The sequence below is a fragment of the Stappia sp. ICDLI1TA098 genome (assembly GCF_054880955.1).
The window spans coordinates 55664-111482 of record NZ_JBTZBT010000003.1 but is presented as its reverse complement, the minus strand read 5'-3'; the positions used below and the strand labels follow the sequence as shown (position 1 = coordinate 111482).

General features: G+C 66.9%; 49 protein-coding genes, 2 tRNA genes and 1 pseudogene (2 of these 52 cut by a window edge). 33 read left to right on the top strand and 19 right to left on the bottom strand.

What is annotated here, in order from left to right; translation table 11 throughout:
* Together ACSLUQ_RS15530 and ACSLUQ_RS15525 are read left to right on the top strand one after the other, a co-directional pair.
* A protein-coding gene (locus tag ACSLUQ_RS15530) for a LysR family transcriptional regulator (RefSeq protein WP_461809046.1) crosses the window boundary here: on the top strand, nucleotides 1-668 show its 3' portion. Its footprint begins 250 nt before the window's first position; 668 of the gene's 918 nt are visible here — the last part of the coding sequence; its start codon lies beyond the left edge, outside the window; its stop codon occupies nucleotides 666-668.
* A gap of 195 nt (nucleotides 669-863) precedes the next feature.
* Entirely contained in the window at nucleotides 864-2249 is a 1386-nt protein-coding gene (locus ACSLUQ_RS15525; RefSeq protein ID WP_417771604.1) for an amidase, read from the top strand.
* Between the two features lie 44 nt (nucleotides 2250-2293).
* Here the strand turns inward: ACSLUQ_RS15525 and ACSLUQ_RS15520 are convergent, their stop codons facing one another.
* Nucleotides 2294-3115 (bottom strand): IclR family transcriptional regulator, encoded by an 822-nt coding sequence (locus tag ACSLUQ_RS15520; protein ID WP_417771605.1) that lies wholly within the window; start codon nucleotides 3113-3115, stop codon nucleotides 2294-2296.
* A gap of 224 nt (nucleotides 3116-3339) precedes the next feature.
* Here ACSLUQ_RS15520 and ACSLUQ_RS15515 point away from each other — a divergent pair, with 224 nt between their 5' ends.
* The 9 genes from ACSLUQ_RS15515 to ACSLUQ_RS15475 all read left to right on the top strand — a co-directional run bounded on the left by ACSLUQ_RS15515 (nucleotide 3340) and on the right by ACSLUQ_RS15475 (nucleotide 16014).
* Nucleotides 3340-4878, top strand: a complete 1539-nt coding sequence (locus ACSLUQ_RS15515; RefSeq protein WP_417771606.1) for a M81 family metallopeptidase — start codon at nucleotides 3340-3342, stop codon at nucleotides 4876-4878.
* A gap of 177 nt (nucleotides 4879-5055) precedes the next feature.
* Entirely contained in the window at nucleotides 5056-6612 is a 1557-nt protein-coding gene (locus ACSLUQ_RS15510; RefSeq protein WP_461809260.1) for an ABC transporter substrate-binding protein, read from the top strand.
* Nucleotides 6613-6754: 142 nt separating this feature from the next.
* Nucleotides 6755-7696, top strand: a complete 942-nt coding sequence (locus ACSLUQ_RS15505) for an ABC transporter permease (protein ID WP_417771608.1) — start codon at nucleotides 6755-6757, stop codon at nucleotides 7694-7696.
* A complete protein-coding gene (locus ACSLUQ_RS15500; RefSeq protein ID WP_417771609.1) occupies nucleotides 7696-8580 on the top strand; it encodes an ABC transporter permease in 885 nt (294 codons plus the stop codon). The genes ACSLUQ_RS15505 and ACSLUQ_RS15500 overlap by 1 nt, the downstream gene beginning before the upstream one ends.
* A 1-nt stretch (nucleotide 8581) precedes the next feature.
* Entirely contained in the window at nucleotides 8582-10252 is a 1671-nt protein-coding gene (locus tag ACSLUQ_RS15495) for an ABC transporter ATP-binding protein (protein WP_461809045.1), read from the top strand.
* Between the two features lie 24 nt (nucleotides 10253-10276).
* Nucleotides 10277-11440, top strand: a complete 1164-nt coding sequence (locus tag ACSLUQ_RS15490; RefSeq protein ID WP_417771611.1) for a M20 aminoacylase family protein — start codon at nucleotides 10277-10279, stop codon at nucleotides 11438-11440.
* Nucleotides 11441-11537: 97 nt separating this feature from the next.
* Nucleotides 11538-12668, top strand: coding sequence for a M20/M25/M40 family metallo-hydrolase (locus tag ACSLUQ_RS15485; protein ID WP_417771612.1), 1131 nt, complete (start codon nucleotides 11538-11540; stop codon nucleotides 12666-12668).
* 153 nt (nucleotides 12669-12821) lie between these two features.
* Complete coding sequence (locus ACSLUQ_RS15480) at nucleotides 12822-13832, top strand: TAXI family TRAP transporter solute-binding subunit (protein ID WP_461809044.1); 1011 nt, start codon at nucleotides 12822-12824, stop codon at nucleotides 13830-13832.
* A 115-nt stretch (nucleotides 13833-13947) separates the two neighbouring features.
* On the top strand, nucleotides 13948-16014 hold the full coding sequence (locus ACSLUQ_RS15475) for a TRAP transporter permease (protein ID WP_417771716.1): 2067 nt from the start codon (nucleotides 13948-13950) through the stop codon (nucleotides 16012-16014).
* 101 nt (nucleotides 16015-16115) lie between these two features.
* Here ACSLUQ_RS15475 and ACSLUQ_RS15470 read toward each other — a convergent pair whose 3' ends face one another.
* Nucleotides 16116-19184: an autotransporter family protein gene (locus tag ACSLUQ_RS15470; RefSeq protein WP_461809043.1), complete on the bottom strand. Its 3069-nt coding sequence runs from the start codon at nucleotides 19182-19184 to the stop codon at nucleotides 16116-16118.
* A gap of 499 nt (nucleotides 19185-19683) precedes the next feature.
* Here ACSLUQ_RS15470 and ACSLUQ_RS15465 point away from each other — a divergent pair, with 499 nt between their 5' ends.
* Nucleotides 19684-20409: a glycosyltransferase family 32 protein gene (locus ACSLUQ_RS15465; RefSeq protein WP_461809042.1), complete on the top strand. Its 726-nt coding sequence runs from the start codon at nucleotides 19684-19686 to the stop codon at nucleotides 20407-20409.
* Here the strand turns inward: ACSLUQ_RS15465 and ACSLUQ_RS15460 are convergent.
* Both ACSLUQ_RS15460 and ACSLUQ_RS15455 read right to left on the bottom strand, forming a co-directional pair.
* On the bottom strand, nucleotides 20393-20983 hold the full coding sequence (locus tag ACSLUQ_RS15460; protein WP_461809041.1) for a GNAT family N-acetyltransferase: 591 nt from the start codon (nucleotides 20981-20983) through the stop codon (nucleotides 20393-20395). The genes ACSLUQ_RS15465 and ACSLUQ_RS15460 overlap by 17 nt on opposite strands.
* Before the next feature lie 209 nt (nucleotides 20984-21192).
* Nucleotides 21193-21268, bottom strand: a tRNA-Ala gene (locus ACSLUQ_RS15455).
* Between the two features lie 234 nt (nucleotides 21269-21502).
* Here ACSLUQ_RS15455 and ACSLUQ_RS15450 point away from each other — a divergent pair.
* The 3 genes from ACSLUQ_RS15450 to folD all read left to right on the top strand — a co-directional run bounded on the left by ACSLUQ_RS15450 (nucleotide 21503) and on the right by folD (nucleotide 23120).
* Nucleotides 21503-21793 carry a YggT family protein gene (locus tag ACSLUQ_RS15450; protein ID WP_417771617.1) on the top strand — a complete coding sequence of 97 codons (291 nt, stop codon included), beginning with the start codon at nucleotides 21503-21505 and terminating at the stop codon, nucleotides 21791-21793.
* Nucleotides 21794-21800: 7 nt separating this feature from the next.
* A complete protein-coding gene (locus tag ACSLUQ_RS15445; RefSeq protein WP_417771618.1) occupies nucleotides 21801-22142 on the top strand; it encodes a DUF167 family protein in 342 nt (113 codons plus the stop codon).
* An 81-nt stretch (nucleotides 22143-22223) separates the two neighbouring features.
* Complete coding sequence (gene folD, locus ACSLUQ_RS15440) at nucleotides 22224-23120, top strand: bifunctional methylenetetrahydrofolate dehydrogenase/methenyltetrahydrofolate cyclohydrolase FolD (RefSeq protein WP_461809040.1); 897 nt, start codon at nucleotides 22224-22226, stop codon at nucleotides 23118-23120.
* A 78-nt stretch (nucleotides 23121-23198) separates the two neighbouring features.
* Here folD and ACSLUQ_RS15435 read toward each other — a convergent pair whose 3' ends face one another.
* Nucleotides 23199-23861, bottom strand: a complete 663-nt coding sequence (locus ACSLUQ_RS15435; RefSeq protein ID WP_461809039.1) for a VUT family protein — start codon at nucleotides 23859-23861, stop codon at nucleotides 23199-23201.
* 176 nt (nucleotides 23862-24037) lie between these two features.
* Nucleotides 24038-24343, bottom strand: coding sequence for a 50S ribosomal protein L28 (gene rpmB, locus ACSLUQ_RS15430; RefSeq protein WP_417771621.1), 306 nt, complete (start codon nucleotides 24341-24343; stop codon nucleotides 24038-24040).
* A gap of 455 nt (nucleotides 24344-24798) precedes the next feature.
* On the opposite strand from rpmB, the gene ACSLUQ_RS15425 reads away from it, so the two are divergent.
* The 3 genes from ACSLUQ_RS15425 (at nucleotide 24799) to ACSLUQ_RS15415 (ending at nucleotide 28184) form a co-directional block, all read left to right on the top strand.
* A complete protein-coding gene (locus ACSLUQ_RS15425; protein WP_461809038.1) occupies nucleotides 24799-25650 on the top strand; it encodes a DUF3108 domain-containing protein in 852 nt (283 codons plus the stop codon).
* Nucleotides 25651-25809: 159 nt separating this feature from the next.
* Nucleotides 25810-26763: an acetyl-CoA carboxylase carboxyltransferase subunit alpha gene (locus ACSLUQ_RS15420; protein WP_417771623.1), complete on the top strand. Its 954-nt coding sequence runs from the start codon at nucleotides 25810-25812 to the stop codon at nucleotides 26761-26763.
* A 200-nt stretch (nucleotides 26764-26963) separates the two neighbouring features.
* The gene (locus ACSLUQ_RS15415) at nucleotides 26964-28184 is read left to right on the top strand and encodes a L,D-transpeptidase family protein (RefSeq protein WP_461809037.1); all 1221 of its coding nucleotides are present in this window, start codon (nucleotides 26964-26966) and stop codon (nucleotides 28182-28184) included.
* A 13-nt stretch (nucleotides 28185-28197) separates the two neighbouring features.
* Here the strand turns inward: ACSLUQ_RS15415 and ACSLUQ_RS15410 are convergent, their stop codons facing one another.
* Genes ACSLUQ_RS15410 through ispG form a run of 3 tightly spaced genes read right to left on the bottom strand, consistent with a single transcriptional unit; the run spans nucleotide 28198 to nucleotide 31093 of the window.
* Entirely contained in the window at nucleotides 28198-28920 is a 723-nt protein-coding gene (locus ACSLUQ_RS15410; RefSeq protein WP_417771625.1) for a DUF429 domain-containing protein, read from the bottom strand.
* A 14-nt stretch (nucleotides 28921-28934) separates the two neighbouring features.
* Complete coding sequence (pdxY, locus tag ACSLUQ_RS15405) at nucleotides 28935-29819, bottom strand: pyridoxal kinase (RefSeq protein WP_417771626.1); 885 nt, start codon at nucleotides 29817-29819, stop codon at nucleotides 28935-28937.
* Nucleotides 29816-31093 (bottom strand): flavodoxin-dependent (E)-4-hydroxy-3-methylbut-2-enyl-diphosphate synthase, encoded by a 1278-nt coding sequence (gene ispG, locus ACSLUQ_RS15400; protein ID WP_461809036.1) that lies wholly within the window; start codon nucleotides 31091-31093, stop codon nucleotides 29816-29818. Before ispG ends, pdxY begins: the two co-directional genes overlap by 4 nt.
* A gap of 299 nt (nucleotides 31094-31392) precedes the next feature.
* On the opposite strand from ispG, the gene ACSLUQ_RS15395 reads away from it, so the two are divergent.
* The 5 genes from ACSLUQ_RS15395 to ACSLUQ_RS15375 all read left to right on the top strand — a co-directional run bounded on the left by ACSLUQ_RS15395 (nucleotide 31393) and on the right by ACSLUQ_RS15375 (nucleotide 36047).
* The gene (locus tag ACSLUQ_RS15395) at nucleotides 31393-32313 is read left to right on the top strand and encodes a 4-hydroxy-3-methylbut-2-en-1-yl diphosphate synthase (RefSeq protein WP_461809035.1); all 921 of its coding nucleotides are present in this window, start codon (nucleotides 31393-31395) and stop codon (nucleotides 32311-32313) included.
* A gap of 110 nt (nucleotides 32314-32423) precedes the next feature.
* Entirely contained in the window at nucleotides 32424-33203 is a 780-nt protein-coding gene (locus tag ACSLUQ_RS15390; protein WP_461809034.1) for a hypothetical protein, read from the top strand.
* Nucleotides 33204-33234: 31 nt separating this feature from the next.
* Nucleotides 33235-33981: a hypothetical protein gene (locus tag ACSLUQ_RS15385; RefSeq protein WP_461809033.1), complete on the top strand. Its 747-nt coding sequence runs from the start codon at nucleotides 33235-33237 to the stop codon at nucleotides 33979-33981.
* Between the two features lie 220 nt (nucleotides 33982-34201).
* Complete coding sequence (locus ACSLUQ_RS15380; RefSeq protein WP_461809032.1) at nucleotides 34202-34984, top strand: 3-hydroxybutyrate dehydrogenase; 783 nt, start codon at nucleotides 34202-34204, stop codon at nucleotides 34982-34984.
* Nucleotides 34985-35021: 37 nt separating this feature from the next.
* Entirely contained in the window at nucleotides 35022-36047 is a 1026-nt protein-coding gene (locus ACSLUQ_RS15375; protein ID WP_417771632.1) for a patatin-like phospholipase family protein, read from the top strand.
* Between the two features lie 450 nt (nucleotides 36048-36497).
* On the opposite strand, the gene ACSLUQ_RS15370 is transcribed toward ACSLUQ_RS15375, so the two are convergent.
* The gene (locus ACSLUQ_RS15370) at nucleotides 36498-36944 is read right to left on the bottom strand and encodes a L,D-transpeptidase (RefSeq protein ID WP_461809031.1); all 447 of its coding nucleotides are present in this window, start codon (nucleotides 36942-36944) and stop codon (nucleotides 36498-36500) included.
* 256 nt (nucleotides 36945-37200) lie between these two features.
* On the opposite strand from ACSLUQ_RS15370, the gene ACSLUQ_RS15365 reads away from it, so the two are divergent.
* Nucleotides 37201-38061: a pentapeptide repeat-containing protein gene (locus tag ACSLUQ_RS15365; RefSeq protein WP_461809030.1), complete on the top strand. Its 861-nt coding sequence runs from the start codon at nucleotides 37201-37203 to the stop codon at nucleotides 38059-38061.
* A 91-nt stretch (nucleotides 38062-38152) separates the two neighbouring features.
* Here the strand turns inward: ACSLUQ_RS15365 and ACSLUQ_RS15360 are convergent, their stop codons facing one another.
* Nucleotides 38153-38974: a MipA/OmpV family protein gene (locus ACSLUQ_RS15360; protein WP_417771635.1), complete on the bottom strand. Its 822-nt coding sequence runs from the start codon at nucleotides 38972-38974 to the stop codon at nucleotides 38153-38155.
* 125 nt (nucleotides 38975-39099) lie between these two features.
* Complete coding sequence (locus ACSLUQ_RS15355) at nucleotides 39100-40329, bottom strand: urate hydroxylase PuuD (RefSeq protein WP_461809029.1); 1230 nt, start codon at nucleotides 40327-40329, stop codon at nucleotides 39100-39102.
* 261 nt (nucleotides 40330-40590) lie between these two features.
* On the opposite strand from ACSLUQ_RS15355, the gene ACSLUQ_RS15350 reads away from it, so the two are divergent.
* The 3 genes and pseudogenes from ACSLUQ_RS15350 (at nucleotide 40591) to alc (ending at nucleotide 43407) form a co-directional block, all read left to right on the top strand.
* Nucleotides 40591-41520, top strand: coding sequence for a LysR family transcriptional regulator (locus ACSLUQ_RS15350; protein ID WP_417771637.1), 930 nt, complete (start codon nucleotides 40591-40593; stop codon nucleotides 41518-41520).
* A gap of 308 nt (nucleotides 41521-41828) precedes the next feature.
* Nucleotides 41829-42329, top strand: a pseudogene (uraD, locus tag ACSLUQ_RS15345) (2-oxo-4-hydroxy-4-carboxy-5-ureidoimidazoline decarboxylase); the annotation flags it as partial.
* A 64-nt stretch (nucleotides 42330-42393) separates the two neighbouring features.
* Nucleotides 42394-43407, top strand: coding sequence for an allantoicase (alc, locus tag ACSLUQ_RS15340; protein ID WP_461809028.1), 1014 nt, complete (start codon nucleotides 42394-42396; stop codon nucleotides 43405-43407).
* A 52-nt stretch (nucleotides 43408-43459) separates the two neighbouring features.
* On the opposite strand, the gene asnB is transcribed toward alc, so the two are convergent.
* The 3 genes from asnB to ACSLUQ_RS15325 form a co-directional block, all read right to left on the bottom strand.
* Nucleotides 43460-45421 (bottom strand): asparagine synthase (glutamine-hydrolyzing), encoded by a 1962-nt coding sequence (gene asnB, locus ACSLUQ_RS15335; protein WP_461809027.1) that lies wholly within the window; start codon nucleotides 45419-45421, stop codon nucleotides 43460-43462.
* Nucleotides 45422-45569: 148 nt separating this feature from the next.
* On the bottom strand, nucleotides 45570-46316 hold the full coding sequence (locus ACSLUQ_RS15330; protein WP_417771640.1) for a glutamine amidotransferase: 747 nt from the start codon (nucleotides 46314-46316) through the stop codon (nucleotides 45570-45572).
* Nucleotides 46317-46385: 69 nt separating this feature from the next.
* Complete coding sequence (locus tag ACSLUQ_RS15325) at nucleotides 46386-46880, bottom strand: tellurite resistance TerB family protein (protein ID WP_461809026.1); 495 nt, start codon at nucleotides 46878-46880, stop codon at nucleotides 46386-46388.
* A 235-nt stretch (nucleotides 46881-47115) separates the two neighbouring features.
* On the opposite strand from ACSLUQ_RS15325, the gene ACSLUQ_RS15320 reads away from it, so the two are divergent.
* Nucleotides 47116-50031 carry an AsmA family protein gene (locus tag ACSLUQ_RS15320; protein WP_461809025.1) on the top strand — a complete coding sequence of 972 codons (2916 nt, stop codon included), beginning with the start codon at nucleotides 47116-47118 and terminating at the stop codon, nucleotides 50029-50031.
* 487 nt (nucleotides 50032-50518) lie between these two features.
* Here ACSLUQ_RS15320 and ACSLUQ_RS15315 read toward each other — a convergent pair whose 3' ends face one another.
* Nucleotides 50519-52090, bottom strand: a complete 1572-nt coding sequence (locus ACSLUQ_RS15315; protein WP_461809024.1) for a CYTH and CHAD domain-containing protein — start codon at nucleotides 52088-52090, stop codon at nucleotides 50519-50521.
* 162 nt (nucleotides 52091-52252) lie between these two features.
* On the opposite strand from ACSLUQ_RS15315, the gene ACSLUQ_RS15310 reads away from it, so the two are divergent.
* A complete protein-coding gene (locus ACSLUQ_RS15310) occupies nucleotides 52253-52798 on the top strand; it encodes a hypothetical protein (RefSeq protein ID WP_417771644.1) in 546 nt (181 codons plus the stop codon).
* 15 nt (nucleotides 52799-52813) lie between these two features.
* Here ACSLUQ_RS15310 and ACSLUQ_RS15305 read toward each other — a convergent pair whose 3' ends face one another.
* A complete protein-coding gene (locus tag ACSLUQ_RS15305; RefSeq protein WP_461809023.1) occupies nucleotides 52814-53446 on the bottom strand; it encodes a class II aldolase/adducin family protein in 633 nt (210 codons plus the stop codon).
* 158 nt (nucleotides 53447-53604) lie between these two features.
* Nucleotides 53605-53691: transfer RNA gene (locus tag ACSLUQ_RS15300), tRNA-Leu, on the bottom strand.
* A 158-nt stretch (nucleotides 53692-53849) separates the two neighbouring features.
* On the opposite strand from ACSLUQ_RS15300, the gene ACSLUQ_RS15295 reads away from it, so the two are divergent.
* Genes ACSLUQ_RS15295 through ACSLUQ_RS15280 form a run of 4 tightly spaced genes read left to right on the top strand, consistent with a single transcriptional unit; the run spans nucleotide 53850 to nucleotide 55722 of the window.
* Complete coding sequence (locus tag ACSLUQ_RS15295) at nucleotides 53850-54428, top strand: YqaA family protein (RefSeq protein WP_417771646.1); 579 nt, start codon at nucleotides 53850-53852, stop codon at nucleotides 54426-54428.
* 17 nt (nucleotides 54429-54445) lie between these two features.
* On the top strand, nucleotides 54446-54958 hold the full coding sequence (locus tag ACSLUQ_RS15290) for a disulfide bond formation protein B (protein WP_461809022.1): 513 nt from the start codon (nucleotides 54446-54448) through the stop codon (nucleotides 54956-54958).
* Nucleotides 54959-54988: 30 nt separating this feature from the next.
* Nucleotides 54989-55252 (top strand): hypothetical protein, encoded by a 264-nt coding sequence (locus ACSLUQ_RS15285; RefSeq protein WP_417771648.1) that lies wholly within the window; start codon nucleotides 54989-54991, stop codon nucleotides 55250-55252.
* A gap of 35 nt (nucleotides 55253-55287) precedes the next feature.
* The gene (locus ACSLUQ_RS15280) at nucleotides 55288-55722 is read left to right on the top strand and encodes a metallopeptidase family protein (RefSeq protein WP_417771649.1); all 435 of its coding nucleotides are present in this window, start codon (nucleotides 55288-55290) and stop codon (nucleotides 55720-55722) included.
* Nucleotides 55723-55767: 45 nt separating this feature from the next.
* Here the strand turns inward: ACSLUQ_RS15280 and ACSLUQ_RS15275 are convergent, their stop codons facing one another.
* A protein-coding gene (locus ACSLUQ_RS15275; RefSeq protein WP_417771650.1) for an NAD(P)/FAD-dependent oxidoreductase crosses the window boundary here: on the bottom strand, nucleotides 55768-55819 show its 3' portion. Its footprint extends 1133 nt past the window's final position; 52 of the gene's 1185 nt are visible here — the last part of the coding sequence; the start codon falls outside the window, past its right edge — the gene reads right to left on this strand; its stop codon occupies nucleotides 55768-55770.

The following is a 55819-nucleotide window of genomic DNA, read 5'->3' as shown; positions in this document are numbered from 1 at the left end:
ACATGCGCGGGCTGAAGCGTGGCGATGTGTCCGTGCATGTCAACGGCGCGACCGGCGGGGCGATCCTTGCAGCCGGCCTTGCAGAGTTCCACAAGCTCTATCCGGCTGTGCAGGTCTCCGTGCAGGAGGGGTCGGCGACGGAGGCCTTGCGGGCCGTGGCCGCCGGCGACAGCGATCTGGCCCTGACGATCTTCTCGCCCCACGACCCGCAGGTCGTCTGCCGCTGCCGGTTTCCGCTTTCGCATTCCGCGATCCTGTCGCCGGATCATGCCCTGGCGCGGCAGGCCGAGATCGGTCTCGAGGACCTGGCGCGCTACCCTCTGGCCCTGCCCGACACTTCCTTCAGTGTACGCCGGCTGATCGAGGAGCGGCTGAAGCAATCGGGCCTCCCGCCAGCTTGCGTCACCTTCTCCGTGGCGTCGATCACGGTGCAGAAGGAGCTCGCCCGGCTGGGGGCGGCAATCCTGGTGCTGCCGCGGCTTTCCGTGGCCCGTGACATCACCGCGGGGGCGCTTGTCGCGCGGCCCTTTGCGTCGGACATCGTCATCGATACGAGCCTGCAGCTTAGCCTGCGCAAAGGCCGCACACTGACGTTTGCCGCCGAACGGCTGGCCTCTCATCTGGAATCCCGGCTGCGCGCCTATCGGGAAAGCGGCATTCTTGATTAAGTGCTCCGGTTTCCGTTGCACTATGCTCACAAAAATGACGTTGCATTGACACTGCCAGGTTGTGCAGGCTGACGTTCGTGATGGTCGGGGAGGGCCTTCTCTTCCTGGCGATCAGGTGCCGACCGTGCCATGCCGCGGTCCCGACATGATCCTGCAGGCAGCCATCCGGTTGCCTTTCCAGCCGAGTGGAGCGACATGAGCGACCTGCTATCCCTTTCCGCCCGAGACATCCTTTCTTCCTATGCGTCGGGGTCGTTCTCGCCGAGCGAGTACATGCGTGCGCTGGTCGAGCGTGTCGATGCGGTCGAACCCAAGGTCGCGGCGCTCTACCTGTATCGCCCCGAGCAGGCTCTCGCGGAGGCGGACGCCTCGACCGCGCGCTGGAAGAAGGGCGAGCCCGTCGGGCCGCTCGACGGCCTGCCGATCAGCATCAAGGAAATGATCGCGACGAAGGGTGATCCGGTTCCCAACGGCACGGCGGCCGTGGACCTCGTTCCCGAGCAGGAAGACGCTCCGGCGGCGGCAAGGCTGCGCGAGGACGGAGCCATCTTCTTCGCCAAGACGACGGCGCCGGACTACGGCATGCTGAGCTCGGGTCTGTCGAGCTTTCACCATCTCAGCCGCAACCCCTGGGACCTCGGTCAGAATCCGGGCGGCTCCAGCGCCGGTGCCGGTGCGGCAGGTGCGGCAGGCTACGGCCCGGTGCACATGGGCACGGATATTGGCGGCTCGATCCGTATTCCGGCCGCCTGGTGCGGGCTCTTCGGCTTCAAGCCGACGCAGGGGCGCGTGCCGGTCTATCCCTACTACCCCGGCCGCTGCCACGGGCCGATGTCGCGCACGGTCGACGACAGCCTTGTCGTCATGGAGACGCTCACCCGGCCGGACGCGCGCGACGCCACCTCGGTGCGCCATGAGAATCTCGACTGGAACGTCGCGCCGGAGAGCGTGAAGGGGCGCAAGATCGGTCTTATGCTCGACGCCGGCTGCGGCATCGCCGTCGATCCGGAGGTGCGTGCGGCCATCGAGGCGGCGGCACGCCGGTTCGAGGCGGAAGGCGCCGAGATCGTCGAACTCTCGCCCTTCATGACGCCCCAGATGCTCAACGGCGTCGATGCGTTCTGGCAGGCCCGGTTCTGGTCGAGGATGCGCGACATGTCGCCGGAACGGCGCGCGAAGATCCTGCCCTTCATTCTCGAATGGGCGGCGTCGGCCAAGGATTATGACGGTGCCAGCGTCGCGGCGGGCTTCGACCAGATGCTTGCCATTCGCGATGCCGGAGCCCGCGCCCTGATGCAGGTCGAGGCGATCCTCTCTCCGGTCAACCCGATCGTCGGCTTCCCGGCCGAGTGGGCCGGACCGACCAACGATCCCAAGCGTTCGCTCGACCACATCGGCTTCACGATGCCCTGGAACATGGGCGACCAGCCGGCTTGTTCGGTGCACTGCGGCTTCTCGTCGTCAGGCATGCCGATCGGCCTGCAGATCGTGGCCAACCGTTTCGAGGATCTGACAGTGCTGGGGCTTGCCCGCGCCTATGAAAGCTGGGTGGGACCGATCACCGAGTGGCCGGAGCTCTGACCGTCATGACCCGTCTCGCCGTGGTGCGCCAGTCTGCTTCTTGTTCAGCGAGCCGGCCGTTCCGGCCAACTCCGACTGATGGTGGCGGCGGCGGCCATGGCGAGCGGGGCGACGTGACGGGCGTAATCTTCCGGTTGCCATTCGGACAGGGAGCCGGCGACGTGGATCGCGCCGACGGGGGTTCCGTCGAGGCCGCGAATGGCGACGCCGATGACGATCTCGCCAAGCAGCACCTGTTCCTGTGCGAGAGCGAAACCCTCACGGCGCGCTTCGGCCACCTTGGTGCGGATCGCGTCGGGGTTTGTGAGTGTCCTGAGAGTGATGGCACGCAGGTCGCTGCGCGCCAGGATGTCGTCGACCTCGGCCTCCTCGAGGCTTGCCAGGATCGCCCAGCCGCCGGAGGTGGCGTGGATCGGCACCGCATGACCGACGAGCGTCGAGGTCAGGATCTCGCGCTTGCTTTGCAGGCGCTGGGCGTAGACCAGGCGCAGGTCGTCGCGCAGGCTGAGATCGACGCGTTCACGCACGGCCCGGCGCAGTTCGAGGAGCACGGGCGTAGCCCGCACGATGACCGGGTTGAGGCGCTGGTAGTCGTGCGAATGGTCGAGGATGCGGATGCCGGGAACGTAGCCGGAATCCGCCGGATCCCGGTCGATATAACCAAGCTCTCGCAGGGTGAAGACAAGCCGCTGGACGGCGCTGCGGCCGATGCCGGCGCGGTCGGCCAGTTCGCCGAGCGACAGCGGGTGCTCGGCGCCGCGAAAGGCGGACAGCACACGCAGGGCACGGTCCACGGACTGGACGAAAAGCGGATTGTCCCTATCGGCCTGTTCGTCGGCGGTGGTCGGTTCGGAGCTTATCGTCATCTGGTTCCGTTCGTCTTGGCTCGAAAGCCTCTCGTCGCCGCGCAAAGGCATTGACGAAAGTAGCAAGGGCGTCCTAACCTGAAATCAATACAACTGTATCGCATAACGATATACCGCGCTGGAGTGAACTTGGCCATGGATTTCCTGACATTCCAAGGATTCGCCTTGATCGGGGCACCCGGCTCCGGCGCACGCCGATACCCTCTCGATGGGAGGGAGAGCGCGTGACAAAGCGTGTGGCGTTTGCCGGTTTTCTTCATGAGACCAATACGTTCGCTCCGACAAAGGCGACGATCGAGGATTTCAATCACGGCGGCGGACACATTCCCATCAGCCGTGGTGAGGAAATTCTGGAGCGCGCGCCGGGTGTGAACATCGGCGTTGCCGGTGCGCTCGAAGTTGCCCGCGACAGGGGGTGGGAGGTGGTTCCGCTGTTGTGGACCGTGGCCATCCCCTCGGCACATGTGCGCAGGGACGCCTATGAGGCGATCGCCGACGAGATTCTCGCGCGACTGGCCGACGCAGGTCCGCTCGACGGCGTCTATCTCGATCTTCACGGCGCCATGGTCTGCGAGCATGTCGACGATGGAGAGGGCGAGATCCTGGAGCGCATCCGCCGCGCCATCGGGCCCGATGTGCCGCTTGCCGCGAGCCTCGATCTGCATGGCAACACCACCCGCCGGATGGTCGACAACGCTGACGTGCTGGTCGCCTATCGGACCTATCCGCATGTGGACATGGCGGAGACTGGCCGGCTGACGGCGGAAATGCTCGACCACGTGATGAACCACGGCCGGCTTGCCAAGGCGATGCGGCGGGTGCCCTATCTCATCCCCATCCCCTGGCAGTGCACGACCATCGAGCCGGCCCGCAGTCTCTATGCGCGGGTCGCGGAGATGGAGCGCGGCGACGTCGTCTCGGCTTCCGCGCTGATGGGCTTTCCGGCTGCCGATTTCGACGAATGCTCGCCCGTGGTGCTGGCCTACGGTCGCACCCAGGAGGCGGCGGATCGCGCCGCCGACGAGCTTCGCGACCTGTTTCTTGCAAGCGAGGGCGCCTTTGCCGGAAGGGCCTATGCGCCCGAGGAAGGGGTGCGCGAGGCCATGCGCATCGCCGCTGGCGCATCAAAGCCGGTGGTGATCGCCGACACGCAGGACAATCCTGGAGCCGGCGGCGATTCAAACACCGCAGGCATGCTGCGCGCGCTGGTCAGCGAAGGGGCGGAGCGGGCCGCGCTTGGCCTGATGGTCGATCCGCAGGCGGCCGCCGCCGCTCATGCGGCGGGCGAGGGCGCGGACGTCCGCCTGTCGCTCGGCGGCAAGAGCGGGGTTGCCGGCGACGAGCCGTTCGAGGCGACCTTCCGGGTCGAGAAGCTCTCCGATGGGCGCTTCCGCACCAGCGGGCCGTTCTACGGCGACACGGAGATGGATCTCGGACCGAGCGCCTGTGTCTCCATCGGTGGCGTCAAGGTCGTTCTGGCGAGCCGCAAGGTGCAGCTCGCCGATCAGGAAATGTATCGCTACGTCGGCATCGAGCCGCTGGAGCAGGCGATCCTGGTCAACAAGAGCTCGGTGCATTTCCGTGCGCATTTCGAGCCGATCGCCGAAACGGTGCTGGTGTGCACCGCGCCGGGGCCGATGGCTCTCAACGCATATGATCTTCCGTTCCGGAATCTCGAGGCGGGACTGCGGCTGTCGCCGCAGGGACCCAGCTTCACGCCGCCGGCCGGCGGCGTGGCGCAGGAGGGTCCCATGGTCTCCTAGGAGGCGCCGGGAGGAGCTGCTTCGATCACCGGCAGAAACAAGGCCGGGGCAGGGGCACGAACATGGCAGCAACTGAACCAAAAAAGGGGAACAGGCATGTTGGATTTGAAGACCGGGGTCCGCAAGGGGACCGCGAAAAGAAAGACGCCGGGCATGCGCCGGGCCGTCGGCGGGGTCATGGCCGCGGCCATGCTGGCCTCGACCGGGCTTTGGTCGCCGGCTTCGGCCGAGGAGAAGGTGATCACCGCGGTGATGCACTCGGGCCTGCGCGTGCTCGATCCGGTGCTCACCACCGCTCATATCGTGCGTGATCACGCCTATATGATCTATGACGTGCTGATCGCGCAGGACGACAAGTTCGCGCCGCAGCCGCAGATGGCCTCATGGACGGTGTCCGACGACAAGCTCGTCTACACCTTCACGCTGCGCGATGGCCTGAAATTCCATGACGGCGCTCCGGTGACGGCGGCCGACGCGGAATCCTCGATGAAGCGCTGGGGCAAGAAGGACTCCGGTGGCCAGCTGATTTTCGACCGCACCGAGAGCCTGACCGCGACCGACGACAAGACGCTGGTCTGGACGCTCAAGGAGCCGTTCCCGCCGTTCCTCGACACTCTGTCGAAGCAGTCGGCGCTGCCGCCCTTCATCATGCCGAAGCGGATTGCCGACACCTCCGTCGACAGCGCGATCACGGAATACATCGGCTCCGGGCCGTTCAAGTTCGTGGACAGCGAATATCAGCCCGGTGTCAGCGTCACCTACGAAAAGTTCGATGGCTACGTGCCGCGCGACGAGCCGGCGAGCTGGATGGCCGGCGGCAAGGTCGTCAAGGTCGACAAGGTCAAGTGGGTGAGCATGCCCGACGCCCAGACCGCGGTCAACGCGATCATGTCGGGTGAGATCGACTACATCGAGCAGCTGCCGATCGATCTTCTGCCGATCCTTCAGTCCTCGGACGAGGTCACCACGGAGGTCCGCGATCCGCTCGGCTTCCAGACCATGGGTCGCATGAACTTCAAGTATCCGCCCTTCGACAACAAGAAGGTGCGCCAGGCGGCGATGATGGCGATGAGCCAGGCCGATGTCCTCGGCACGCTGGTCGGCAACCCGGACTACTTCAAGATCTGCGGCGCGATCTTCGGCTGCGGCACACCGCTGGCCGATCCGACCGGATCGGAGACGCTGGTCAACGGCGGCGACGTCGAGGGCGCCAAGAAGCTCCTGGCGGAATCCGGCTATGACGGCACGCCCGTCGTTCTCATGCAGCCGACCGATGTGGTGACGCTGACCGCTCAGCCGGTTGTTGCCGCCCAGGCTCTGCGCGAGGCCGGCTTCAACGTCGACATGCAGCCGATGGACTGGCAGACGCTGGTCACCCGCCGCGCGTCGATGGCCAAGCCCTCGGAGGGCGGCTGGAACCTGTTCTTCACCAACTGGGGCGTGCCGGAAATCAGCTCGCCGCTGGTCAGCGCCATGCTGAACGGCCGTGGTGACGAGGCGTGGTTCGGCTGGCCGAAGGACGACGAGCTGGAGGCGCTTCGCGAGGAGTTCATCGCCGCCGCCACGCCGTTCGAGCAGCTTGAAGTCGCCAAGAAGATCCAGGCTCACACGCTCGACAACGTGATCTACATCCCGCTCGGCCAGTACCTGACGGCGCAGGCCCGCAGCAACAAGCTGGTGGACATGATCCCGTCGCCGGTGCCCGTGTTCTGGGGCATCGACAAGACCGAGTGATCCCAAAAAACGATTGGCCCGGCCTCGCGCCGGGCCAATTCGCCGGCCGATCCGACCGGACAGCGACGGCTCCCTCCCGGGCCGGCCGCCGGTCGTTCGAGCGGTCTTTCGCGAACCAGACTGGGAAGGGATCATTCCTCCGATGATCGGTTACATCCTCAAGCGATGCCTCGCCGTCATTCCGGTGATGGTCATTGTTGCGATTTTCGTGTTTCTGCTCCTGCGGCTGACGCCCGGCGATCCGGCGGCGATCCTCGCCGGCGATGCGGCAACGCCCGCGCAGCTTGAGCGGATCCGCACCTCGCTCGGCCTCAACGATCCGCTGCTCGTGCAGTTCGGCACCTGGATGGGGCAGCTCTCCCGCGGCGATCTCGGTATCTCGCTGATCTCCAACACGCCGGTGATGGGCATGATCGGCCAGCGCATCTGGCCGACGCTCAACATCGCGCTGCTGACCATCACGCTGTCCGTGCTGCTCGCCGTGCCGATGGGCGTGCTCGCCGCCTGGCGTCACCGCACTGCCGTCGACTACGCCGTGATGACTTTCTCCGTGCTCGGCTTTTCCGTGCCGGTCTTCGTCATCGGCTATCTGTTCATCCAGGCGTTCTCGATCGAGCTGCACTGGCTTCCCGTGCAGGGCTACACCGCTCCGTCAAAGGACTTCGGAAAGTTTCTCTCCAAGGCGATCCTGCCGAGCCTGACGCTCGCGACGATCTACATCGCGCTTATCGCGCGCATGACTCGGGCCAGCATGCTGGAGGTTCTCGGCGAGGACTACATCCGCACCGCGCGTGCCAAGGGCGTCGCCGAGCGAGGGGTGCTGTTCCGCCATGCCCTCAGGAACGCCGCCGTCCCGATCATGACGATCATCGGCACCGGCTTCGCGCTGCTCGTCAGCGGCGTGGTGGTCACCGAAAGCGTCTTCAACATCCCCGGCATCGGCCGGCTCACCGTCGACGCGATCCTGGCCCGCGACTATCCGGTCATCCAGGCGATGATCCTGCTGACCAGCGGCCTCTACGTGATGATCAATCTCCTGATCGACGTCTCCTATAGTCTCATCGATCCGAGGATCCGCTACTGATGGCCGCGACACCGCAACCCGTTTCCGGCATGCAGCGGGCGCTCGGCCTGCTGTCGCTGCCCGGCTCCTGGCGCCTCGGCGTCGGCCCGACGATCGCGGCACTCGTGCTCGTCCTCATCGTTATCGCCTGCGCCTTCGCGCCGCTCTACATTCCGCATGATCCGCTGTCGATCGACGCGCTCAACCGGCTCAAGGGGCCGAGCGAGACCTATATGCTCGGCACCGATGCCTATGGTCGTGACATCTTCTCCCGCGTTCTCATGGGCGGTCAGATCTCGTTGCTGATCGGCATCAGCGCCGCGCTGGTCAGTGTGTTCCTGGGCCTTGCTATCGGTCTCGTCTCAGGCTTCTTCCGGATGGCGGACGCGATCATCATGCGGGTGATGGACAGCCTGATGGCGATCCCCTCGATCCTTTTGGCCATCGCGCTGGTCGCTCTCAACGGGCCGAGCCTGTGGTCGGTGATCTGCGCCATCACCATTCCCGAGGTTCCGCGCGTCGTGCGCCTGGTGCGCTCGGTCGTGCTGTCGGCACGCGAGGAGCCCTATGTGGAGGCGGCCATCGCTCTCGGCTCCTCGACACCCAAGATCCTGTGGCAGCACCTGATGCCCAACACGCTGGCGCCGCTCACCGTGCAGGGAACCTACATCTGCGCCTCGGCGATCCTGACGGAGGCGATCCTGTCCTTCCTCGGCGCCGGCGTCAGCACCGAGATCCCGACCTGGGGCAACATCATGGCCGAGGGCCGTCTCTACTTCCAGATCAAGCCGATGCTGATCTTCTGGCCCGGCCTGATGCTGTCCTTCTGCATTCTGTCGATCAACCTGCTCGGCGATACCGCCCGCGATCTGCTTGATCCGCGGCTCAAGAAGCGGGAGGCGTGACATGAAGTTCAAGTCCAGGAGCTTTGAGGGCGCACCGGTCGTCCTGTCCATCGAGGATCTCGTCGTCCAGATCGACGGCCGTCCCGAACATCAGGTCCTGAAGGGCATCAGCCTGGAGATCCGCGCCGGCGAAACCGTCTGCCTGGTCGGCGAGAGCGGGTCGGGCAAGTCCGTCACGTCGCTCGCCACCATGGGGCTGTTGCCCAAGGGAGCGCTGGAGACCGCCGGCGGGCGTATCCTGCTCGAGGGGCGCGACCTGCTCGGCCTCAGCGCGCAGGAAATGCGCGACATGCGCGGCGTCCATCTGTCGATGATCTTCCAGGAGCCGATGACGGCGCTGAACCCGGTGATGCGGGTCGGTGACCAGATCGGCGAGATGCTCGACACCCACGTCAAGCTTGGCACCCGCGAGCGGCGCCAGCGCATTCTCGACATCATGGAGCAGGTGCATCTGCCGGATGTCGAGCGCATCTTCGGTTCCTACCCGCACGAGCTGTCCGGCGGTCAGCGCCAGCGCATCATGATCGCCATGGCGCTGATCCTGGAGCCGAAGCTGCTGATCGCCGACGAGCCGACTACGGCGCTCGACGTGACCACCCAGCAGCAGATCCTCGGCCTCGTCGCCGAGCTGCAGGAAAAGCACGGCACCGCGGTGCTGTTCATCACCCATGACATGGGCGTCGTCGCCGAGATCGCCGACACCGTGCATGTCATGCGCCACGGCGAGATCGTCGAGCAGGCACCGGTGGAAACGCTGCTGCGCAATCCGCAGCATGCCTATTCCCGTGATCTTCTCGCCGCCGTGCCGAGCCTCGTTCCCCGGCATGCGCGCGACGAGCGGCAGGGCGGCAGCGAGACGGTTCTCGTCGTCGACGACCTGCAGAAGAACTACGGCAAGTCGGGCTGGTTCGTGAACCGGGAGCCGACACGGGCGGCGCGCGACGTCTCCTTCACGATCTCGCGGGGACGCACGCTCGGCATCGTCGGCGAGAGCGGCTCCGGCAAGTCGACGGTCGCCCGCTGCATCATGCGGCTGATCGATCCGACCGACGGCAGCATCAAGGTGGCCGGCCAGGAGATCGCCAGCATCGGGCGTCGCGAGCTGCGCGGCGTGCGCAAGCACATCCAGATCGTGTTCCAGGATCCGTTCCGCTCGCTCAATCCGCGCTGGACCATCGGCGACAGCCTGATCGAGGGGCCTCTCAACTATGGCCAGCCGCGGGCCGAGGCGCTTGCCCGGGCGGGAGAGCTCATGGAAATCGTCGGACTTCCCGCCGATGCGCTCGGCCGCTATCCGCACCAGTTCTCGGGTGGCCAGCGGCAGCGCATCGCCATTGCCCGGGCGATCGCCATGGAGCCGGATGTGCTTGTCGCCGACGAGGCGGTTTCGGCGCTCGACGTTTCGGTGCAGGCGCAGGTTCTCGATCTGCTCGACGACCTGCAGAAGAAGCTCGGCATCGCCATCCTGTTCATCACCCACGACCTGCGCGTCGCCGCCCAGATCTGCGACGACGTGGTGGTGATGCAGCGTGGGCGGATCGTCGAGCACGGCGCCGCCAGGAGTGTGCTCGCCCACCCGAAACACCCCTACACGAAGGCCTTGATCGAGGCTGCTCCGGGGCGTGGCTGGGATTTCGCGAATTTCAAGGAACTGGCCGTGGCTGAGGCCTGAGGTCGCAAAGGGACGGAAAGAAAAATGGCAGTCATTTCCCGTATCGCCGAGTTCGCACCGGAACTCACCGCCATCCGCCAGGATTTTCACGCGCATCCGGAGATCGGCTTCGAGGAGGTTCGCACCTCGGGCAAGGTGGCTGAGCTGCTCGCCTCCTGGGGCATCGAGGTGCACACCGGCATCGGCAAGACCGGCGTGGTCGGTATTCTTGAGGGAACCGGCGGGGCGGGCCGATCGGTGGGACTGCGCGCCGACATGGACGCGCTGCCCATGGACGAGCACACGAACCTGCCCTTCCGTTCGCAGTCGCCCGGCAAGTTCCATGGCTGCGGCCACGACGCGCACACCACGATGCTGCTGGGCGCGGCGCGCTATCTCTCCGAGAACCGAGATTTCACCGGCCGGGTGGTCTTTATCTTCCAGCCTGCCGAGGAAGGTCTTGGCGGCGCGCGCGCGATGATCGCCGACGGTCTCTTCGATCGCTTCCCATGCGACGAGATCTACGGCATGCACAACAACCCGCTTGCGGCCGAGAACGAATTCGGCGTCAAGCCGGGGCCGGCGATGGCGGGGGCGAGCTTCTTCGACATCACGGTCAACGGCGTTGGCAGCCATGGCGCGGCGCCGCACCACTCGAAGGATCCGATCGTCATCGCCACCGCGCTGGTGCAGCAGCTTCAGTCGATCATCAGCCGCAACGTGCCGCCGACCAGCGCGGCCGTGCTGTCGGTTACCCAGATCCATTCCGGTTCGGCCTACAACGTGGTGCCCGACCAGGCCGTGATCTCCGGCACGATCCGTTATTTCGAGGACGAGGTGCGCGATCTCATCCATGACCGGGTGAGCGCCATGTGTGCCGGCATGGCGCAGAGCTACGGCGTCGAGATCGTGCCGGACCTGCGGCCGATCTTCTCCGTGCTCAACAATGATGCGGCTCTGTCGGATGCCTATCTCGAGGCCGCTCGCGACATTGTCGGGGCAGAGAAGGCGACCTACACGAAGCAGGTCAATTCGGCGAGCGAGGACTTCGCCGACATGCTGCAGGTCGTGCCGGGCGCCTATTGCACGCTTGGTCACAAGGGTGGCGTGCCGGTGCATAATCCGGGGTTCATCCTCGACGACGACATGCTGCCGGTGGGTGCAAGCATTCTTGCGCGCATCGTCGAGCGCCGCCTCGAGGCGGCCTGACCCCTTCCGCATCCAGCCGGCCGGCGCGCAGCGCGCGCGGTCCGAGCCCGCCTCCATCGGAGGCGGGCACCGATCCCTGTCACACCGGAAGCACGCCATGACCTTCAAGGACCTGCCGTTCAACACCGACGCCATCCTCGCCGGCCTCAAGCCCTGGGTGGAATGCGAGAGCCCGACCTTCGACGCGGCCGCCGTCGACAGGATGATGGATCTTGCCGCTTACGATCTCGCCGTCGCCGGCGCGAGCATCGAGCGCATTCCCGGTCGCATGGGCTTCGGCGGCTCGGTGCGTGCCACCTTCCCGCACAAGGACGCGGGCAAGCCCGGCATCCTCGTTTCCGGCCATCTCGACACGGTGCATCCGCTCGGAACGCTGGAGAAGCTGCCGTTCCGCATCGAGGAGAATCGGTGCTATGGCCCGGGTATCCTGGACATGAAGGGCGGCAATTACGTCACCGTCGAAGCGCTTCGCCAGATCGCGCTTGCCGGCCTCGAGACGCCGCTTCCCGTCACAGTGCTGTTCACCCCCGACGAGGAGGTGGGCACCCCCTCGACGCGCGATCTGATCGAGCGCGAGGCGGCGAAGAACAAATACGTGCTCGTCCCCGAGCCCGCCCATCGTGACGGCTCGGCTGTAACCGGGCGCTACGCCATCGCCCGCTTCAACCTGCGGACCACGGGTCGCCCGAGCCATGCCGGCTGGGCACTCGCCGACGGACGCTCGGCAATTGCGGCCATGGCGCGCAAGATCCTCGAGATCGAGGCGATGACCACGGAGGACTGCACCTTCAGCGTCGGCGTCGTTCACGCCGGCCAGTGGGTCAACTGCGTTTCCTCGTTCTGCGACGCGGAGGTGCTGTCCATGGCCAAGCGCCAGGAGGACCTGGACCGGGGCGTGGAGCGGATGTTGTCGCTTTCCGGCGAGTATGACGACGTTATCGTCGAGGTAACGCGCGGCGTTACCCGTCCCGTCTGGGAGCCGGACGAGGGCACGATGGCGCTCTACGAGATCACCCGCCAGGTCGCCTCGGAGGTCGGCTTCGATCTTTCGCATTGCTCGGCCGGCGGCGGCTCCGACGGCAACTTCACCGGTGCGATGGGCATTCCGACCATCGATTCCATCGGCGTGCGCGGGCGCGATCTCCACACGCTCAACGAGCACATCTACACCGAGAGCCTCGTCGAGCGGGCGCAGCTGATTTCCGGACTGTTGCTGCGTCTCGCCTGACTTTCGCCGGAACCCGCGGAGGCGATGCACCCTGGCGTGTCGTCTCCGCGGGTTTCGCGTGACTGGGGAAGAGCGGCGCGGTTTCCGTTGATGCGCGCGCACAGGAATGCTAACGGAAAGGTTCCGTTAATATTTTCCTTTAGGGAGGCTGAAGTGAAGTCACGTCGCCTAGCATTTATCGGAGCCGTAATCGGCGGTCTCCTCGTCAGCGGCCTTGCGGTTGCCCAGCAGCCGCAGTTTTTCCGCATTGGCACCGGCGGCACCGCCGGGACCTACTATCCGATCGGCGGACTGATCGCGAACGCGATCTCCAGCCCTCCGGGCTCGCGTCCGTGCGACCAGGGCGGTTCCTGCGGCGTTCCGGGTCTGATCGCCACGGCGCTTTCCGCCAACGGTTCGGTCGCCAACGTCAACGCCATTGCCGGCGGGACGCTTGAATCCGGCTTCTCCCAGTCCGACGTTGCCACCTGGGCCTATTCCGGCACCGGCATCTGGACCGACCGCGCCCCGGTCGAGAAGCTGCGCGCCATCGCCAACCTCTATCCGGAGACGATCCATCTGGTCGCTTCCGCCGACAGCGGCATCAAGAGCGTTGCCGATCTTGCCGGCAAGCGCGTCTCTCTCGACGAGCCGGGCTCTGGCACGCTGGTCGACGCCCGTCTCATCCTCGAGGCCTATGGCCTGTCGGAGGACAAGGTCGAGGCGCATTTCCTGAAGCCGGACCAGGCCGCGGAGCGCATGCGCGACGGCGCCATGGACGCCTTCTTCTTCGTCGGCGGCTTCCCGGCGGGCGCCATCGCCGAGCTGGCCAGCCAGCACAAGATCACCCTCGTGCCGATCTCCGGCGATGAGGCGACGGCGATCACCGGCAAGTACACGTTCTTCGCGCCCAACACGGTTCCCGCGGGCACCTATGAGGGTGTCGACGGCGACGTGACGACCCTTTCGGTCGGTGCGCAGTGGATCACCAGCGCCGATCAGCCGGAAGAGCTGATCTACGAGATCACCAAGGCGCTGTGGAACAAGAACACCCGCAAGCTGCTCGATTCCGGTCACCAGAAGGGCCGCCAGATCACGCTGGAGACGGCGCTCGACGGCGTCGGCATCCCGCTGCATCCGGGCGCGGAGAAGTTCTACCGCGAGGCCGGCCTGAAGACCGACTGACGGTTCGAGGGCTCGATCTGAACGATGACAATGCACGACCCGGTTCCGGACGAACCGGGTCGTGCTGTTTTCGGCATCTTCACGCGAGTTTCGCGATCATCACGAGGGACGCACGATGGGGGCGACACCGGACACCGACCGCGCCGAGGCGCTGACGGAACAGGAAATGCAGGCGCTGGAGGAGCGTTTCGACCCGGAGGTGCGGTTCAGACCGCTGCCACCGCTGCTGTCGGGCTTCGCCGCGACAGTGCTCTTCGTACTGTCCTGCTATCACTACTACACTTCCGGCTTCGGAATTCCGCAGGCAACCACCCATCGCGGCGTGCACCTTGCCTTCACGATGGCGCTGATCTTCCTGCTCTTCGCCGCCTGGGGAACTCAGCGTGAGCCCAAGGCCGGTGCCATTCGACCGCTTGGCCTGCCGCTCATCGACTGGGTGCTTGCCATCGCCGGCACGGTCTCTGCGCTTTATGTGCCCTGGATCTTCAACGAGCTTGCCTTCCGGGTCGGTGATCCGCTGCCGATCGACGTGATCATGGGCACGACCCTCATCGTCGTCCTCATCGAGGCGACGCGGCGTGCCATGGGCTGGCCGCTGCCGGTGATTGCGCTGCTGTTCATGGCTTATGCCTATTTCGGCCGGTCGATGCCCGGGATCCTGGCTCATCCCGGCGCGAGCTGGTCCAGCATGGTCAACCACTTCTACCTGACCAGCCAGGGCATCTTCGGAACGCCGCTCGGGGTCATCTCGACCTATGTCTTCCACTTCGTGCTGTTCGGCGTCCTGGCCACCCGCATCGGCCTTGGACAGCTCTTCATCGACCTCGCCTCGGCGGTCGCCGGGCGTTATGCGGGCGGGCCGGCCAAGGTGTCGGTGCTGTCCTCGGCGATGCTCGGCTCGATCTCCGGCTCCTCCATCGCCAACACCGTGACGACCGGTTCGCTGACCATTCCGGCGATGATCCGCATCGGGTATCCGCGCCATTTCGCGGCCGCCGTCGAGGCGGCGAGCTCCACCGGCGGCCAGATCACGCCACCGGTGATGGGCGCCGTCGCCTTCCTGATGATCGAGTATCTCGGGGTTCCGCTGACGACGATCCTGACGGCGGCGCTGGTGCCCGCGTTCATGCACTTCTTCGGCGTTCTGGTGCAGGTGCACCTGGAGGCCAAGGCGCGCGGCCTGCGCGGCATGACCAAGGAGGAGTTGCCGGTTGCCTGGGCCGTGTTCAAGGCCGGCTGGCTGACGACGCTGCCGCTCTTCGTGCTCGTCGCGATCCTGCTTTCGGGCCGCACGCCCTATCTCGCCGCCTTCTGGGGCATCACCGCCTGCCTTCTCGTTCTGGCGATCCAGAACCTGCTTCGGCATGACTTGCAAACCGCGGTGCGCGAGAGCGTGCGCGAGGCCTGGGACGGGTTTGTCGTTGGCGCCAAATACTCGCTGTCGGTGACGGCGGCGGCGGCGCTGGTCGGCATTATCATCGGCGTGGTCACGCTGACCGGCGTCGGCTTCAAGATTGCCTATATGGTCACCACGGTCGCTGCCGACTGGGCGCAGAACGTCCATGGCTGGTTCGCGGTGTTGCCCTTCGAGCTGATGGGGGTCTCGACGCTGACGCTGCTGTTCACGCTGATCATGACGGCCGTCGTCTGCATCCTGATGGGCTGCGGCATTCCGACGACGGCCAACTATCTGATCATGATCGCGGTCGCGGCTCCGATCCTCGGCATGCTCGGCGTGCAGCCGCTCGTCGCCCACTTCTTCGTGTTCTATTTCGGCGTGCTTGCCGATATCACGCCACCGGTGGCACTTGCCGCCTATGCGGCGGCCGGCATCGCCGGGGCGAACGCGTTCAAGACGGGCAACACGGCCTTCCGGCTCGGCATGGGCAAGGCGTTGGTGCCTTTCGTCTTCGCCTTCTCGCCGTCGCTGCTGATCGTCGTCGACGGCTTCACCTGGAACGAGTTCTTCCTGGCGACGCTTGGTGCCATGGCGGGTATCTGGATGCTGTCGGCGGCCTTCGCCAACTGGCTGTTCGCTCCGCTTCACGCCTATGAACGGGTGCTGCTGGTGCTGGCGGCGGTCCTGCTTGTGGCACCGCACCTGGTGGCAACGCTGATCGGCGTTGCTCTGGTCGTTCCCGTCTTCCTTCGCCAGATCCTGGCGAAGCAGCGGACGGCGTGAGACCAGGCCGCGTCTTGCGGCCCTGAAAGGCTCGCCAATCACGAAAAAGCCCCGCTTCCGGATCCCGGAAGCGGGGCTTTTGCTTGTCGTGGCGCCTGATGTCAGAAGCTGGCGCTGATGCGCATGGTGACGGCATGCTCGCGGGCATCCTCGGCGATCTGCCCCTTGTAGCCGAGCGCGAAGCGGGTCCGCTCGGCGAGGGCGACGCCGATGCCGGCTTCAAGCAGAGCCGCGTCACGGGCGATGGGCGTTCCGGCGACGGAGAAGGGCGATCCGCCTGCGAAGCTGTTGGTGGCGACCGGCGTCACGTCGCCGAAGGCATGACGCCAGCCGATGGCGCCGGTCAGCTCCAGCGGCAGCGTGCCGAGCGTGACGCTGGTCGCGCCGCGCGCGCCCAGGGTCGAGAACAGCGTGTCCATGTCGGACTTCTGACCCGCCAGCGCGGCCGCGCCACCGGCCTCGTTGAAGCCGTCGGTGCGCAGGCCGATATAGGCCAGGCCGGCGAAGGGCTCGACCTTTGCCGCTCCCATGTCCAAGCTGTAACCGGCCTCGCCGAAGGCCTGCATGGCCCTCGCCCTGTAACCGGCCGTGGGCGTTCCGCCGAGCGCTCCGACGGCGACATTGCGGGAGGTGTCGACGTCGTTCCACGTGTAGGAGAGGCCACTGCGCAGGGCGAGCAGGCCGCTCCCCGCAGCCCATGACGTGCCGCCATAGGCGCCGACATGATAGCTGTCGACGGTTCCCGAGGAGCCGCGTGCCCTGACGTTGATGTCGGTGCGGCCGTAGCCGCCGAAAACGCCGAGGCGGACGCTGTCGAAGGCGTCGAGGTCGGCGCCGATCAGGACGCCGGCGTTGCTGTAGGTCAGCGCCGTGGCATTGCCGTTGCCGTCCTTCGTCGTCCAGCCGCCGAAGCCGCGCGCCCACACGGCCCAGCCGGTCGCGTCCGCGGAAGCGGCGAGCACCTTGCCTGTCGGCGAGCTGCTGCCCGCCGTCGGCGCGTAGCCGAGCAGCGGAGCCGAGGGGCGGACACCGCCGGCAGTGGCCGTGCGCAGCCGGTCGTTGACCGCGTCGCGAAGCTGGCTGCCCGTCTCGATCATCGTCGACTGAAGGCTGGCGTGAATCTCACCGGAGAGGCTGTCGAAGGCGGCCCCGAGAACGGCGGCGTTGTCGGGCAGCACGGCGGCTGCGTCGAAGACGGCATTGCCAAGGCCGAGTGTTTCCACGGCGGCGGCCGCGACCATCTGGTTTGCCGTCGCGACCTTGTCCGCGAAGCTGATGTCGTTGCGCGCGAGCTTGAGGTCCACCGTATAGTTCGCGCGGTCGTAGATGAGCTCCGGCGTCAGGAACGCATAGTCCGATGCAACGTTGTCGAAGGAGCCGGACAGGCCGGTTCCTCCCTCGAGGATCCGGTAGGTCGCTGTCGGGCTGTAGGTTCCCGACAGGCCGATGTGCCGCACGGTGCCGCCATTGATGATGATGGCTCCCGAGGCGATGGTCTTGTCGCTCGCCGCTCCGGCGGGATCGACTTCCACCTCGTAGATGGAGCCGGCATTGAAGGTTGCGTCGCCGGCGACGTTGAGTGTGCCGATGGAGTTACCCGGGCTGAGAATGCCGCCCGAATTCACCGTGGTCTCGCCCACCGTGCCGGTGCCACCGAGCCGGGCGCCTCCGGACAGCGTTGTCGTCACCGGAGACGCGAAACTGCCGTTGACAATGAGCTTGGCCGTGTTGGCGACGGTGATGCTGCCAAAGTCGATGTTCGAGCCGGTCAGGGTCAGCGCGCCAGACGTGAGATCGAGCGTGTCCGCCTGAACCGCGCCCGACAACGTCCAGGCCGCGCCGGCCATGGTCAGCGTTCCGAAGCCCTGGAGATCCTCGTCCTCACTTCCGCTGCCCTTCAGAGTGAGCGTGTCGCCGCTGTCCGCCTTCACCTTGCCGACGATATTAGAGCCGGTGTCGAGGGTCAGGTCGTAGGATGAGGTTGCGCTCTTGTTGATGGCATATTCATCCGTGCTCTCGATCTTGCCCGAATTGTGGATGGTGGCCTTGGTCGTGCCCGACAGTGTGATCGCGGTGGCGCCCTTGATCGTGCCGGCGTTGATGATCTCGCCGGCTGTCACGTCGGTGAGAAAGACGCCGTGAAGCAGGCCTTCGAGGTTCCCCGTCGCGGTGTTGGTAAGGCTCGCCTCGTCGAGCTTCTGGAACAGGACCGGGTAGTAGGCGGTGCCCGTGATCGAGCCGCTGTTGGTGAACGTCGCCTTTTGTGTTGTCTGGCCGGCGCTGTTTCCGAAGCGAATGCCTATGGCGCCGGAAATCGTACCGCCTTCGTGGTTGATGGCCGAGCCGCTGTTGTAAAGATAGACGGCGCTGTTCGCGCCATGCAGCGAGCGCGTCGTGATCTCGCCCCAGTTCTCGACGCTGCCGCTGCCTTCCTTGATGAAAAGCGCGTTGCTGTCAGAGGTGATCACGCCGGTGGCGCGATTGTAGACGGTGGCGTCGCCCTGAAGCACGATGTGGCCGAGAGAGGATGTGCTGTTCATCAGGCCGGCGTTGTCGACAGTGCCGCCGGAGACAGAGGTCATCTGGGTGATGCCCTGGATGGAGGCGCCCTCCCGATTGATCAGCGACAGACTGCCGGAACCGGCCATGATCGCGGCGAACCCGCCGGAAATCCGTCCGGAGTTGTCGATGCTGACGCCGTTGATGGAGGAGATGCCGGTACCGCCGTTGGCGTTGTTCGCCTGAACAACGCCCGAGCTGCCGATGGTGATCGTTTCGTCGGCGTAGGAGCCGATGCCCACGCCGTTCGATCCGGTCGCGCTGATCTGCCCGTCGATGTTCATCGTCCAGCCCACGGCCGCCGCTGGATACGCATCGGAGGAAAGTGCGGCCTGCGAGGGGCCATTGTCGGTGATGGACCCTGTGTTGCTCAGATGAAAGACGCCACCGCCCGCGTGTTCCTGCTCGAGAAAGTACTGGCCGACAATCGCCGTGTCGACCTCGAGGTCGGGCGTCGCGGCCTGGGCGCGCGCCTCCTGCACCGGCAGCCCGGCCGACATTGCCAGCGCGATCCCCGCGAGCGCCGTGCCGGTGAGCAGGCGGGCGCGTATCATGTCTCGCGCCGTCGGCCGGTACGTGCGGGTACAGGCGGTGCGGAATTCCAGCGACATCTTGTTTCCCCCCAATGAGCGAACGCCCGGCCGTCTCGCTTCCGTAATCGGAGGAGGGCGACCCGCCGGCAACCCGAACCGGGGATCGCAACAGGCGTTTTGCATGCACCCCCTTCGCTTAAAGGACAGGGGATGGCTGCACAATCGGTGGCTGATTTCGGCTCCGTTGAATGAATTTCACGTTGCGGTGCGCACGGGAGGCAGGTCGCTGAAGTCGGGATGCCATTGGACGTAGCGGATTTGGCGCATGCGCGGCGCGATGCGGACCTGAGGCAGGCGTCCTATCCGACTTGCGCGTGAGAGATTTGTCTTTTTCCGGCTTTTCCTGGGGTAATTTTCCTGGGCGATGTGGTGGGGCTGCAACATTCCCGGGGGATCCTGCCGGCAAGTCATTTGGCAGGTGGTTGTTTTCTGTCGGCGATCAGGATTATGTGAGGCACCTGCCCTAGGGGCAGTGGAGACGTCGCCTGAACGAACCCCACGGGATGAGGGCACCGCAATGAAGCGGCGCATCTTCTGCTTCTGGACCGGTGCCAATGCCATGTCCGAGAACCGGCGGCGCGGGCTTGAGACGCTTATCCGTGTGTCGGAATGCCAGGTCGAGTTTGTCACCGGCGACGACCTTGCGGCTTTTGTTCCTGCCGCCGATCTGCATCCGGCCTATCCCTTTCTCAATCTGGCGCATCGGGCCGACTTCCTGCGCTGCTACGCGATGCTGCGCCACGGTGGCGGCTATGCGGACATCAAGCCCTGCCAGCACTCCTGGGAGCCGGGCTTTGCGGAACTGGAGCGCAATGACCGGCTCTGGGCGGTTGGCTACAGCGAGCCGAACCCGGGCGTCATCTCGAACATGTACAGTTCGAGCCAGCAGCTGGGGGAGCGGTTCGACCGGTCGGCGCGCGCCTACCTGCACCGCAAGTGGCTGCAGCTTCATTATCGGGAATTGATCGGTGGCGGCGCCTTCGTCTTTCGGCCGGGCACGCCGCTGTGCGAACGCTGGTGGGCGGAGATGAACCGGCGGCTCGACCGGCTGCTGCCGGCACTTCGGGCCAATCCGGCGCGCCTGCCAAAGGAGCGCCCCGGCGATCTGGTTGATGGCGTGCCTTCGCGCTATCCGGTGCCCTGGACGCATATCTTCGGCGACGTCTTCCATCCGCTCGTCATGCGCCATCGACGGCGGCTCAGCACCCGGCTTCCGTCTCCGACTTTCACCGATTACGAGTAGGCGGAATGAGGCGGTCTGCGCCTTGCGAACCCTGCTGTTGCCAGGCGCGCTGCTTCACAAGCCGGATGTCGCCCGCGCCAAGATCCTGTTCGTCTCCCCAGCCAAGGCGGCGATAGAAGCCGGCGGCGCGGGTTGTCCTGCCCGTCTCGAGCCAAATGTTCGCATGACTTTGAAACAGGGCCTCTTCCGCGAACCGCACGAGCGCCTTGCCGATCCCCCGGCCTTCATGGGACGGGAGCACGAAGGCCGCGAAAAGTGAGCCCTCGTCCGGATCGATCATGGAAAACCCGACGATCTGACCATTCTCGACCGCGACCCATGCGCAAGTCGAAGCATTGATCATCTCCGTGATCGAGGCTTCCGTGATGCCCATGTCGGTCAGTTCGGCGGCTGTCAGGACATTCTCGGTCACGGAGGTTCTCACGTGGAAGATGCCGGCAACATCGAAAGCCGTGGCGGGTCTCACATGCGTCTGCATGACGGTTCTCGTTTCCAATGGCTGCCTGTTGCGTTTCAAGCCCGCATCGGGCGCGACCGGGCAGGCCCGAGCCTGTGGTTGGCTGGCGCCACACATGGCGCGCGGCCCGTCGCGAGGCCATCGGGGTGGAAGGGCTTCATTTCGAAGCACAAGGTGGCAAAGAGAGAGCAGAGCTGCGCACGGCCTTGAGATGATCGGGCGGGTTCTTCCGGTTCATGTCGGGAGACAGTCAAACCGACCGCGCCAGGGCGGCAGCCCCGTGTCAGGCTATTGAATTGAAATGAAAATATAATTCGTCAGGAAATTGGTGGAGCCGAGGGGAATCGAACCCCTGACCTCTGCAGTGCGATTGCAGCGCTCTCCCATCTGAGCTACGGCCCCGCTCTATGAGCGTGAGCGGCATTTAGGGGAGGCGAAGGGGGGCTGTCAAGGCCCGTCACCGGCTTCCTGTGCAGAACGCACGCGGGCCGGGGAGGGGGCGTTAACCGAGCCCCGCTTTATCCGCTGCCTCTGCGTCCGCTGGGCCGGTTGGCGCAGCTGCAAGCTTGCGGGCGCGGGCCGGGGCGGCTACATGAGGGCAGACCCTTCACGATCCGAGCCGGAGCCCTTCCCGACATGCGCGCCATTCTCGACGTCGTCTTCGTGATCCTCAATCTCTACACCTGGGTGATCATCGCAAGCGCAATCTTCTCCTGGCTTTATGCGTTCAACATCGTCAACCCGCGGAACCAGTTCGTGGCGATGATCGGTCAGGCGCTCTACAATCTGACCGAGCCGCTTCTGCGCCCGATCCGCCGCGTCGTGCCTTCCATGGGCGGCCTCGATATCTCGCCGATCGTTCTGCTTCTCGGCATATTCCTGCTGCAGCGGGTGATCGCCTATTACGTCTATCCTTACGTCTACTGAGGCCGCGATGACCGGCGAGCCGTGCCCCTGGGAGACGCTTCCGGATGGAGTGCGGCTCAGCGTGCGCGCCACGCCCAATGCCTCGCGCGACGAAATCGAGGGCGTTTCGGTGCTGGCCGACGGGCGCGCTGTGCTCAAGGTGAAGGTGCGCGCCGTGCCCGACAAGGGTGCGGCCAATGCGGCCGTCGGCGCTCTGCTGGCGAAGCGCCTGGGGCTTGCCAAGAGCGCCGTCCGTCTCTCGTCCGGATCCACGGCGCGGCTCAAGCAATTCCGTCTCGAGGCCGGCGATGACGCGGAGCGGCAACGTCTTGTCGCTCTGCTTGCCGATTTCGCGCATCCATCCGGCTAGTCTTCGCCCGGTCGCCCCCTTGCCGGCGTCCGCGCGAGGCCCGTTCCCTTTTCTTTCCGACATGCGATACCCGGAGGTTCCATGACCGCTTCCCTGATCGATGGCAAGGCACGAGCCGCCCGGTTGCGCGCCGGCGTGGCGGATGCCGTGGCCAAGCTGCGCAAGAACGAGGGGCTGCGCCCCGGCCTTGCCGTCGTGCTGGTCGGCGAGGATCCGGCAAGCCAGGTCTATGTGACCAACAAGGTGCGCCAGACCGAAGAGTGCGGCATGCGCTCCATCGAGCACCGGCTGCCGGCGGACACCCGCCAGGCCGATCTTCTGGCGCTCGTGCACAAGCTCAACGCCGATCAGGGCGTCGATGGCATTCTCGTGCAGATGCCGCTGCCCGCCCAGATCGACGCCGACGAGGTGGTGCTGGCCATCGATCCGGCGAAGGATGTCGACGGCCTCCATCCGCAGAATGCAGGGCGCATTGTGCTCGGCCGCTCGGGGCTCGTGCCCTGCACGCCGCAGGGCTGCGTCATCCTCGCCAAGGAAGCGCTCGGCGGCGATCTTACCGGTCTCGACGCGGTGGTGCTCGGCCGCTCCATTCTCGTCGGCAAGCCGGTGGCGCTGCTGCTTCAGAACGAGAATTGCACGGTGACCATGGCCCATTCGCGCAGCCGCGATGTCGAGGCACTGTGCCGCCGTGCCGATTTGCTGGTCGCCGCGGTCGGCCGGCCGGAGATGGTGCGCGGGAGCTGGATCAAGCCGGGCGCGACCGTCATCGACGTCGGCATCAACCGCATTCCGGCGCCCGAGCGTGGCGAGGGCAAGACCCGGCTCGTCGGCGATGTCGCCTTCGCCGAGGCGCGCGAGATTGCGGGCGCGATCACGCCGGTGCCTGGCGGTGTCGGGCCGATGACGATTGCCTGCCTGCTCGCCAACACGGTGGTCGCCGCCTGCCGCCGGCGCAAGCTGCCGGTTCCGCAAATGTGAGCCCGTGCGGCGCGCGGAAAGAGAAAAGGCCGGTCCCTTGCGGGGCCGGCCTTTTTCGTGCGCACGCGCGGTGTCGCCTCAGGCGTTGCTGGGGGCGGGCGTGACCGAAAGCCAGGCCAGCAGGAGCCGGTAGGGCAGGAGCAGCAGCGTGGCGACCAGCAGCTTGACCGAGAGGTCGCCGGCTGCCCAGGACAGCCAGCGCGGCACCTCGAGGGCGAACACGCCGAGGAAGGGGGCCGTGCCGGTGGCGAACGCGTCGCCGAAGCCCAGCAGCGGGGTCGCGGCGGCGGCGAAGGCGATGCCGAAGAAGAGCGCCGTGTCGAGCACGGAGGCGATCAGCGAGGAAGCGACCGGCGCCTTCCACCAGGCCTGCCGGCGCATGCGGTTGAAAATGGCGATGTCCAGCATCTGGGCGCAGAGGAAGGCCGAGCCCGAGGCGATGGCGATGCGCGGCGTGGCGAGCCAGACCGACAGGACAACGGCGAGGGCAAAGCCGACCAGCACCACCTTGCGCGCCGCCTGGGGGCCGAAACGGCGGTTGGTCAGGTCGGTGACCAGGAAGGCGGCCGGATAGGTGAAGGCGCCCCAGGTCAGCAGGTCGGCAAGCTCTAGGCCGCCAAATGTGGCGATGACCGGATACTGGACCAGGATATTCGAGGCGACGACGACGACGGCCATGGCGGCCACGGCCACCAGCGCGCGGGGCGCGGTGAAGCGGGAAATGGGCTGGTCCAGGGTCATGCGGGGTCTGTCTCCGGCAGGGTAGCGCGAAAGGCCGGCAACCCGCCGGCGCGAGGCGCACCGCAAACGCCAAAAGGAGGCGCCATGGCGCCTCCGGCAGTCGCCGCGATCACGCGATCACGGCTGTTCGTGTGTCCTGTCGCCTCCGCGCCGTCGTCGGGCGCGGAGAAGCGCAATCAGGCCGCTGCTGCTGCCGAGGTCTCGGCCAGACGGCGGCGGATCTCGGTGCGCAGGATGCGTGCCTTCGGCGACAGCTCGCTCTCGGCAGCCTTCAGAAGGAAGGCGTCGAGGCCGCCGCGATGCTCGACGGACCGCAGGGCATGCGCGGAAATGCGCAGCTTGTAGGTCGCGCCGAGGGCGTCGGAGATGAGCGACACGTTGCACAGGTTCGGCAGGAACCGGCGACGGGACTTGTTGTTGGCGTGGCTGACGTTGTTACCGGTCATCACGTCCTTGCCGGTCAGTTCGCAACGGCGGGCCATGGGACACCTTCTTGTTTTCGTCTGATCGTTGCCGATCGTTGGTCGTCTGTTCGCAGCTTGCAAGGCTTGCTGCGGGCGGTTCGATTGCGGGAGATCCCGCCATACACAACTACCGCTTCCCTCGCGAACCCGATCCGGTCCGGCAAAAGGCTCGCGGCAATGGATGAAAAGTCGGCCTGCTATAAGGAACCTCCACCGCGCCGTCAAGAGCGATACGCGCCGGCGTGGCAAGGGATCCTCCCGTCCCGGCTCTGCGTCGCCGGCCTTTCTGTGCCAGTTGGCCTGCATTTGGCGGCAATCATTTGCAGTCCATTAACCATGCGGTTACCGTGCCACGGGACAATGGCCGTGAAATGTTCCCCGGTGTCACGGCTGTCCGTCGCGGCGGGGCGTCTCGAGTTTCATCGCGTTTCAAGCGGTCGGCCCCACCGGGGCGCGGCCCGGATGAGGGTCCGATGTTCAAAGATGTCTTCGCGAAGGGGCGCCGCGCCGGGCGGGCGACGGCCGCTGTTGCCGCAGGCCTCCTGCTGTGTTCCCTGCCGGCCGGACCGGCGGCGGCGGAGACCACGCGGCTCGGAGGTGTCTACGACATTTCCGTTTCCGGGCTGACGATCGCGCGCGGATCGCTGTCGCTGGTCGTTCAGGGCAATGCCTATTCGGCCAAGGCCGGCATGGAGCCGGCGGGCATTGGTACGCTGTTTTCCTCCGGAAAGGGTGGGGCGGAAGCCTCAGGCTGGCTCTCCGGCAAGTCGGTACGTCCGGCGCGCTACAAGATGGCGTCGCGCGCCGCCGACCGCGATTTCTTCGTCGATCTGGAGCAGGGCTCCGGCAAGGTGCGCTCCATGCGCGTCACGCCGAAGTTCAAGCCCAACGCGGAGCGCATCAAGGTCACCAAGAAGCACACGCGCGGCGTGGTCGATCCGCTGAGCGCCATTCTGATGCCGATCAGCGCCAGGCGCGGCGACGGGAAGAGCGTGTGTGCGCGCAAGATCCCGGTTTTCGACGGCTGGACCCGTTTCGATATCCAGCTTTCCTACAAGGAGACGCGAGAGGTCTCCGGAAAGGGGTATGACGGGCAGGTGATCGTCTGCTCGGCGCGCTGGATTCCGGTTGCCGGCCACCGCCCGTCGGTGGCGTCTGTCAAGTATATGGCCGAGAACCGGAAGATGGAGGCGTGGCTTGCCCCGCTCGGCGCGGGCAATGTCTATGTCCCCTATCGCATCGAGATGGGCACCAAGAGCGGCACGCTCGTCGTCGAGCCGCGCAAGCTCGATCTCAGCGGTGCGCGCGACCAGGCGACGCGCTGAGGAGGCGGCCTTTCCGGCACCCTCGCGCGCGGATGCTTGCGCGGATGGCTTGACACGGCCGGCCGGTCTCGCCAGTGTCGCGCCGCAATCGGCGGGCGGGCCTTCCTGGGCCTGTCGACCGCCAGATACCGCAGAAGCAGCGCCCGGACCCGACCCCAGATGCACAGTTTCCTTGAGTTTGAAAAGCCCGTCGCCGATCTTCAGGGCAAGGTGCACGAATTGCGCTCCGTCGCCGCTTCGGGCGAGGAAGTCCAGATCGCGGGAGAGATCGAGCGGCTGGAAGAGAAGGCAGATCAGGCTCTCAAGGACATCTATTCCCGGCTGACGCCCTGGCAGAAGACGCTGGTGGCGCGCCATCCGGACCGGCCGCACGCGCTCGATTATGTCACCGGCCTGATCGAGGACTTCACGCCGCTGGCCGGCGACCGCAACTATGCCGAGGATGCGGCGGTGATCGCCGGCATCGGCCGGTTCCGCGGCCGCTCGGTGGCGATCCTCGGCCAGGAGAAGGGCTCCGACACCCAGTCGCGGCTCAAGCACAATTTCGGCATGGCCCGGCCGGAAGGCTATCGCAAGGCCGTGCGCATCATGGCGATGGCCGAGCGCTTCGGCCTGCCGGTGCTCTCCTTCGTCGACACCGCCGGCGCCTATCCGGGTATCGGCGCCGAGGAGCGCGGTCAGGCCGAGGCGATCGCACGTTCGACCGACGCCTGCCTGGCGCTGGGAACGCCGAATGTCGCCATGATCATCGGTGAGGGCGGATCGGGCGGCGCCATCGCCATTGCCTCCGCGAACCATGTGGCCATGCTCGAGCATGCGATCTACAGCGTTGCCTCGCCGGAAGCGGCGGCGACGATCCTGTGGCGCGACGGCGCGCGGGCGCAGGATGCGGCCACCAACATGAAGATCACGGCCCAGGACCTGCTGCAGTTCAAGGTCATCGACGAGATCATCGAGGAGCCGCTCGGCGGCGCGCATCGCGCCAAGGAGATTGTCGTCGACCGGGCCGGAGCGGCCATCGAGGCGGCGCTGGCGGGCTTCGACGGCATGGACGCGGCGGCGATCCGGGCGCATCGGCGCAAGAAGTTTCTGGAGATCGGCCGGAGCCTGTGAGGCTTCGGTTGCGCCTTGCCGCCAAAACGCCAGAATCATCAGGCAGCAGGTAGTCGGCGACGCCTGCCCGTCAGTGCGTCGGCCTCCAGATGATTGCGGCTTGGTAACCTTGCGTCAACCAAACTCCCGGACCCTTGGTCTGCAGTGCGTGGCGTGGCAGGGCAGGCGAGCTGATCGGCGCGAGAGGCGCAAGGAACGACATGAGCATGACGAGCGGCATGGCGCGGAGTTTCGCGGGCTTTGACCTCGGGCGGATGGCCCGCGGTCCGCGCAAGGCGCTTGCCGCGCTGGCGCTTGCGGCCGTGCTGGCTGGATGCCAGGCGGACGAGCTGGGCTACGGCCCCAAGCACATGCGCCCCGTCAGCAGCGAGATCAAGGCGAAGATGACCCGGCTGAGCATGAACATGTCCAGCCCGATCATGCTGCGCATCTTCAAGCAGGAATCGGAGCTGGAGGTCTGGAAGCAGACCAAGTCAGGCCGCTACGCGCTGCTCGACACCTTCGAGATCTGCAAATGGTCCGGCGACCTCGGGCCGAAGAAGAAGGAAGGCGACCGTCAGGCGCCGGAAGGCTTCTACGAGATCACGCCTGGCCTGATGAACCCCAATTCCAGCTATCACCTGTCCTTCAACATGGGCTATCCGAACAAGTTCGACCGGGCCTACGGGCGCACGGGATCGAACCTGATGGTGCATGGCGCGTGTTCGTCGCGCGGCTGCTACGCGATGACCGACGCGCAGGTGCAGGACATCTACGCGCTGGCGCGCGAGAGCTTCAAGGGTGGCCAGCGCACCTTCCAGGTCCAGGCCTTCCCGTTCCACATGACGGCCGAGAACATGGCCAAGCATCGCGACAGCGAGCACTACGACTTCTGGAAGATGATGAAGCGTGGCTACGATCACTTCGAAGTGACGAAGACACCGCCGAAGATCGAGGTCTGCGAGAAGCGCTACGTGTTCGACGCCGTTCCGCTGGTGGAGGGAACACCCTTCCGCGCGACCGCGCAGTGCCCGGCCTTCCAGGTGCCCACGAGCATCGAGACGGCGGTGCTTGCCAAGGAGCGCAAGGACGACGCGGAAATTGCCCGTCTGGTCGAGGCGGAGAAGCGCTCCGAGGAGCGCAAGGCACAGATCGCCGCCTTCTTCGGCAATGACGACGAGACGAAGAATGCGGCTGCGGACGAGGCTCCGACGGGCAGCGTTCCGGCCGGAGCGGTTGCGCCGGCAGCTCCCGCGCAGACGGCAACCGCGCCAATGACGCCGATCCCGTCGAACTCGCCCGCGAACGAGCAGGCCTTCGCGGCTCCGAAGGAAAAGGAATCCGGCGGTTTCTTCGGTCGTCTCTTCTCCGGCGGCTCCAAGACCGAACAGCCGGCCGGCATCGCCGATCCGGCGGCGCCGATCCCTCCCGCCAAGCCTTAGGCCGGCCCGCGTCTCAGGCCCAGATCGCCATGCGCAGGCCCTTGCCGTCGCGTGCGAACGGGGAGGGGAAGGGCTGCGCCCGCGCGCCAGCGATGCGTTCGGCGATCACCGCGTTGACGGCGCAATCGAGCAGGTCGTCGCGCCCGACCCCGGAGGGGCGTGCCTGCTCGAACCAATCCCTCTCGTAGCCATGGCGCACAAGCAGTTCGGCGCGTTCGGCGATGCCGGGCGCGTGGCCTGCCGATTTCTGCTTCTTGGGCAGGGACATCGGCCGTTCGCCGTTCAACCGCCAGAAGGCAAGCTCGGGGTGCACCTCGAAGACGCGGTCTTCCAGGCTCGGAGCCATCAGCGCGTCGATCTCGCGGATGCGCGTGAAGAGGTTGAACGCCTGTTTCGAGACCTTGCGCGGCGGATCCGAGCTTTCCAGTGCGACCCGGCAGGCCTCGCGGTAATCGGTGCAGGCGACGGCGGCGCGAGAGGGCACGGAGAAGACGGAGGACTGGCGCGCGCCAAGGAGGGGGCGCACCGCCGTTTCCGGACCACGGCCGCCGCGCCCGGCGCGATCCGGCAGGCCGATGGGCATGTCGACGGCGAGGACGGACAGGCTCTCGTCGGCGAGGAGTTCCGAAAAATCGGCAAACAGGCGGAAGTCGTGGCGAAGCAGGCCGTCGGTGGTGCGTTCGCGGATGGTCACCGCCCAGCCGGCGCGGCAGCCGTCGATGCCGGCGACCCGCATCGTCGCGACCGCCTTCAGGCGCGCATCGGCGCGTCGAGCACACGCCGGCAGGATACGAGAGCCATCGGCTGCACCAGCGAGGCCTGCTCGCTCGAAATGAGCAGGTCGCGGGCGCCCTGCTTGACCGAGCGCGCGACCATTTCGAAGACGCCGGCGGCGGCCCGTTTCAGCGCCGTCTCGTCGTCGTATCCGGCAAGCAGATTGGTGGTGAGCAGGGATGACATCAGGTCGCCCGTGCCATTGGGGGCATTCGGCACCAGCCCGTGCTCTGCCGCCAGCGCGCCGCGCATGGTGACCAGCAGGTTGGAGACCGAGTTGCGGCGAAGCGCCGGCGCGGAGGTGACGAGCACCCTCGGCAGGCCGAGGCCGCGGGCGGCCGCGATTGCCTGCATTTCTGTCTCGATGGTCTGGCCGGTCATCCAGCGAAGTTCGAACAGGTTGGGCGTGGCGATATCGGCCAGCGGCAGCAACAGGTCGCGGACGGCGGCGGCGGTTTCGGCCGCCACATAGAGCCCGCCCTCGTCGCCGACGACCGGGTCGCAGAGATAGAGTGCGTCCGGGTTGGCCTTTCGCACCGCCGCCACCAGCCGGGCGATGGCCTCGGCCTGGGCGGCGCTGCCCAGGTAGCCGGAAATCACGGCCCCGACATTCGCCAGATTGTCGGCATGGGCGACGTCGTTGGCGAGGGCGTCGAAGCTGGCGTCCGGGGCGACGATGCGCTCGCCGCGCCCCTGGCTCGGGTTCCAGGGTAGCAGGATCGTCGGCAGCAGCCAGACGGCGTGGCCCATGCGCTCCAGCGCAAAGACCGAGACGCGGCTGCCGACCGTGCCGCGCACGACCTGCGAGTTGATGACGAGAACGTCCGGTCTGGCCGCCGGCGGCATCGCGCCGGGCATCATTGGCCTGCCGTCCCGCTCTGGCCGCCGAAGCGGGTGCGGATGTAGTCGTCGACCATCACCTTGAAGTCATCGGCGATGGAGGGCCCCCGCAGGGTTGTCACCTTCTTGCCGTCCACGAACACCGGGGCCGAGGGCGTCTCGCCGGTGCCGGGCAGGGAGATGCCGATGTCGGCGAACTTGCTCTCGCCGGGGCCGTTGACGATGCAGCCCATGACGGCGACGTTCAGCGATTCGACGCCGGGGTACTTCTCGCGCCACACCGGCATCTGCTCGCGGATGTTGTCCTGGATGTCGCGGGCCAGCTCCTGGAACACGGTGGAGGTCGTGCGCCCGCATCCCGGGCAGGCGGCGACCACCGGCACGAAGGCGCGGAAACCCATCACCTGCAGCAGTTCCTGGGCGACCTGCACCTCGCGGGTGCGGTCGCCGCCGGGCTCGGGTGTCAGGGAGACGCGGATCGTGTCGCCGATACCCTGCTGCAGCAGGATGCCCATCGAGGCGGCCGAGGCGACGATACCCTTGGTGCCCATGCCTGCCTCCGTGAGGCCGAGATGCAGCGCGTAGTCGCACCGCCGCGCCAGGTCGGCGTAGACGCCGATCAGGTCCTGCACCTGACTGACCTTGGCCGACAGGATGATCTTGTCGCGGCCCATGCCGAGTTCCTCGGCGCGTTCGGCCGACAGCAATCCTGAGCGGATGATCGCCTCGCGCATGACGGCGGCGGCGGAGACCGGGCGTTCGCTGGCGGCGTTCTCGTCCATCAGGTGGGTCAGCAGATCCTGGTCGAGCGAGCCCCAGTTGACGCCGATGCGCACCGGCTTGTCGTGCTTCAGCGCGATGTCGATGATCTCGCCGAACTGGCGGTCGCGCTTGTCCTTGAAGCCGACGTTTCCCGGATTGATGCGGTATTTGGCCAGCGCCTCGGCGCAGTCGGGGTGATCGGCGAGCAGCTTGTGGCCGATGTAGTGGAAGTCGCCGACAAGCGGGACGTTGACGCCGATGCGTGCCAGCCGGTCGCGGATGCGCGGCACGGCCGCGGCGGCCTCGTCGCGGTCGACGGTGATGCGCACGAGCTCGGAGCCGGCGCTCGCCAGCGCCGAGACCTGGGCCACCGTGCCGTCGATGTCGGCCGTGTCGGTGTTGGTCATCGATTGCACGACGACCGGCGCCCCGCCGCCGACCGTGACGGAACCGACCGCGACCGGTACCGAGGTTCGCCGTCGTGCCGGGCCGAAGCCGTCGTCGCTCACGCTGTCCATGCCGGTGAAATCCATGCCGCCGATCCGTTCGTCTCGTGCCTGCGATGGGGCGCGCGCCTCAAAGGGCGGGCCCCCTGCGAGGCGATTTCCGTTCCGCGGCGCGCGTCTGCGCGACCGCTCCCCGGGCGTCGCCTTCCCGTCGATTGAATAGGGCGCGCCGGCTTCTTTCGCAAGGCCGGCCCTTGCGGCATCGGCGCATTCGCGCTCCAATCCGGCGGATCGCGCCCTTGACCGGGGGGCGGCCCGACCTCATTTCCGGGGACGGGGCGCGTGTCCGCCCGCGATCCACGACAGCGAGATGCACGGATGAGCCCATGTTCCTGATCGTCCTGAGCAGAACGCTGGCCCTGGCGCGCAAGGAACTGGCGACGCTGTTCGCGGCTGGCTGGGGCTACATGCTGTTGCTGGTTGCGCTCAACGCGGCGATCTCCCTGCCGCTGATGCCCGAAGCGGGCTTTGCCACCGGCTCCTACATGGTCGAGCCCATCGCCGCCGGCGACGAGGTGCGGACAGTGGCCTTGCGCGGCCTCGCCATCGTTGCAAACGTGCTGGCAGGTTTTTCCATCGGCGTTGCCTACCTGCGCCGTGTCCTGCTCGGGCGGCGGGAGTTCTTTCTCGCGTTCGGCGCGCGCAATGTCTGGGTCGCCTGGAAGCTCGCGGTGCTCGGGCTGATCGGGGCGCTGCTGTTCCTGCCGATCCTGTTCGCCGCTCTGCTGCTGACGCCACTCGTCGGGCCCCTTGCCGCGATCCTGGTGCTGGCGAGCCCCTTCCTGGTCATCCTCGTGGTGCAGCGCCTGTCGCTGGTGCTGCCGGCGATCGCGCTCGACGACGACCTGAGCCTTGGCGATGCCTGGCGGCTCAGCCAGGGCTTCGGGCTGGCGCTGATGGTCGCGGCCATCGCGATCTGGCTGCTTGCCGCGGTCCTTGGCTTCACCTGGTATTTCCTGCTGGGCGTTCTGGGGCTTGTCGCGCCCGACACGCAGACGCTGGCAGTGCTGCATTCGGCGCTGTTTCCCATGGGGGCGATGGTCATCGTCACCTGGCTCTACAGCTCGCTGCTGGCGACCTCCTACGCGCTGGCACGCGAACGCTTCGCCGAGAAGGTCGGCCTTGAACTTGCCGAACGGGAGCGGGCGGAAGCGGTGCGGGCACGGGCGCACAAGCAGCGGGCCGCGGCCGCCGTCTCCTCGGTGCGCGATCTGTCACGCGGACGTCGGCGCGGGGGCAACGGCTGAGCGGCGCCGATGGGCCGGGACGGCCACGCATCTGCTGATTGCAATCCCGGGCCTCTGCGGTTAGGTCAGAATGGCTGCAGCATCGCGGGTTTGATCGTCAAGGGGGCACAATGTTCGTCAACACCACCGTCCGGCTCTTTACCGGTTCGTTCAAGGCGCTCTTCGCTGATTTCGACGTCTTCCTCCGGATCTGCTGGGCATGGTATGCGCTGATTGCCGTTCTTTCCGTTGCCGGAACGCTGCTCTTCGGCGACAGCAAGCTGATCGCCCTGCCGATCGTTCTGATCTGGCTGTGCGCGAGTGGCTCGATCGCGGTTGCCTGGCACCGCAATCTTCTGTTGCGGGAAAGCCCGGCCGCCATGAACCTGCGTTTCGGCGGCCGCGAGCTCCGCTATGTCCTGAAAATGTTCCTTGTGGCGTTGATGCTGGTTATCCCGGCAGCCCTGGTTGGCGCTGCGGCCGGGGTGTTCGCGGCCAGCCTCCTGGGCTCGCCGGAAGGCGCCGGCGCCACCGTGTTCATCATCGTCGTTGTGGCGGTGGTTTTGCTCCTGCTGATCCCGCTTCTCATGCGGCTGTCGCTTGTCCTGCCGGCAACCGCGCTCGATGAGCCCCTCGGCTTCCGCGAAGCCTTCGGCAACAGCCAGGGGCTCGGCCTGCCGATGGCGCTGGCCGGCATCGGCCTGGCGCTCGTCGTTGGCGTGTTCGACTATGCTCTTTCGCTTCTCGCCGGCCTTCTGGGCGGCGGATCGATCATCGGGACGATTGCCGTCTTCATCCTCTCCATCGCCCTTCAGATCGCCACCACGGCGCTGCAGATCGGTGTGCTCACGGGTGGCTATTACATCTTTTGCGAGCGGTATGCGCCGGGGCCGGATACCAGGCGGAGCTGACGCCCGGCGGAGGGGCCGGGAGGTCGGGTCGATGTTTCTCGATTATCTTCGCCGCCTGTTGTTCGGTACGCTTTCGGCCTTGAGCGCGGATCGGGGCGTCTTCGTGCGCATCGCCTGGCGCTGGTACGCGATCTGGGGTCTGGTGCTGCTGGCGATCAGCCCCGTGCCGGGCGCCGGCCCGCGCAATCTGGTCCATCTCGCCATGGCGGCGCTTGTCGGCATGGCGGTCGCGGTTCCCTGGCACCGGCATCTGCTCCTGCGTGAGGGCGTTCCGCCTTTTCGGCCGCCGTTCGAGCGGCGGCATCTGCGCTACGGGTTGCGTTACGTTCTGATCGCCGTCGCGACGGTCATCGCGCTTTTCACCGCTGTCTACGTGAGCAACCGCTTTGTCGCGACCCGGGCCGGCGGACTGGGCGTTTTCGCCGTATTGACGATTTTCCTGATCCTGCCGGCGTTGAACCGGGTGTTGCTGATCCTGCCGGCCGCCGCCCTCGATGAACCGCTCGCGCCCGGCGAGGCGTTTGTCGCAGGCTCAGGGCTCGGCCTGCCCATGACGCTGGTCTGGCTCTGTTTCGCGCTCGTTCTTGGCTGTGCGATGTTTCTGGCGTTGCTGGTTGTTGCCATCCTATCGGACCGGGACGGACTCTCCACCTTGGCCCCCTATCTCCTGCCGCCCGTCTGGCACGCGGGAAGCGTCTTTCTCAACGGCGCGCTGATCACCGGTGGCTATTATATTTTCCGTGAGCGCCAGACTTTTCGAAAGCGCCAGAACGTCTGAACACGCCGGAGGTTGCCGCCGCTCGGTCTGCCCGCCTGGGGCTGCTCGTCAAGGAAGCGGAAAGCCTGCCGTAAGGTTGCCGCTAGGGCATGCGACGTCCGGTCGCGCGACCTTGTTGCAGTGCAGCGCCGCCTTATGTTGAATGGGGCGCGCTCAATTCAGAAGAGCTGACGGCTCGGGACGCACGCCGCGAACCGCCGGCAAGACAGGAGACATTCGCATGCTCAAGAACAAGACTGCTCTCGTCACCGGTTCGACCTCCGGCATCGGGCTCGCTATCGCCCGGATCATGGCCAGGAACGGCGCCAACGTCGTCATCAACGGCTTCGGCGACGGCGATGCCATCGAGAAGGAACGTTCCGGTATCGAGACGGAATTCGGCGTTAAATGCGTCTACAGCGGCGCCGACATGACCAAGGGCGACGAGATCGCCGACATGATGGCCGATGCGGCCAAGGAGTTCGGCGCGGTCGACATTCTCGTCAACAACGCCGGCATCCAGCACGTTGCCCCGATCGAAGACTTTCCGATCGACAAGTGGAACGCGATCATCGCCATCAACCTGTCCTCCGCCTTCCACACCATCCATGCCGCGGTTCCCGGCATGCGCAAGAAGGGCTGGGGCCGGATCATCAACACCGGCTCGGCTCATGCGCTCGTCGCCTCGCCCTTCAAGAGCGCCTATGTCGCGGCCAAGCACGGCATCGCCGGGCTGACCAAGACGGTGGCCCTCGAGGTCGCCGAAGCTGGCATTACCGCCAACGCCATCTGCCCGGGTTATGTCTGGACGCCGCTGGTCGAGCGCCAGATCCCCGACACGATGAAGGCTCGCCACATGACCGAGGAAGAGGTCAAGCGCGACGTCCTGCTGGCGGCGCAGCCGACCAAGAAGTTCGTCACCGTCGATCAGGTCGCGGAGATGGCGCTCTATCTGTCCAGCGACGCGGCCTCCTGCATCACCGGTTCGATGATGCAGATGGACGGCGGCTGGGTGGCGCAGTGACGGGCGCGCATCCGGGTCCGCGGAGCATCGGCCGGAGATGAGCGGAAAAACCGAAGCTCCCAAGCCGATCAATCTGGCGCTTCAGGGTGGAGGCGCCCATGGCGCCTACACCTGGGGTGTGCTCGACTGGCTGCTGGAAAGCGGTCGTTTCGTCATCAAGGGGCTGAGCGGAACCTCCGCCGGTGCGATGAATGCGGTGGTGCTGGCGGACGGGCTGCATCGCGGTGGCGAGGACGGAGCGCGCGAGTCGCTTCATAACTTCTGGAAGGCGGTGAGCGACGGGGCGTGGTTCAGCCCGATCCGCCGCTCGCCTCTGGACATGATCCTCGGCCAGTGGAGCCTCGATCTCTCGCCGAGCTTCATTGCCCTTGATCTGGCCACCCATTTTGCCTCGCCCTATGAGTTCAATCCCCTCAACATCAATCCCTTGCGGGAAGTGGTGGAGAAGGCCGTCGACTTCGACGCGGTGCGCGCCTGCGATCATCTCAAGGTCTTCGTCTGCGCCACCAATGTGCGATCGGGCAAGATCAAGGTGTTCGAGGGTGACGAGATCACGCTTGATGCGGTCATGGCCTCGGCCTGCCTGCCGCACGTCTTTCAGGCGGTGGAGATCGACGGTGAGCCGTATTGGGACGGCGGCTACATGGGCAATCCGCCGCTGTTCCCGCTGTTTGGGACCACCGGCACGTCCGACACGGTGCTCGTTCAGATCAACCCGATAGAACGCGCCGAGACGCCGCGGACGGCGCGCGAGATCCTCAACCGGCTCAACGAGATCACCTTCAATTCGACGCTCCTTCGCGAGATGCGCGCCATCGAGTTCGTCACCCGGCTGATTCATCAGGGCAAGCTCGATGCGACGCATTACCAGAAGGTGCATCTGCACCGGATCGCGGCGGACGACCTCAAGCCGTTGCAGTCGTCGTCGAAGATGAACGCCGAATGGCGGTTCCTGACGCATCTGCGCGACATCGGCCGCGAGGCCGCTGCCGCCTGGGCGGACGAGAACTATCACCTGGTCGGAGAGCACTCGAGCATCGACCTGAAGGCCGAGTTCATGTGAAACCATCGGTGGCGGCGGGTGCGAATCACCTGCCGCCACCGATGCGAATCACACATGCGCGGCGCGTCCAAATTCCACCTACATCGAAAACATGGTTAACACATTCTTGCGTTACCTTACCGTGCGGGGCGCGCGCGGCCCGCGGCTTGCGAAATGCGACGCAGGAAGGGTTAGGGGAAGGTTAATTTCGTCAAGATGTCGTAGGCCGACATTAGGGCGCACATCATGTTGTGCCATCAGCGTGCCAACGATTTGGCAACGGTTTTCCGTCATCATTGGCACGCTGATAGTCAGGTAGTGCGTCGTCAGCGATTGGCGGACGAGGGAAGGCGGCAAATGCGACCCCGCTGTCTTCCTTCGTCCCGCCAGGCACCCTAGCGACTTCTCATGCAATCTAGGCGAGCTGGCCCCTTTGGAAAAGGGGGGCAATGCCGTGATCGCCGGTCAAGGTTACCGGGTAATGACGATTCGCGCATTCCGTTTGCCGTAACGTTCGATCAGCGAAAACAGCCGCCGGGCGTTTTCGGTGTGCAGGCGCACGCAGCCATGCGAGGCCGGCCGCCCGAGCGCGCGCACGGCGTTGGTGCCGTGGATGGCGTATCCCCCCAGGAAGAACACCGAATAGGGCATCGGCGAGCCGTGGTACTTCTTCGAGAAGTAGCGGCGGTGCATGCGTCCGGGGCGGAAGGTTCCCGTCGGCGTGCGATAGCCGCGCCGGGCGGTCGATACCGGCCAGGAGGCGGCGTGTCGGCCGTCGACATAGACGATCATGCGCTGGCGGGAAATGTCGATGCGCGCGACAAGGCTGGCAGCGTCGGCGCTGGAGAAAAATCCGGAGAAGACGCCAAGCGCCAGCGCCAGAACGCCAGCGGCGGCAAACCGCTTCCACAAGGACATGCTGAAAGGCCCCCCTTTCGCAAAATGCAAAGGTCTCGCTGAATTCGTTAATGAGACCTTGCTATTTCTATCATGCCGCAGGGGAAGAGTCTCGGCGCGATTGCGGCCGAGGCAGCGGCCGCGTGTCGGACGATTGTGTCAACGCTCTTACAAAGTCGGGCCGGGAACCTTAAATCAAGGGGTGCGTTGAAAGATGTGTGCCGCGTCCGGAGGGGTTCCCGCCACGATGCGCCATCCCATACGAGAGATCCTTGCCATGACTGACGTTCGTGCCCGCCATATGGTTCCCGCCGCCGCTGCGCTGGGCGTCGCGCTGGCGTTTCTGGCCACCGGCCAGACGCCCGTCGCCCGCGCCTCCGGGGATCTGGAGCAGCTGAAGCGCGAGGGTGCCTGCGAGGGATGCGATCTTCGCCTGTCCGAATTGCGCGGCCTCAAGCTCGATGCTCCAAGGCTCGCGGGGGCTAACCTGCGCGAGACCGACCTCAAGCAGGCCGAGCTTCGCGGCGCGGATCTTTCCGGAGCGGATTTGCGGCGCACCGAACTGGAGCGGGCCGACCTTTCCGGCGCCAACATCTCGAACGCCTCCATGCGCGGCGTCGACCTGGAGAAGGCGATGCTCGATGGCGCCGATCTCTCCGGCTCGGATCTGCGCGATTCGGATCTGATCGAGACGTCGCTTGCCGGAGCCGATCTTTCAGGGACGGATCTGCGCAGCGCGCTGATGATCCGCATGGCCGCCGGCGAGGCCTCGTTCCGGGGCGCGAAGATGGATGGCGCAAATCTGGAGCGCGCCGATCTGATGGGGGCGGATCTTTCCGGCGCGCGCCTGCCGAACGCCGATTTCGATCGGGTGAGGGCGGTTGGAGCGAACTTCAGCAACACGGATCTTTCGGGTGCACGCTTTTCAAGCGCGGACCTTTCCGGTGCGAACTTTAACGGGGCGGTGCTGGAAGGTGCGCTGCTTCGGCGCACCCGGCTGGTTGGCGCGGACCTTTCCGGCGCGCGCGGGCTCCTGCAGGCCCGGCTGGTCGGCGCCTGCGGGGACGCGAGCACGAAGCTTCCCTACGGGATCTCGCTCAAGACCTGCGACGACATGATGCCCGAGGACGACGAGTAGGCGACCCGGATACGCCAGGCTCGACGCAAAAAGGCCCGCCGCTTCATCGGAAGCGGCGGGCCTTTTCGTTGCGTGCGGCCGTCAGCCGGCCTCAGTCGAAGAGGTCGAAGGCGAAGCGATAGGTGACGCCGGCGCCGATGGTGAAGCGGTCGCGCTCGCCGGTCTTGACGATCGGGCTCTTGGCGGCGTCGCCGACATAGCGGTCCCAGCCGGCCTGAAGGTGCAGCGAGGTGGTGTCATTCATGGCGTAGCTGGCGCGGCCGAGCAGGCCGAGGGTCTTGAAGCCGCCGCTCGGACGGTAAGCGGTCAGCACGCTGCCGGCGGCGCCGGCCTCGGCGGCGCTGACGCCGAAATAGGTGCGCATGTAGTCGCCCGAGGCGAAGTCGGCGCGCGGGCCGAGGCTCAGCTGCAGGCGCTCCATCGGGCTGAAGATCACGTCCGCACCGAGGCGGCCGACCTGACCGGAGTGCCCGTTGATGCCCTGGCGAACCTCGACGAAGGCCTGGAACCAGTCATAGCGGAAGCCGGCGCCGGCGCCGAGCTCAAGCGCCCAGTCGACCTTGTTGGTGCCGGTCAGATGGGCCGCGTCGGAAGCCTTGCGCTCGCCGACGTAGTTGAAGGACGGATAGAAGAAGAAGCCGCGCTTCTTGATCTCGCCATCGGTCACCTGCCCGTAGCCGGGAAAATAGAAGCGGGCGAAGTTGATGATCGGCATCGGCGTGATCATCAGCTTGTCCGACCCTTCGTACTTGGGCTGGACGAGCGCACCAACGCCGAGGTCGACGACGTACTGACGCGACGGCACAGGCATGTCCTCCGGCGGCGTCAGGCTGTCCTGTGCACTGGCGACAGTCGCGCCAGCGAGCAGGCTGGCAGCGGCGAGAAGGAGAACGTTCTTCAGTGTCTTGCGCATGGTCGGTCGACCGCTCCGGAAAAGTCGTTGGCTCGATTGCCTTTCTTATAGCTGCAAAATGACCCGCGAATCCTAACGCTGATGCGATTTTGTGCCATTGTTGCAGCCTTGCACCTATGCCGCCCTCAGCGGGTGGCGCTCTCGTACCAGGCGACGAGGCGGGCGCGCTCCTCGGGCTCGACGTAGGTGATGTTGGCCGGTGGCATCGCGTGGGTGAAGCCCGCCTGCAGCGCGATCTCGCGCGCATGGGCGGCGATGTCGGTGTCGGTCTCCAGCAGCACGCCCTTCGGCGCGGCGGCGATGCCCTCCCACAGTGGCTCGCGGGCGTGGCACATGGAGCAACGCGACAGCACGGTGTCGCGCACCGCCTCGAAATGCGGGTCGTCGATGAAGCGCGCCTGGCGCGGGGAGGGACGGGCCTCGGCCAGCTCCGCCGGATCGGCGCCCGGGGCTGGCTGCATCGAGAGCCAGACGATGGCTGCAAACAGCGCCGCGGTGACCAGCCACGTCCACCAGGGCTTGCCCTTGCCGGCGTGCATCGTGTTGAAGAAATGACGGATCGAGACGCCCATCAGGAACACCAGCGAGGCGATCGCCCAGTTCCACGGAGTGGCGAAGGCGAGCGGGTAGTGGTTCGACAGCATCAGGAAAATGACAGGCAATGTCAGATAGTTGTTGTGAAGCGACCGCTGCTTGGCCTGCGCTCCGAGAGCCGGGTCAGGGGTCTTTCCGGCCAGCAGCTCGGCGACGACCTTCTTCTGGTTCGGGATGATGATCATGAAGACATTTGCCGACATGATCGTCGCGGTGAAGACGCCCAGATGCAGGAAGGCGGCGCGGCCGGTGAAGACCTGGGTGTAGCCCCAGGCCATGGCGACCAGAACCAGATAAAGCAGCAGCATCAAGCCCGTCGTGCTTCTGCCGAGCGGCGACTTGCACAGCAGGTCGTAGATGATCCAGCCAAGCGCGATGGAGGCGATCGAGACGGCGATCGCGGTCGCGCGTGACATCTCGAGCACGTTCGGGTCGATGAGATAGAGATCGGCGCTGGCGTAGTAGACGACGCACAGGAGCGCGAAGCCGGAAAGCCAGGTGGCGTAGCTCTCCCATTTGAACCAGGTCAGGTGCTCGGGCATCGTCGCCGGGGCCACCAGATACTTGCGGATGTGGTAAAATCCCCCGCCGTGGACCTGCCATTCCTCGCCGTGTGCGCCCTCGGGCAGATCCGGCGCCTTGCGCAGGCCAAGGTCCAGCGCGATGAAATAGAAGGATGATCCGATCCAGGCGATGGCCGTGATCACATGCAGCCAGCGCACGGCGAAGGCGAGCCAGTCCCACATGATCGCCAGTTCCATTCCCGTTCTCCCTCGATTATCGCGCGCCGGATGTGCCGGGCGGCGAGATGCCTGCCCAAGTGGCGAGCACGAAACGTGCCAGAGCCTGAGCGATCCCGCCAGCCAGCTTCGCCGCAAAAGTGACAGACCGGCGATTTACAAATAATGCCGCATATTTTTCCAGCACTCTCAAATTCAACTTGATAATTGCCGTATCGCGCCACAGCCTGAGGCCCGGCGTGTGGCAAATGCCCTTCGACGCCAGGAGGTTGGGCGGGGTCTATGTCCTATGTGAACATGTTGCGGGTGTTCGTGCGGGTGGTCGATCTCGGCTCGATGTCGGCGGCCGCGCGCGATCAACGGGTGTCGCCGGCGGTGGTCTCCAGCCGGATCGCTGAACTTGAGAAGCATCTGGGCGTGCGCCTTTTCAACCGCACGACCCGCAAGCTGGCGCCGACCGAGCACGGGACGCTCTTTCACAAGGGGGCGCTGAAGATCCTGGAGGCGATCGAGGAGGCGGAAGCCGCGGTCGCCGCCGTGTCGCGCAATCCCCGGGGCTCGATTTTCGTCGCCGCACCGCTCGGCATCGGGCGGCGGCTGATCGCGCCGCTGGTTCCCCGGTTCAAACAGGCATTTGCGGAAATCGACGTGCGGCTGCGGCTCTCTGATCGCAGGCTCGACGTGCTGGGCGAGGGGCTCGACATTGCCTTTGTCCTCGGCACGCCGGCAGACTCGGAGCTCAGGATGCGCCCCGTCTTCGACTGCCCTCGGGTGCTCTGCGCCGCCCCGTCCTATCTCAACCGGCGTGGCCGGCCGGAAAGCGGCGCGGCGCTGGTGCGCGACCGGCACGACTGCCTGCTGCTGCGCTTTCCCGGGTCCAGCGAATTTCACTGGACCCTGGTCGGGCCCGACGGGCCGCAGCGCCACGAGGTCTTCGGGCCCTTTGAGTCCGATGACGGCGACGTGCTGACCGACTGGGCGCTTGCCGGGGCCGGGATCGTCAACAAGCCGCTGATCGAGGTCGCCGACCATCTGGCCGCCGGGCGTCTGGAGGTCGTCTGCGCCGAGACGCCGCCGCCGCCGGTGCGGCTTGCCGCGCTCTATCCGCACAAGCGCTACCAGGATCCGAAGATCCGGCTTTTTCTCGATTTCGTCGTCGAGCGCTGCCGGGCGGAGGTGTCGGCGCGGCTCGGGACCTTGCCGGCTGCCTGACAAATCTGCTTCGATTGCTGCAATTCGTGCAAATCGAAGGCCTGAATGACGTCATTTTGTGCGTCTCCGGCCCGCTGGCGTGCAGGGCCGCGACACGCCAGTGACCGGTGTGCAGGCGGGGATTGAGCCCGACGCCGCGGGCACCTGGAAGCGGGGACAGGCGGCGGCAGACGAAATGTCTTTCAATGGAATTTTGATAATCAGGGCTATTATTCTGGATTATCAATAGATCAAATGTGCTCCGCCCGTGCTGCGGAGACGGCAGTGGAGCGTAGAACGAGACCATGAGCGACGATCGACACCAGCGACCGAGCACGATGACCCGCGAGGCCTTCGTCGACCGCTTCGGCGGTGTCTTCGAACATTCGCCCTGGGTCGCCGGACGCGCTTTCGATGCCGGCCTGCCGGAGGCGGCCGACCGTGCCGGCGGGCTGCATGGTGCTCTTTGCGCCGCGTTTCGCGCGGGCAGCGCCGACGAGCGTCTCGGCGTGCTCCTCGCCCACCCGGATCTTGCCGGCAAGCTGGCGGCGGCGAAGCGGCTCACCGCCTCCTCGTCCGCCGAGCAGGCGTCGGCCGGGCTCGACGCGCTTACCGACGCGGAGCGGGCGCGCTTCAGCGAACTCAACGAGGCCTACAAGGCCCGCTACGGATTTCCCTTCATTCTCGCGGTGAAGGGGCGGACCAAGGCGGAGATTCTCGAGAATTTCGAGGCGCGGGTCGCCAGCGACCGGGAGAGCGAGTTCGAGACGGCCTGTGCCCAGGTCGAACGGATCGCCGGCCTTCGCCTTGCCGACCTGCTCCCCGACTGACTTTCAGACAAATACGAAGCCGGCTTTCTTTCTTTCCAGCCGCTGTTCCCGAAGGACCTTCGCCATGACGACCGTTCCCGCTTCCGACCGCCCGGCTTTCGCGCTGCGCGACATCAATCTTGCCTCAGCCGGCCTCGGCGCGGCGGCGCTTTCGGCGACCGACGACTTCTTCGCTCCGGTCGCGCGCATGCTCGACGACAGCGAGGCGGTGTTCTATCCCGACCGCTATGACGACCACGGAAAGTGGATGGACGGCTGGGAATCGCGCCGCCGCCGGGGGGCGGGTCACGACAGCGCCGTGGTGCGGCTCGCGGCGCGCGGGCGCATCACCGGGTTTGACGTCGACACATCCCATTTCACCGGAAACTATCCCCCCGCCTGCCGCATCGAGGCCTGCGTCTCGCAGGGCGACCCGGACGGGTCGAGCGACTGGGTGGAGCTGGTGCCGATGTCGCCGCTGGGGGCGAGCGCGCATCACTTTTTCGCCTGCGCCGCCGACACGGCATTCACCCATGTGCGGCTGCATATCCATCCCGATGGCGGCGTGGCGCGCTTTCGTGTCTACGGCCGGCCGGCGCTGGATCCGAAGGCGGCCGGCGGCGGCGAGCTGGACCTTGCCTCGGCGCTCAACGGCGCGCGCATCGTTGCCTTCTCCGACGCCCATTACGGCGCCTATCACCGGCTGCTGGCACCGGGACGCGGCCTCAATATGGGCGACGGCTGGGAAACCCGGCGGCGGCGCGAGCCGGGCAACGACTGGATCATCGTCGAGCTCGGGGCGCGTGGTCGCATCGCCCGCGCCGCGCTCGACACCGCTTTCTACAAGGGTAATTTCCCGGAGAGCTTCTCGATTCAGGCAGCGGATCTGGGCGATCTCGCCGGCGATCTGGAGCGGGCCGTGGTCACCTCGTCGATGTTCTGGCCGGAGCTGATCGCGCGCACGCCGCTCACCGCCGATGCGATCCACGATATCCCCGCCGCGCAGGTCCAGGACATCGGTCCGCTCACCCACGTCCGGCTCAACATCTTCCCCGATGGCGGCGTCAGCCGGCTGAGGCTCTTCGGCACGCTGGACTGAGGCGGGGCCGGCACCGAGGCCGCTGTTGAGGCGGGGCGGGTCCGCGCTCGCTTCAGCCGCGGGTTTCGCGTTCCAGGAAGAGCTGGACGACGAACATCGCCCACACGATGTTGGCGCGGCGCTTGTCGCCGGCCAGGAAATCCTCCCAGAACAGCCGCACCAGCGTGGGGTCGAGGACGTCGGTGCGCGCCAGCGTGTCGGGCGCGAACATGTCCTCGGCCAGCGGCCTGAGGGGGCCCTTCAGCCAGCTTGCGGAGGGAATGCCGAAGCCGCGCTTGGGCCGGTCCCAGAGCGCGGCCGGCACATAGCGGTCGAGCACCGCCTTGACCACGCCCTTGCGCTGGCCATCCATCAGCCGGATGTCGTCGGGCAGGGACAGGGCGAAGCGGACGACGTCCGGATCGAGGAAGGGAACGCGCGTTTCCAGGCTGTGGGCCATGGCGGCGCGGTCGACCTTCACCAGGATGTCGTCCGGCAGGTAGTGGGTGAGGTCGAGGAAGCTGGCCTGCTCGAGCGGTGTCCAGTCCGTCTCGGCGGCCACCGTTTCCAGCAGCGGGTGGGTGAGGCGCCGGGTTCCCGGCACCAGCCGGTCGGCGCCGTCGAGCAGGGTGAACTTGCGCTCATAGGCGGCGGTGGCCGATGGGGTGTCGAAACGGGCGAGCTTTTCCTCCAGCCGCAGCCGCAGGCTTGCCGGCGAACGGCCGCCGGCCACGCGGGCGCTTCCGCGCTTTTCCGCCGGGGCGACGAGAAGCGCGAGCTGCGCCCGGATCCAGGCGCGCTGGGCGCCGCGGGCGAGCGCTGAAAAGGGCGAGCCAGACCATTGCCGGGCGATGGAATGGTAGCGGCCGTAGCCGGCGAAAAGCTCGTCGGCGGCGTCGCCCGACAGGCTCACCGTCACCTTGGACCGGGCGAAACGGGCGACCAGATAGGTCGGCAGCTGCGACTGGTCGGTGAAGGGCTCGTCGTAGACCTCCGGCATCTTCGCCACCAGGTCGCGCGCCTCTTCGCCGGACAGGTAGATCTCGTTGTGGCTGGTGCCGAGATGGGCGGCGACGGCGCGGGCGAACTCCGCCTCGTTGGTCGCCTTGTCGTCGAAGCCGAGCGAGAAGGTCTCGACCGGCACGCTGCTCAGCGACTGCATCATGGCGGCGACGGTCGAACTGTCGATGCCGCCGGAGAGGAAAGCGCCAAGCGGCACGTCGGAGATCATCTGGCGGGCGACGGATTCGCGCAGCAGCGAGTCGAGCCGGGTGACCGCGGCCTCGGGCGAGCCGGAGAAGCGGTTGGCGCGGGCGTCGCGTGCCTCGGCGAGCGCATCCCAGAAGAGCGTCTTGCGCCACTGCTCCGGCGCTATCGCCGCCGCGTCGATCTCGACGCAGGCGCCCGGTTCGATCTTCACCACATTCTCGAAGGCGGTGAGGGGGGCGGAAATGTAGCCGTGGCGCAGGCATTGGGCGATGGCCTGCCGGTCGATGCGGCCCTGCCAGCGCGGATGCCGCTTCAACGCCTTGATTTCCGAGGCGAAGGCGATTTCTCCGTCGAAGACCGCGACATGCAGGGGCTTCTCGCCGAAGCGGTCGCGGGTCAGCGTCAGGCGCCGGGTCTCCCGGTCCCAGAGAGCGATGGCGAACATGCCGCTGGTGCGCGACAGCGTTGCCGCCAGCCCCCAGGCGACGACGCCGGCAAGCAGCACCTCGGTGTCGGAATGGCCGCGCCAGACGGGCGCATGGCCTTCCTCCTCCAGCTCCCGACGCAGATCGAGGTAATTGTAGATCTCGCCATTGTAGCAGATCGTGTAGCGGCCGCAGGCGGAGTGCATCGGCTGGGCGCCGGCCTCGGTCAGATCGAGGATCGACAGGCGGCGGTGAACCAGGCCGATGCCGGCGCGCGGATCCGTCCAGGTGGCGTGCGCGTCCGGCCCCCGGTGGGCGATCGCCTCGCCCATGGCGTCAAGAAGGCCCTGGTCCGCGTCGCTGAGGCCGTTCGGCCTGAAAATCCCGGCAATGCCGCACATGTCACGCTCCGTCTCTGGCCGAACAGGTCGTGGCCCAGGTCGCCTTGCGACCCTTAAAGCACGTTGGCGCGGCTGAAAAGGACGAGGCGAGAGGTCCGGGTTTTACCGGAAAACGCGACGAGAGGAAGGCGAGAGCTGCGGCGAAGGCCTATTCGGCAGCCTCGGCAAGGGCGGGTGCGTCGGCGCGGCCGATCCAGCGGTCAAGGAAACCGTCGAGCCAGGCCTTGACCTCCGGATCGAACACATAGCGCCCGGCGAAATGGTCGCGCCGCTGGCGGGCGCCGGGAAGCGCCATGCGCGGCGCGCCGCGCGTCGTCCAGCGCACCATCATGTGGTAGGTGAGCTCCGGGTGAAACTGGATCGCATAGGCGGCCGGCCCGTAGCGGATCGCCTGATTGGGGTAGGTGTCGCCGGAGGCCAGAAGCTCCGCGCCATGGGGCAGGCCGAAGCCTTCGCGATGCCACTGGTAGACCTTGCGCGGCCAGGGCATGAAGGTCTTGCCCGCGCTGGTCGGGTGGAGGTCGTAATAGCCGATCTCGACGAGGCCGTCGTCGTGGCCATAGACCGGCGCGCCGAGGTGGCGGGCCATCATCTGCGCGCCAAGGCAAATGCCGAGAAAGGGCTTCCTCTCTTTCAGCGGCACGCCGATCCAATCGATCTCGCGCGAGACGAAGGCCTCGGGATCATTGGCGCTCATCGGGCCGCCGAAGACCACCGCGCCGGCATGATCGGCAAGCGTTTCCGGCAGAAGGTCACCGAAGCGCGGGCGTCGGATGTCGAGAGCAAACCCGCGCCGGACAAGCTCCTGTCCGACGCGGCCGGGCGTCGAGGTTTCCTGATGCAGGACGATCAGAACCTTCGGGCGATCTGCAAATTGCTTCGGATCTATGATCATGATCTTGAGTTTAGCGTGCAATCGGGGCCGCCGTCGAGGGGCGTTCGGTCGTGTCCGGCTGAGCGAAACTCAGGAGGCCTCGCCCTCGTCCGCGTCGCCGCTGTCGACATGGGTATGGGCGGCGACCTTGCGGCGCAGCGCCAGCCGCTCGCGCGAGGAGATGCCCATCAGCTCGGCGACGCGCCAGATCGTGTTGTCCTCGAACTCGTGCACCGTGCCGTCGGCGTAGACAAGCTCCCACATCATCTCCAGCACCTTGAGCCGGCCGTCGATGTCGAGCGTGCGCTTCAGCACCGAGGTGAAGCCGTAAAGATCGACAGCCTCGGCGTCGCGCTTCGTCGCCGCCTCGATCAGTTCCGCCGTCATCTCGGGAGTGAGCTGGTAGGTCGTGCGCAGCACCTGCGACAGCATCTCGCGCTCCGCATCGTCCACGACGCCGTCGACGGCGATGATGTGAACAAGGAGTGCCGCGGCGGCGAGCCGATGGTCGTCCTCGGCGAAGGTCAGGTCGTCCGCTTCCCCCGTCACCACGGTCTTCAGGAAACGCTTCAACGCTGGAAACATGTGCCCTCCTCAGGTCCGGCCGCGGGGCAGCCCCGCCGCTTAACGCGCTCTGCCGCCGCCGCCCGGCGCCCTTGGCCGGGGCGCCAACGGGCGCGACACGACAGGCCCCAGACGAGCAACATTGGCAATCTTGCCGAAAAAGTCCATGCCGCACGGCAGCAAAGCAGCGTCTTCGGCCATGCTGTCGACATGCTTTGTCGTAAACTGGCGGCTGATTCGATGATGGGGTGTTTGCGTGAAAAGGCTTGCGATTGGTGTTGTCGGCGGTCTCGTGGCGTTGTTGGCGCTGGCGATGGTCGTGCCGCTGCTGTTGCCGAAGGATGCCATCCGGGCCGAGCTGATCGCGCAGATCGAGGCCCGCACCGGCTGGCACCTGCGGCTCGACGGGGCGGTCGGCCTGTCGCTGCTGCCGGGCTTGCGCATGACCGCCAGCGACGTCGGCGTCGCCGGGCCGGACGGCATGGAGTTCCTGCGCGTCGGCGAGGTCGACTTCGGTCTCGCCTGGGGCACGCTCTTCGGCGGGTCGGCGAAACTCACCCACATCGCGCTCGACAGGCCGCAGGTGCAGGTCGGCGGCGACACCGGCACGGAAGCCGTCAAGGCGGCGGAGGGCTTTCCGCTCGACCGCTGGAGCGCGGCGACCGAGGCGATTTCCGAGAGCAATTCCGAGGCCGCGCGGTCCGAGCGACCCGGCGCGGTCGAGACGGCGGATGAGGGCCGGGCGGCGGAAGCGGCCGGCGGCGCGGCGATGCTGGCGCGCATCGGCGTCGACAGGCTCACCGTTACCAACGGCACGCTGGTGATCGGCCCGGTCGAGGGCGGTCAGCGGATCGAGAAGATCGACATGCAGGTGTCGCTGCCCTCGCTCGCCGGGCCGATGGACCTTTCCGGCAGCTTCGTCCACCGCGGCGTCGAGATCGAGGTGGCCGGCGACATCGCGGCGCCCCTGGCGCTGGCGGAAGGCGAGGCCAGCGGCGTCGAACTGACGCTGACGGGTGCCGGCGTCACGGCCGGCGTCACCGGTGATGCGTCGATGTCGGGCGAAAGCAATCTCAGGGTTTCGGCCGAGGGCGCGGCGCTGGGCGAGACGCTTGCCGTCTTCGGCGTCGCCACCGGCCCCGAACCCGGCTCCTTCGGCATGACGGCGCAGCTTCGCCTGACAAGGAACGCGGTCGACGTCGCCGGGCTGACGGCCAGGCTTGGCGAGGCGCAGCTTCGCGGCGACGGCCGCGCGGATCTTTCCAGCGGCGAGCCGGCCGTCGAGGCGCGGCTGGCGCTTGCCGACGCGAGCCTGTCGAACCTTCTTGCCCTTGCCGGGCGAAGCGAGGAAGCGCGCGGCACGCTGGCGGGTGACGTGCGCCTGTCGGCCTCGGGCAGCGACATGGCACGGCTCATGGGCACGCTCGACATTGCCGGCAAGCTCAGCCTCGCCGGCGGCGGCATCTCCGGACTGGCGCTGCCGGCGCCGCTTGGCGACGATCCGGCGGCCTCGAAGATCGAGAACCTGGCGCTGGCCGTCAGCTTCTCCGGTCTCGATGCGCCGGTGACGCTGAACGGTGGGCTGACATGGCGTGGCGAGGCGTTCCGCGTCGACGGATCGGCGACGCCGGCGCTGATGATGGCGGGCATGCCGGCCCCGACCTCGCTGCGGATTTCCGGCAGCCGGGTGACGCTGGGCTATGAGGGCGCCTTCTCGCCGGCCAGCGGCCTCGACGGCGACGTCGTCGTCGAGACGGCCGATCTGCGCGGTCTTGCCGGCTGGCTCGGCATGCCTCTTTCCGGCGACGGCGGGCTGAAGCGCTTTGCGTTTTCCGGCAAGCTCGACACGAGCGAGACGGCCGTCAGCTTCCGCCAGGCGCATATCCGGCTCGACGAGACCACGGGCACGGGCGAGGGCACGCTGACGCTCTCCAGCCCGCCGAAGCTCACCGGCACGCTCGCCCTCGACCGGCTGGCGGTCGATCCCTACATGCAGGCCGCACGCAGCGGCGGCATCGAGTCCGCGCCGCGCGTGCCCGGCGCGGAAGGCAGCGGCTGGAGCCGCGCCCCCATCGATCTCTCCGGCCTCAAGGCCTTTGCCGCCGACCTCGACCTGACCGCCAAGGCGATTTCCTGGGATGGCGTCGAGGTTGGCCCGAGCCGGCTCAAGGTGGTGCTTTCCGGCGGCAAGCTTGAGGCGACGCTGGCCGAAATGGCGCTTTACGGCGGTTCCGGCAAGGGGCGGCTGATGCTCGACGGCGGCGGCGCGGTGCCGGAGCTCGCCGCGTCCTTCGATCTTGCCGGCGTCGGCGGCCGCAGCCTGCTTGCAGCCCTTGCCGGCTTCGACTGGATCGACGGCGAACTCACCGTCGGCACGGATCTCCTCGCGCGCGGCACCAGCACCTTCGAGCTGGTCTCGAGCCTGGCCGGCACGGCGCGCTTCGACTTCGCCAACGGCTCGATCCGTGGCATCAACATTCCGCGCATGGTGCGCGGGCTGACCGTCGACACCCTGCTTGGCTGGGCGTCGAACCCGGAACAGAAGACCGACTTCTCGGCACTGGGCGCGGGCTTCGAGATTGCCCGTGGCATCGCCACCTCGGATGATCTGGCGCTGGTCGGGCCCTTGGTGCGCATGACCGGCTCGGGCCGCATCGACATGCCGGAGAAGCTGCTCGACTGGCGGCTGGAGCCGCGCGTGGTGGCGACGCTCGAGGGCGCGCCGCCGGTGCCGCTCGGCAAGGGCGAGAGCCATGCGCTGGAAGGGCTTGGCGTGCCGGTGATCGTGCGCGGCCCCTGGGCCCGGCCGCAAATCTATCCGGATATCCAGGGCATTCTCGAAAACCCGCAAGCCGCGCTGAAGCAGCTCGACGGCTTTGGCGGGGGCCTCGTCAAGGCGCTGTCGTCGGCGCGCGAGAGCGGCAAGGGCGGCGGATCCGTCGGCGACGCGCTGACCAACGCCGCGAACGACGCCATCGGTCGCGCCACCGGCGGCTCCACCCATATCGACGTGCAGAAGGTGATCGACGGCGAGGTCGACGACCAGGAGGTGCTCGATGCGGTGGAGCAGGGCTTCGGCCTGCCGCAGGGCTTCCTCGGCTCGCTCGGCGGCCGGAAAAAGCAGCCGCGAGACAGCGGCGGAACCGCGACGCCGGCGCAACCGAGCCCCTGATCCGACGAGCGCCGGCGGCAAAACAGCGGCGCGGCCAGCCTCCGATCAGGCCGAAGGCAGGCCGCACGCCCGCGCTGGCGTGCGCCGCGATTCGTTCTCCTCGGCGTCATCCCGGGCTTGACCCGGGATCCAATCCACGTCGCGGCATGCGGGGCGGGGGTCGGTTCGCCCGCAGCGGTCCGCATGCCCGGTGTCTTGACCGCCAGCGCTCGGGGATCCAATAGGCCCCGGGTCAAGCCCGGGGTGACGGCGGTGCGGGAGGCGCGGTCGGTCTGTGCCGGGGGGCGCCCGTGCGGGCCGCTTGTGTCGAGGGCGGCCTGTTGTCGGGGCGAATGGGTTGCAGGTGGGCGCAAGGGGCCCGTCTTGTGTCTGCGGAACGTGCTGAGCCGCTGCCCTCGCCTGACGGCTTCTCACTCACGCCCGGCCGCTGGGCTCTCCTGCCCGGCTGGCGCGCACTTCTGCTTGGCCATCTCGCTCGGCGGGGGCGTCAGGATTTCCAGAAACGGTCGGCGGCGCGGGTGTCGTCCCACAGCGCGCGGGCGTCTTGCCAGGCGCGGGCGGCGCGTGCCTCGTGCCAGCCGAGAACGAAGCCGGCGGCGAGTGCGCGGTCGGCGTCGCCCCCGGCCGTCTCGCCGACCAGCCGCACGAGGCCACGCGCCATGGCGACATCGTTGAGATAGCCGAAGACATCCTGCAGCCGCTTCAGCTTCGACAGGAAGGGCTTCATCGTCTTGCGCTGGAACAGCGGGCGGTAGAACTCCAAGGTGTAGCGCAGCTTCTTCAGCGCCTTGCGCATGTCGTGGCGTTCCTCGAGGTCGAGATCGTCGATGCGCGCGCCGAGGCGGGCGGCCGCCTTCCAGCGCTTGTGCATGGCGCGCGCGGCGAACTCGCGCGCCGGCATCCGCCAGGCGTCGTCGATTTCCGGACCGAGGGCGGCCACCGCCCGCGCCCGCCAGCCCTCACCCTCGGCAAGACGCGCGAGCGCGAAGACAAGAGCGTTGACCTGCGCGCCCTCGAGCGCGGCGCGGACCTCTCCGCGCACCTCGATGCGCCGGGCGGCGATGGTTTCCGCAAGCGCCCGGGCTGGAACCTCATCGGGCGCTTCGGCAAGGGCGGGAGCCAGGATATCGGTCGCCAGAACGTCAAGGTCGCGCAGGGCGCCGACCGTCGTGGCAAGCGCGCGGGCGGCGTTGTCGAGCGCCTCGCGCGTCGGTGGGTCAAGCAGCCGGGCGTGGATCTTGAGCGCGCTGCGCAGACGCCGCAGGCCGATGCGAAGCTGGTGCGGGGCCTCGGGCGCCTCGCCGGCGAGCACGGCGTCGCGGTTGGCGGCGATCTGCGTCAGGCAGGAGCGCAGGATGGCGCGAAAGGCGCTCTCGGCTGTGTCCCCGGGGGTCAGCGCCACGTCGTCGGCCTTGAGAGGGGCCGGCTGCGGCAGGCCGCCATCCAGAAGCGCATAGCCGCGCCCGGCCTTGCTCATCGGCGACAGGCGCGCGCGGTCCAGTCCCGGAAGTGCCGAGGCAAGGTCGAACAGCGCCTCGACGGGGCCGGCCATCAGCTCGAACTCGGCCTCGAACAGCGGATGGGCGCTGGCGCCCGCGTGGATTTCCCCGGCATCGAGCGCCAGTTCGATCTCGGTGTTTTCACCTGCGGAAAAAACCCGCGTCGTGCGGGTCATGCGGGTCTCGAAGACCTGATCGAGCGGCGCGCCGTCGATGAGCTTCCAAAGCCCCTCACGCACCGTTTCGTCGGCAATGCGGGTCAGGTCGGGAACAGGGGCGGCGACCTCGACCTCGTATTCGCGCGGTCGCGACAGGCCGGCGACGACGCCGGTGCCCGCCTTCACAGTCTGGATCCAGTCGTTGCCGACCCTGCGCACCCGAAGCGACCATTTCGCGCGTTTCAGCGCCAGGTCGGGGGTGTCGAAATAGATCGACGCCAGCGGCCGCGTCACGGCTCGTGCCACCGAGAAACCGGCCGGTGCGGCAGCTTTCTTCAGGCGCTGCAGGTCGGCCTTGTCCAGTTCGAGCTTGAGCTCGGTCTCTTGGGTTTTCTCGGTCATGCCAATGCTCTAGCCGGTTTTCCGGGGGCTGTCCAGAAAAGCGCGCTGAGTGCGCTTTGCTTTGCCGGCTACCGGCGGGCCGCTGCGTCAGCACGCTCGCGCGCCGGCGCTGCCGGTGCTAGGCTGATAGCCAGGACGCAGGCGATGCGGGAGAGCCGCGCCATGGCGGCTGTGGTCGAATTCGAGAAAACGCGGGGGTTTCGTGTCGCGGCGGGCGCATTGGTGCTGGCGCTGGCGCTCATCGCCGTGACGGTGATCGTCTACCAGCGCGCCCATCAGCAGGCGCTGACCCATGTCCGCATCGCCGGTGGCGGCTTTCTCGTCTACTACAGGCTCGGCGAGATCCGCGCCGGCATCACCGTGCTGGTGCAGAAGGCGACGACGTCGCAGTCGCGGATCGTGGCGACATTCGAGGATCCGGCCGGGGGCGCGGACATCGTGCTTGAGCGGCGCATTCGCCACGGGCTGACCCGCTACGGCCTCGAGACGCCGGCGGTTCATGGCGTGGTCAAGGACCAGCCCTATCGGGTCAGGGTCGACCTCTACGACTATGGCGGGACAACGCCACTCGAAACCCACGAAACGACGATCCGCAGCGATGTCGACCCGGCGCGGGTGCCGGACCGGCCGCTCACGATCGGGCCTGGCTACAACCGCGCGCCGGCGCCGGAAGGGCAGCGGCGGCAGGAGCCGGCATCCGCGCCCTGAGGCGCGAGGCTTGGGTCAATCTGAAATCGGTTTGCGCTCCGGCTGCTTGCCATAGGTGGCAAAGCGCTCGATGACCTCCGCCATCTCCGCCTCCGACAGAATCACCGGCGTGCCGGTCTGGCAGGCGACGGTGTACTGGTGGCAGAGCGCCTCGACCTCGCCGGCCAGCCACAGTGCCTTTTCCAGCGTCGGGCCGAAGCAGATCTGGCCATGGTTGGCGAGCAGGCAGGCGCTGCGGCCGGCAAGCGCTGCCAGCATGTGGTCCGACAGCGCCTGGGTGCCGAAGGTCGCGTAGTCGGCGCAGCGCAGCGTCGCGCCGCCGGCGACGGCGATCATGTAGTGGAACGGGGGAATGTCGCGGCGCAGGCAGGACACCGCCGTGGCGTGGGTCGAATGCACATGAACGACGGCACCGGCCTGTGGGTGCGCGGCGTAGATGTCGTGGTGCATGCGCCATTCCGAAGAGGGAACCCAGTTGCCGGAATGGCTGCCGTCCGGCGCCATGGTGACGATCTGGTCGGGCGTCATCGCCGCGTAGGCGACGCCGGAGGGGGTGATCAGGTAGCCGTCCCCGACGCGCACCGAAACATTGCCGGAGGTGCCCTGGTTGAGGCCGGAGGCGTTCATCGCGAGACAGGTGTCGATCACCGCCTGGCGGAGGTCGGGGTGCGCGGCGGAGGCGGTCGGGGCCAGTTGCAGGGGCCTGCACCCGGGCCGGAACGGCGTCGACGCCCGGAACGGAACCGGAAACAGGCGTGGAGAACAGCATCGCGGCGCGCCGGCGCTCTGCCTGGCCTGCCGTCATGTGGTGCCCCCGGTCCGACTCGAACGGACACTCCGGTTAGGGAAACGGATTTTGAATCCGTCGCGTCTACCAATTCCGCCACGGGGGCATTCGGCGCGGAGGCCGCTCCGCACGAACGGGCGCGATCATAGCCAAGGCGCTTCTTGCGTCAATTGAAACATCGGGCTTTCGCGACATGCCCGCTGACGCGGGCGCGGGCGCGCGGAAACGGATGACAAGCGCCCCGCAAGCGGCTAATCAGCGGGGATGTTGCGCCGCCTCTACGACTGGACCATGTCGCTTGCCTCGGGACGCCGCGCGCCGCTGGCGCTCGGGGCTGTGTCGTTCGCGGAAAGCTCGTTCTTTCCGATCCCGCCGGACATCCTGCTGATCCCCATGGTGATCGCCCGGCGCGGCAAGGCCTTCGCCTATGCGGCGCTGTGCACGGTGACCTCGGTCGTCGGCGGCGCGGCCGGATACGCCATCGGCGCCTTCCTGTTCCTGCAGCTCGCCGAGCCGATCCTCGACTTCTACGGATATCTCGACAAGTTCGAGCTGTTTCGCGAGCAGTTCAACGATTATGGCGCCTGGATCGTCTTCATCGCCGGCGTAACGCCCTTCCCTTACAAGGTTATCACCATTGCCAGTGGCGCGACGGGGCTCGACTTCGCCGTGTTCATGCTGGCGAGCGTCTTTGCCAGAGGGTTGCGTTTCTTCATCGTTGCGGGCCTGCTCTATCTGTTCGGACCGTCGATCCGCGACTTCATCGAGAAGCGGCTGGGGCTCGTGTTCACTGTCTTTGTCGTGGGGTTGGTCGGGGGCTTTGTCGTGATCAAGTATCTGTGACGAAAAGGGTCCCGGACATGGATTCCGCACGCAAGTCCGCGATGGCGGCGCTTCTTCTGGTTCTGGTCGGCGGACTGGCCGCCATTCTCGGTGCCTGGGGCTTCCAGCTCATCGGCGGCTATGCGCCCTGCAAGCTCTGCCTCGAGCAGCGGGTGCCCTATTACATCGGCCTTCCGGTGGCGCTCGTGGCGCTGGCGCTTGTCGCCAGGGGGCGGGTGCGCGGGCTGACCGCGTTGCTGCTCGTTGTCGTCGCGGCGATCTTTGCCTATGGCGCGGGACTTGGTGTCTATCAGGCCGGCGCCGAATGGGACTTCTGGGCGGGACCTTCCGACTGCGGCGGCGGCGCGGCGATCCCGGGATCGGCCGCCAACATGCTGAACGCGCTGAAGTCGACCCGCGTGGTGAGCTGCACCGAGGCGAGCTGGCGGATGTTCGGCCTGTCGTTCGCCGGATGGAACGCGGTCGTTTCGGCCGGGCTCGCGGTTCTGGCGCTGTTCGCGCTGGTTCGCGGCCGGCGCGCGGCCGGCTGAAAACCAGCGAGACGGCGGGGAGGGCCGGCGATGAGCGAGAACAAGGACGGCGGCGGAGGAGATCACGCGCGTGCGCGCGAGGCCTTGCGCCAGCGCGAGGCCGAGATCGCCCTTGGACGGGCGGAGCGCGAGAGCGAGACGGTGCTGCGCGCCGGGTTCGCCGGGGCGTCGCGGTCGGGAGCCGGCGACGACGCGAACGACCCGGTCGTCAGGCTCGGCCGCAAGATCGGGCGCACGGCCGGGGCCGTCTTCGCCGTGGGGCTCGTGATCTACCTGATCGCGACCTATCTGTGAGCGGTGGAGCGAAACGGACGAAGCGGGAGCTATAGATGGGATCGAGCGAGAGACTGCCGAGGCCGGTCGACTGGTCGGGCATGCTAGCGCCGGGCCTTGCCGATTTCGAGGTCATGGCGCGCGACGCCTTCGCCTCGCTGCCGGAGGGGTTTCGCGCGCTCTGCGGCGAGATCGAGATCCGGGTGGCGGATTTCGGCGACGACGATGCGCTCGACAGCCTCGGCATCGAGGACCCCTTCGACCTGATGGGGCTGTTCGAGGGCGTCGGCCTGGCGCAGGGCGGGGGCGCGAGCTGGAGCGGGCGCATGCCCAACCGGGTCTGGCTCTACCGCCGCGCCATCCTCGACTACTGGACCGCCTACGAAGAGCCGCTCGGTGACATCGTCGCCCATGTGCTGGTGCACGAGATCGGCCATCATTTCGGCCTGAGCGACGAGGACATGGAAGAGATCGAGGCGGCGGCCGAGTAGGTCGCCGTCTTCTTTCGGTCCGTCTTTCTTTCCAGCCGGTGCGGATCAGGCGGCGGGCAGCAGGTCCTCGCGGAACTGTGAGCCGATCGCCCGGCGC

Coding starts and splice junctions, on each gene's coding strand:
- ACSLUQ_RS15525 (WP_417771604.1), top strand. CDS start 864: ATGAGCGACCTGCTATCCCTTTCCGCCCGAGACATCCTTTCTTCCTAT.
- ACSLUQ_RS15520 (WP_417771605.1), bottom strand. CDS start 3,115: ATGACGATAAGCTCCGAACCGACCACCGCCGACGAACAGGCCGATAGG.
- ACSLUQ_RS15510 (WP_461809260.1), top strand. CDS start 5,056: ATGGCCGCGGCCATGCTGGCCTCGACCGGGCTTTGGTCGCCGGCTTCG.
- ACSLUQ_RS15505 (WP_417771608.1), top strand. CDS start 6,755: ATGATCGGTTACATCCTCAAGCGATGCCTCGCCGTCATTCCGGTGATG.
- ACSLUQ_RS15500 (WP_417771609.1), top strand. CDS start 7,696: ATGGCCGCGACACCGCAACCCGTTTCCGGCATGCAGCGGGCGCTCGGC.
- ACSLUQ_RS15495 (WP_461809045.1), top strand. CDS start 8,582: ATGAAGTTCAAGTCCAGGAGCTTTGAGGGCGCACCGGTCGTCCTGTCC.
- ACSLUQ_RS15490 (WP_417771611.1), top strand. CDS start 10,277: ATGGCAGTCATTTCCCGTATCGCCGAGTTCGCACCGGAACTCACCGCC.
- ACSLUQ_RS15485 (WP_417771612.1), top strand. CDS start 11,538: ATGACCTTCAAGGACCTGCCGTTCAACACCGACGCCATCCTCGCCGGC.
- ACSLUQ_RS15475 (WP_417771716.1), top strand. CDS start 13,948: ATGGGGGCGACACCGGACACCGACCGCGCCGAGGCGCTGACGGAACAG.
- ACSLUQ_RS15470 (WP_461809043.1), bottom strand. CDS start 19,184: ATGTCGCTGGAATTCCGCACCGCCTGTACCCGCACGTACCGGCCGACG.
- ACSLUQ_RS15465 (WP_461809042.1), top strand. CDS start 19,684: ATGAAGCGGCGCATCTTCTGCTTCTGGACCGGTGCCAATGCCATGTCC.
- ACSLUQ_RS15460 (WP_461809041.1), bottom strand. CDS start 20,983: ATGTGTGGCGCCAGCCAACCACAGGCTCGGGCCTGCCCGGTCGCGCCC.
- ACSLUQ_RS15450 (WP_417771617.1), top strand. CDS start 21,503: ATGCGCGCCATTCTCGACGTCGTCTTCGTGATCCTCAATCTCTACACC.
- ACSLUQ_RS15445 (WP_417771618.1), top strand. CDS start 21,801: ATGACCGGCGAGCCGTGCCCCTGGGAGACGCTTCCGGATGGAGTGCGG.
- folD (WP_461809040.1), top strand. CDS start 22,224: ATGACCGCTTCCCTGATCGATGGCAAGGCACGAGCCGCCCGGTTGCGC.
- ACSLUQ_RS15435 (WP_461809039.1), bottom strand. CDS start 23,861: ATGACCCTGGACCAGCCCATTTCCCGCTTCACCGCGCCCCGCGCGCTG.
- rpmB (WP_417771621.1), bottom strand. CDS start 24,343: ATGGCCCGCCGTTGCGAACTGACCGGCAAGGACGTGATGACCGGTAAC.
- ACSLUQ_RS15425 (WP_461809038.1), top strand. CDS start 24,799: ATGTTCAAAGATGTCTTCGCGAAGGGGCGCCGCGCCGGGCGGGCGACG.
- ACSLUQ_RS15420 (WP_417771623.1), top strand. CDS start 25,810: ATGCACAGTTTCCTTGAGTTTGAAAAGCCCGTCGCCGATCTTCAGGGC.
- ACSLUQ_RS15415 (WP_461809037.1), top strand. CDS start 26,964: ATGAGCATGACGAGCGGCATGGCGCGGAGTTTCGCGGGCTTTGACCTC.
- ACSLUQ_RS15410 (WP_417771625.1), bottom strand. CDS start 28,920: ATGCGGGTCGCCGGCATCGACGGCTGCCGCGCCGGCTGGGCGGTGACC.
- pdxY (WP_417771626.1), bottom strand. CDS start 29,819: ATGATGCCCGGCGCGATGCCGCCGGCGGCCAGACCGGACGTTCTCGTC.
- ispG (WP_461809036.1), bottom strand. CDS start 31,093: ATGGATTTCACCGGCATGGACAGCGTGAGCGACGACGGCTTCGGCCCG.
- ACSLUQ_RS15395 (WP_461809035.1), top strand. CDS start 31,393: ATGTTCCTGATCGTCCTGAGCAGAACGCTGGCCCTGGCGCGCAAGGAA.
- ACSLUQ_RS15390 (WP_461809034.1), top strand. CDS start 32,424: ATGTTCGTCAACACCACCGTCCGGCTCTTTACCGGTTCGTTCAAGGCG.
- ACSLUQ_RS15385 (WP_461809033.1), top strand. CDS start 33,235: ATGTTTCTCGATTATCTTCGCCGCCTGTTGTTCGGTACGCTTTCGGCC.
- ACSLUQ_RS15380 (WP_461809032.1), top strand. CDS start 34,202: ATGCTCAAGAACAAGACTGCTCTCGTCACCGGTTCGACCTCCGGCATC.
- ACSLUQ_RS15375 (WP_417771632.1), top strand. CDS start 35,022: ATGAGCGGAAAAACCGAAGCTCCCAAGCCGATCAATCTGGCGCTTCAG.
- ACSLUQ_RS15370 (WP_461809031.1), bottom strand. CDS start 36,944: ATGTCCTTGTGGAAGCGGTTTGCCGCCGCTGGCGTTCTGGCGCTGGCG.
- ACSLUQ_RS15365 (WP_461809030.1), top strand. CDS start 37,201: ATGACTGACGTTCGTGCCCGCCATATGGTTCCCGCCGCCGCTGCGCTG.
- ACSLUQ_RS15360 (WP_417771635.1), bottom strand. CDS start 38,974: ATGCGCAAGACACTGAAGAACGTTCTCCTTCTCGCCGCTGCCAGCCTG.
- ACSLUQ_RS15355 (WP_461809029.1), bottom strand. CDS start 40,329: ATGGAACTGGCGATCATGTGGGACTGGCTCGCCTTCGCCGTGCGCTGG.
- ACSLUQ_RS15350 (WP_417771637.1), top strand. CDS start 40,591: ATGTCCTATGTGAACATGTTGCGGGTGTTCGTGCGGGTGGTCGATCTC.
- alc (WP_461809028.1), top strand. CDS start 42,394: ATGACGACCGTTCCCGCTTCCGACCGCCCGGCTTTCGCGCTGCGCGAC.
- asnB (WP_461809027.1), bottom strand. CDS start 45,421: ATGTGCGGCATTGCCGGGATTTTCAGGCCGAACGGCCTCAGCGACGCG.
- ACSLUQ_RS15330 (WP_417771640.1), bottom strand. CDS start 46,316: ATGATCATAGATCCGAAGCAATTTGCAGATCGCCCGAAGGTTCTGATC.
- ACSLUQ_RS15325 (WP_461809026.1), bottom strand. CDS start 46,880: ATGTTTCCAGCGTTGAAGCGTTTCCTGAAGACCGTGGTGACGGGGGAA.
- ACSLUQ_RS15315 (WP_461809024.1), bottom strand. CDS start 52,090: ATGACCGAGAAAACCCAAGAGACCGAGCTCAAGCTCGAACTGGACAAG.
- ACSLUQ_RS15310 (WP_417771644.1), top strand. CDS start 52,253: ATGGCGGCTGTGGTCGAATTCGAGAAAACGCGGGGGTTTCGTGTCGCG.
- ACSLUQ_RS15295 (WP_417771646.1), top strand. CDS start 53,850: ATGTTGCGCCGCCTCTACGACTGGACCATGTCGCTTGCCTCGGGACGC.
- ACSLUQ_RS15290 (WP_461809022.1), top strand. CDS start 54,446: ATGGATTCCGCACGCAAGTCCGCGATGGCGGCGCTTCTTCTGGTTCTG.
- ACSLUQ_RS15285 (WP_417771648.1), top strand. CDS start 54,989: ATGAGCGAGAACAAGGACGGCGGCGGAGGAGATCACGCGCGTGCGCGC.
- ACSLUQ_RS15280 (WP_417771649.1), top strand. CDS start 55,288: ATGGGATCGAGCGAGAGACTGCCGAGGCCGGTCGACTGGTCGGGCATG.